Annotated in this window: 43 protein-coding genes and 1 pseudogene (2 of these 44 running past the window's edge); 22 read left to right on the forward strand and 22 right to left on the reverse strand. The window is 61.2% G+C overall.

Features of this window, described 5'->3' with window-relative positions; translation table 11 throughout:
• The 8 genes from fdhA to HXW87_RS00625 all read right to left on the reverse strand — a co-directional run.
• Positions 1-733: the 5' portion of a formaldehyde dehydrogenase, glutathione-independent gene (gene fdhA / locus HXW87_RS00590; RefSeq protein ID WP_027610665.1), read on the reverse strand. Its footprint begins 467 nt before the window's first position; 733 of the gene's 1200 nt are visible here — the first part of the coding sequence; the start codon lies at positions 731-733; the stop codon falls past the left edge of the window.
• Positions 734-886: 153 nt separating this feature from the next.
• Positions 887-1744 carry a formyltetrahydrofolate deformylase gene (purU, locus tag HXW87_RS00595; RefSeq protein WP_064589552.1) on the reverse strand — a complete coding sequence of 286 codons (858 nt, stop codon included), beginning with the start codon at positions 1742-1744 and terminating at the stop codon, positions 887-889.
• 212 nt (positions 1745-1956) lie between these two features.
• Positions 1957-2589: a sarcosine oxidase subunit gamma family protein gene (soxG, locus tag HXW87_RS00600; protein WP_239778313.1), complete on the reverse strand. Its 633-nt coding sequence runs from the start codon at positions 2587-2589 to the stop codon at positions 1957-1959.
• A gap of 180 nt (positions 2590-2769) precedes the next feature.
• Positions 2770-5787: a sarcosine oxidase subunit alpha gene (locus HXW87_RS00605; RefSeq protein WP_182402789.1), complete on the reverse strand. Its 3018-nt coding sequence runs from the start codon at positions 5785-5787 to the stop codon at positions 2770-2772.
• A complete protein-coding gene (locus HXW87_RS00610) occupies positions 5784-6113 on the reverse strand; it encodes a sarcosine oxidase subunit delta (protein ID WP_003228964.1) in 330 nt (109 codons plus the stop codon). Before HXW87_RS00610 ends, HXW87_RS00605 begins: the two co-directional genes overlap by 4 nt.
• 14 nt (positions 6114-6127) lie before the next feature.
• Positions 6128-7378 (reverse strand): sarcosine oxidase subunit beta, encoded by a 1251-nt coding sequence (locus tag HXW87_RS00615; protein WP_003206307.1) that lies wholly within the window; start codon positions 7376-7378, stop codon positions 6128-6130.
• 20 nt (positions 7379-7398) lie between these two features.
• The gene (glyA, locus tag HXW87_RS00620; RefSeq protein ID WP_041069902.1) at positions 7399-8652 is read right to left on the reverse strand and encodes a serine hydroxymethyltransferase; all 1254 of its coding nucleotides are present in this window, start codon (positions 8650-8652) and stop codon (positions 7399-7401) included.
• Between the two features lie 272 nt (positions 8653-8924).
• Complete coding sequence (locus HXW87_RS00625; protein WP_182401623.1) at positions 8925-9635, reverse strand: TraX family protein; 711 nt, start codon at positions 9633-9635, stop codon at positions 8925-8927.
• A 126-nt stretch (positions 9636-9761) separates the two neighbouring features.
• Between HXW87_RS00625 and HXW87_RS00630 the strand changes: the two genes are divergently transcribed.
• Positions 9762-10802 carry a low specificity L-threonine aldolase gene (locus HXW87_RS00630; protein WP_016772826.1) on the forward strand — a complete coding sequence of 347 codons (1041 nt, stop codon included), beginning with the start codon at positions 9762-9764 and terminating at the stop codon, positions 10800-10802.
• Positions 10803-10969: 167 nt separating this feature from the next.
• Positions 10970-11794, forward strand: a complete 825-nt coding sequence (locus HXW87_RS00635) for an NAD(P)-dependent oxidoreductase (RefSeq protein ID WP_182402791.1) — start codon at positions 10970-10972, stop codon at positions 11792-11794.
• Between the two features lie 102 nt (positions 11795-11896).
• On the opposite strand, the gene gbcB is transcribed toward HXW87_RS00635, so the two are convergent.
• Positions 11897-12997: a glycine-betaine demethylase subunit GbcB gene (gene gbcB, locus HXW87_RS00640; protein ID WP_041069889.1), complete on the reverse strand. Its 1101-nt coding sequence runs from the start codon at positions 12995-12997 to the stop codon at positions 11897-11899.
• A gap of 282 nt (positions 12998-13279) precedes the next feature.
• On the opposite strand from gbcB, the gene gbcA reads away from it, so the two are divergent.
• The gene (gene gbcA / locus HXW87_RS00645) at positions 13280-14572 is read left to right on the forward strand and encodes a glycine-betaine demethylase subunit GbcA (RefSeq protein ID WP_047297065.1); all 1293 of its coding nucleotides are present in this window, start codon (positions 13280-13282) and stop codon (positions 14570-14572) included.
• Between the two features lie 122 nt (positions 14573-14694).
• Here gbcA and HXW87_RS00650 read toward each other — a convergent pair whose 3' ends face one another.
• The 9 genes and pseudogenes from HXW87_RS00650 to HXW87_RS00690 all read right to left on the reverse strand — a co-directional run bounded on the left by HXW87_RS00650 (position 14695) and on the right by HXW87_RS00690 (position 30299).
• Entirely contained in the window at positions 14695-15939 is a 1245-nt protein-coding gene (locus HXW87_RS00650; RefSeq protein ID WP_145593544.1) for a metallophosphoesterase, read from the reverse strand.
• 25 nt (positions 15940-15964) lie between these two features.
• Complete coding sequence (locus HXW87_RS00655) at positions 15965-17833, reverse strand: hypothetical protein (RefSeq protein ID WP_182402795.1); 1869 nt, start codon at positions 17831-17833, stop codon at positions 15965-15967.
• Between the two features lie 208 nt (positions 17834-18041).
• Positions 18042-21494: pseudogene (locus tag HXW87_RS00660) on the reverse strand (GMC oxidoreductase).
• Between the two features lie 1041 nt (positions 21495-22535).
• A complete protein-coding gene (locus HXW87_RS00665) occupies positions 22536-23306 on the reverse strand; it encodes an electron transfer flavoprotein subunit beta (protein WP_047297069.1) in 771 nt (256 codons plus the stop codon).
• Positions 23307-23321: 15 nt separating this feature from the next.
• Positions 23322-24542, reverse strand: coding sequence for an electron transfer flavoprotein subunit alpha/FixB family protein (locus HXW87_RS00670; RefSeq protein WP_047297070.1), 1221 nt, complete (start codon positions 24540-24542; stop codon positions 23322-23324).
• Complete coding sequence (gene dgcB, locus HXW87_RS00675) at positions 24542-26491, reverse strand: dimethylglycine demethylation protein DgcB (protein ID WP_095668141.1); 1950 nt, start codon at positions 26489-26491, stop codon at positions 24542-24544. Before dgcB ends, HXW87_RS00670 begins: the two co-directional genes overlap by 1 nt.
• Before the next feature lie 145 nt (positions 26492-26636).
• Positions 26637-28697, reverse strand: coding sequence for a dimethylglycine demethylation protein DgcA (gene dgcA, locus HXW87_RS00680; RefSeq protein WP_095668140.1), 2061 nt, complete (start codon positions 28695-28697; stop codon positions 26637-26639).
• A 15-nt stretch (positions 28698-28712) separates the two neighbouring features.
• Positions 28713-29243: a DUF5943 domain-containing protein gene (locus HXW87_RS00685; RefSeq protein WP_007926354.1), complete on the reverse strand. Its 531-nt coding sequence runs from the start codon at positions 29241-29243 to the stop codon at positions 28713-28715.
• Between the two features lie 78 nt (positions 29244-29321).
• Entirely contained in the window at positions 29322-30299 is a 978-nt protein-coding gene (locus HXW87_RS00690; protein WP_007962626.1) for a dipeptidase, read from the reverse strand.
• Between the two features lie 234 nt (positions 30300-30533).
• Here HXW87_RS00690 and HXW87_RS00695 point away from each other — a divergent pair, with 234 nt between their 5' ends.
• The 3 genes from HXW87_RS00695 to HXW87_RS00705 all read left to right on the forward strand — a co-directional run bounded on the left by HXW87_RS00695 (position 30534) and on the right by HXW87_RS00705 (position 31807).
• Positions 30534-30935 (forward strand): lysozyme inhibitor LprI family protein, encoded by a 402-nt coding sequence (locus HXW87_RS00695; RefSeq protein ID WP_027610649.1) that lies wholly within the window; start codon positions 30534-30536, stop codon positions 30933-30935.
• 103 nt (positions 30936-31038) lie between these two features.
• Entirely contained in the window at positions 31039-31362 is a 324-nt protein-coding gene (locus HXW87_RS00700) for a helix-turn-helix transcriptional regulator (protein WP_115986000.1), read from the forward strand.
• A gap of 28 nt (positions 31363-31390) precedes the next feature.
• On the forward strand, positions 31391-31807 hold the full coding sequence (locus HXW87_RS00705) for a DUF3010 family protein (RefSeq protein WP_095668139.1): 417 nt from the start codon (positions 31391-31393) through the stop codon (positions 31805-31807).
• A gap of 143 nt (positions 31808-31950) precedes the next feature.
• Here the strand turns inward: HXW87_RS00705 and HXW87_RS00710 are convergent, their stop codons facing one another.
• On the reverse strand, positions 31951-32895 hold the full coding sequence (locus tag HXW87_RS00710; protein WP_239778314.1) for a GlxA family transcriptional regulator: 945 nt from the start codon (positions 32893-32895) through the stop codon (positions 31951-31953).
• A 193-nt stretch (positions 32896-33088) separates the two neighbouring features.
• On the opposite strand from HXW87_RS00710, the gene HXW87_RS00715 reads away from it, so the two are divergent.
• The 6 genes from HXW87_RS00715 (at position 33089) to HXW87_RS00740 (ending at position 38575) form a co-directional block, all read left to right on the forward strand.
• Positions 33089-34033: a choline ABC transporter substrate-binding protein gene (locus HXW87_RS00715; protein ID WP_047297076.1), complete on the forward strand. Its 945-nt coding sequence runs from the start codon at positions 33089-33091 to the stop codon at positions 34031-34033.
• A 74-nt stretch (positions 34034-34107) separates the two neighbouring features.
• A complete protein-coding gene (locus tag HXW87_RS00720; RefSeq protein WP_239778315.1) occupies positions 34108-34995 on the forward strand; it encodes a 3-keto-5-aminohexanoate cleavage protein in 888 nt (295 codons plus the stop codon).
• 156 nt (positions 34996-35151) lie between these two features.
• The gene (locus tag HXW87_RS00725; protein ID WP_239778316.1) at positions 35152-36117 is read left to right on the forward strand and encodes an L-carnitine dehydrogenase; all 966 of its coding nucleotides are present in this window, start codon (positions 35152-35154) and stop codon (positions 36115-36117) included.
• Between the two features lie 179 nt (positions 36118-36296).
• Positions 36297-36773 carry a thioesterase family protein gene (locus tag HXW87_RS00730; protein WP_086793591.1) on the forward strand — a complete coding sequence of 159 codons (477 nt, stop codon included), beginning with the start codon at positions 36297-36299 and terminating at the stop codon, positions 36771-36773.
• A 22-nt stretch (positions 36774-36795) separates the two neighbouring features.
• On the forward strand, positions 36796-37959 hold the full coding sequence (locus HXW87_RS00735) for a gamma-butyrobetaine dioxygenase (protein WP_239778317.1): 1164 nt from the start codon (positions 36796-36798) through the stop codon (positions 37957-37959).
• Positions 37960-38311: 352 nt separating this feature from the next.
• Positions 38312-38575, forward strand: a complete 264-nt coding sequence (locus HXW87_RS00740) for a hypothetical protein (protein ID WP_007962640.1) — start codon at positions 38312-38314, stop codon at positions 38573-38575.
• Between the two features lie 87 nt (positions 38576-38662).
• Here the strand turns inward: HXW87_RS00740 and HXW87_RS00745 are convergent, their stop codons facing one another.
• Both HXW87_RS00745 and HXW87_RS00750 read right to left on the reverse strand, forming a co-directional pair.
• Positions 38663-39766 (reverse strand): GlxA family transcriptional regulator, encoded by a 1104-nt coding sequence (locus tag HXW87_RS00745; RefSeq protein WP_007949927.1) that lies wholly within the window; start codon positions 39764-39766, stop codon positions 38663-38665.
• A 541-nt stretch (positions 39767-40307) separates the two neighbouring features.
• On the reverse strand, positions 40308-41684 hold the full coding sequence (locus tag HXW87_RS00750) for an L-serine ammonia-lyase (protein ID WP_041063379.1): 1377 nt from the start codon (positions 41682-41684) through the stop codon (positions 40308-40310).
• A 436-nt stretch (positions 41685-42120) separates the two neighbouring features.
• On the opposite strand from HXW87_RS00750, the gene HXW87_RS00755 reads away from it, so the two are divergent.
• From HXW87_RS00755 to choV, 3 genes are all read left to right on the forward strand, one after another.
• Positions 42121-43068, forward strand: coding sequence for a choline ABC transporter substrate-binding protein (locus tag HXW87_RS00755; protein WP_041063381.1), 948 nt, complete (start codon positions 42121-42123; stop codon positions 43066-43068).
• A 66-nt stretch (positions 43069-43134) separates the two neighbouring features.
• Positions 43135-43980, forward strand: coding sequence for a choline ABC transporter permease subunit (choW, locus tag HXW87_RS00760; RefSeq protein ID WP_041063383.1), 846 nt, complete (start codon positions 43135-43137; stop codon positions 43978-43980).
• Entirely contained in the window at positions 43977-45155 is a 1179-nt protein-coding gene (gene choV, locus HXW87_RS00765) for a choline ABC transporter ATP-binding protein (RefSeq protein WP_041063385.1), read from the forward strand. The genes choW and choV overlap by 4 nt, the downstream gene beginning before the upstream one ends.
• A 197-nt stretch (positions 45156-45352) precedes the next feature.
• Here choV and HXW87_RS00770 read toward each other — a convergent pair whose 3' ends face one another.
• Positions 45353-47293, reverse strand: a complete 1941-nt coding sequence (locus HXW87_RS00770; protein ID WP_239779129.1) for a BCCT family transporter — start codon at positions 47291-47293, stop codon at positions 45353-45355.
• A gap of 485 nt (positions 47294-47778) precedes the next feature.
• On the opposite strand from HXW87_RS00770, the gene betI reads away from it, so the two are divergent.
• The 7 genes from betI to dbpA form a co-directional block, all read left to right on the forward strand.
• Positions 47779-48399, forward strand: a complete 621-nt coding sequence (gene betI, locus HXW87_RS00775; protein ID WP_108184040.1) for a transcriptional regulator BetI — start codon at positions 47779-47781, stop codon at positions 48397-48399.
• 62 nt (positions 48400-48461) lie between these two features.
• Entirely contained in the window at positions 48462-49934 is a 1473-nt protein-coding gene (gene betB / locus HXW87_RS00780; protein WP_047297082.1) for a betaine-aldehyde dehydrogenase, read from the forward strand.
• A gap of 236 nt (positions 49935-50170) precedes the next feature.
• Positions 50171-51874, forward strand: a complete 1704-nt coding sequence (betA, locus tag HXW87_RS00785) for a choline dehydrogenase (RefSeq protein WP_047297083.1) — start codon at positions 50171-50173, stop codon at positions 51872-51874.
• A 256-nt stretch (positions 51875-52130) separates the two neighbouring features.
• Positions 52131-53573, forward strand: coding sequence for a TldD/PmbA family protein (locus HXW87_RS00790; RefSeq protein ID WP_047297084.1), 1443 nt, complete (start codon positions 52131-52133; stop codon positions 53571-53573).
• Positions 53573-54910 (forward strand): TldD/PmbA family protein, encoded by a 1338-nt coding sequence (locus HXW87_RS00795; RefSeq protein ID WP_239778318.1) that lies wholly within the window; start codon positions 53573-53575, stop codon positions 54908-54910. Before HXW87_RS00790 ends, HXW87_RS00795 begins: the two co-directional genes overlap by 1 nt.
• A gap of 151 nt (positions 54911-55061) precedes the next feature.
• A complete protein-coding gene (gene mdtD, locus HXW87_RS00800) occupies positions 55062-56501 on the forward strand; it encodes a multidrug transporter subunit MdtD (protein WP_182402807.1) in 1440 nt (479 codons plus the stop codon).
• Between the two features lie 333 nt (positions 56502-56834).
• Positions 56835-57671: the 5' portion of an ATP-dependent RNA helicase DbpA gene (gene dbpA / locus HXW87_RS00805; RefSeq protein ID WP_239779130.1), read on the forward strand. Its footprint extends 501 nt past the window's final position; only the first 837 of its 1338 coding nucleotides appear in the window; it begins with the start codon at positions 56835-56837; the stop codon falls past the right edge of the window.

Consider the following 57671-nt stretch of genomic DNA (forward strand, 5'->3'; position numbering starts at 1 on the left):
CGTGCAGCGGCGTGTCCTTGGACAGGTCGACCACTTCAAAACCCTGAGCCTTGGCGTGCGCCAGGCGGATGGTGTTGACGTCGCCGATGATCACCACCGCCGCACCGAGCAAACGGGCGGAGGCGGCAGCGGCCAGACCGACCGGGCCGGCGCCCGCGATGTACACGGTGCTGCCCGGGCCAACGCCCGCCGTTACCGCACCGTGATAGCCGGTCGGCAGAATGTCGGAGAGGCAGGTCAGGTCGCGGATTTTCTCCATGGCCTTGTCGCGATCCGGCAGTTTCAGCAGGTTGAAGTCGGCGTACGGCACCAGCACGTATTCAGCCTGGCCGCCGGTCCAGTCGCCCATGTCGACATAACCGTAAGCACCGCCGGCGCGGGCCGGGTTGACGGTCAGGCAGACACCGGTGTGTTGCTCCTTGCAGGAACGGCAGCGCCCGCAAGCCACGTTGAACGGTACGGAGACCAGGTCGCCGATTTTCAGGTTCTCGACGTCGGAACCCTTCTCGATCACTTCGCCAGTGATTTCATGGCCCAGCACCAGACCGGTCTGCGCCGTGGTCCGGCCGCGCACCATGTGCTGGTCGGAGCCACAAATGTTGGTGGACACCACACGCAGAATCACCCCGTGTTCGATCTTCCTGCCGCGCGGGTCCTGCATTTTCGGATAGTCGATTTTCTGTACTTCGACCTTGCCAGCGCCGAGATACACCACACCACGATTGCCAGACATGCTTTCACCTCGCTGTTGTTTTTATGGAACCGCGTTGCCCAGGCAGGCAGCGCGTTAAGTGCTCGGTAAATCAAAAGATCGCAGCCTTCGGCAGCTCCTACATGAATCGCATACCCCTGTAGGAGCTGCCGAAGGCTGCGATCTTTTAGCTATCTAAAGAACAACGGTTCTGTTGGCGTTCAAAAACACCCGTCTTTCGATGTGATAACCCACGGCCCGGGCCAAAGTCAGGCCCTCGATATCACGCCCCTTGGCAATCAGATCTTCCGGGTAATGACTGTGATCCACGGCCTCGACGCCCTGGGCGATGATCGGCCCTTCATCGAGATCGTTGTTGATGTAATGCGCCGTGGCGCCGACCAGTTTCACGCCCTTGTTGTAGGCCTGGTGATAGGGTTTGGCACCCTTGAACCCCGGCAGCAACGAGTGATGGATGTTGATCGCCTTGCCATCGAGCTTGCGGCACAACTCCGGAGACAGCACCTGCATGTAGCGGGCGAGGATCACCAGTTCGGCGCCGGACTCTTCAATCACCTGCCACACCTGACGCTCCTGCGACGGCTTGTCGTTGGGGTCGAGGGGGAAATGGTAGTAGGGAATCTGGTGCCAGTCGGCCAGCGGCTTGAGGTCCGGATGGTTGGACACCACCGCCGCCACGTCCATCGACAACTGACCGATGCGCTGGCGGTAGAGCAAATCGTTGAGGCAGTGATCGGCCTTGGAGACCATGATCACCACTTTCGGCCGGTAGTTCGGCGCAGTCAGCTCGAAGACCATGCCAAACGCCTGACCACGCTCGGCGAGGCCGGCGCGGAAGGACTGTTCGTCGAAGCCGTCGGGCTGACGGAATTCCACGCGAATGAAGAAACGACCCGAGAGCCGGTCATCGAACGAATGGTGCTCGGTGACGTAGCAACCCTGCTCGAACAGAAAACGCGTCACCGCGTCCACCGTGCCGAGCACGCTGGGGCAGTCGGCGGTCAGAATCCATGTGTCTGGGGCGCGGCTCATGGTGCGGTGACTCCTGTTTCAACATCTGTGAGCAGAGTGAACTCTGTGGCTATGCTGAACTGCTTGTGGCGAGGGGATTTATCCCCGATCGGCTGCGAAGCAGTCGCAAAACCTGTGTACGGGAACTGACAGATAAACCGCAGCGACTGGTCTGGGGCGGCTTCGCCGCCCATCGGGGATGAATCCCCTCACCACAAAGCAGTCACAGCAGGTCAGGCCTGCACGCTGAGGCCGTACTCGGCCGAAGCATCCTGCAACCACAACCACCAGTAATCCGAGAAGCTGCGGCGGATCAGCAGTTCCCAGGTGTCTTCAGCGGTGTGGCGAATCATCAGTTGCGACTTGGCGAACACCGTGCCCACTGCTTTGCCGACCGGGAAGTTGTTCGGGTGCACGTCGTAACTCGTGGATTTCATCAGCACCTGACGCACGTTCGGCCCGTTCAGTTCGAGCACTTGCTGGCCGCCGCTGACGTTGACGATCGCGATGTGCAGGTCGCCCAGCGCTTCGCGCAGTTTCTGTTCGGCGGCGAATTCTTCACCGCTTGGCACGATCAGCAGCCACTCGTCCGGGCCCATCCATTGCAGGCTGGTTTCGCCTTTGACGATCACGCTCAGGGCGCCGGGCAACTCAATGCCGAGGGCCTTGTGCACGCCGGCGGCGAACGCGGCATCGTGACCATCGCCACGAATCGTCAGGTGACCGAGGAGTTTCTTTTCACGCACGATGACGCCGGCGTTCTTGCGCCCCTTGCCGACCAGGCTGGCGAGGTCGGCATGGTGCAGCGACGACTCGGCACGGGCACCGGTGGTCGGGCGTTGTTGGTAAACATTGGCTGTGGTCATAAAGCACCTATCTCAATTCTGTTGGTCCGGTCCTTGTGGTGGCTGCACTGCCGCCTTCGCGAGCAAGCTCGCTCCCACAGGGGACTGATGCCTGACACAAATTCCATTAACAACCCGAAACCTGTGGGAGCGAGCTTGCTCGCGAAGGCGATATCCGCCACACCACAGGGTTCGAAGCTGTCAGATGTTCTGCCGATCCCCCTTCGGATCGAAGAACACCGAAGAAACGATCTCTGCCTCGATCACGCTGCCATCGGCCAGCGGTGCAAACACCCGCTCGCCCATGCGCTTCAGACCGCCCTTGACCACACCCATGGCAAACGAATAACCGAGGGAGTTGTGCGCGTAGCTGGAGGTCACGTGGCCGACCATGGTCATCGGGATCGCCTGCTTGGTGTTGAACACCAGTTGCGCGCCTTCCGGCAGCCAGACATTCGGGTCGATCGGCTTCAGGCCCACCAGTTGCTTACGCTGATCCTTCACGCAGTCTTCACGGTTCATGCCGCGCTGGCCGATCCACGAGAACGGTTTGGTGCGACCGACGCACCAGCCCATGTTCAGGTCGTCCGGAGTCATCGAGCCGTCGGTGTCCTGACCGACGATGATGAAACCCTTCTCGGCGCGCAGGACGTGCATGGTTTCAGTGCCGTACGGGGTCAGGTTGTACTGCTTGCCGGCTTCGACGATTTTCTCCAGCACGCCCATTGCATAGTCGGCCTGGACGTTGACTTCGTACGACAGTTCACCGGTAAACGAGATACGGAACACCCGCGCCGGCACACCGCCAACCAGACCTTCTTTCCAGGTCATGAACGGGAACGCTTCGTTGGCCAGATCGATGTCGGTCACGGCACTGAGCAGCTTGCGGCTGTTCGGCCCGGACAGGGTCATGGTCGCCCAGTGGTCGGTAACCGAGGTGAAGTACACCTTCATCTCCGGCCATTCGGTCTGGTGGTACAACTCCAGCCATTGCAGCACACGAGCCGCGCCGCCAGTGGTGGTGGTCATGACGAAATGGTTGTCGGCCAGACACGCCGTCACACCGTCGTCGAAGACCATGCCGTCTTCTTTGCACATCAGGCCGTAACGCGCCTTGCCCACGTCGAGCTTGGTCCAGGCGTTGGTGTACACGCGGTTGAGGAACTCGCGGGCATCCGGGCCTTGGATGTCGATCTTGCCCAGGGTCGAGGCGTCGAGCAGGCCGACGCTGTCGCGCACGGCTTTGCATTCGCGCTTGACCGCGGCGTGCATGTCTTCACCGTTTTTCGGGAAGTACCATGGACGTTTCCACTGACCGACGTCTTCGAACTCGGCGCCGTTTTTCAGGTGCCATTGATGCAGCGCGGTGTAGCGCACCGGCTCGAAGATGTGCCCACAGTGACGACCGGCCACGGCGCCGAAGGTTACCGGCGTGTAGTTCGGGCGGAACATCGTGGTGCCCATCTGCGGGATGGTCACGTTCAGCGAACGGGCGGCGATGGCCAGACCGTTGACATTGCCGAGCTTACCCTGATCGGTGCCGAAGCCCAGCGCGGTGTAGCGCTTGACGTGTTCGACCGACTCGAAACCTTCGCGGGTCGCCAGTTCGATGGCGGCAGCGGTGACGTCGTTCTGCAGGTCGACGAATTGCTTCGGCGCACGCGAGGTGCCCTTCTCGTGCGGCACCTGGAACAGCGCCAGGGTCGCTTCTTCGAGACGGCTCAGGGCTTTTGGCAGCGTGCCTTCGACCACACCGAAACCGGCTTCACTGGCCGCGCGTGCGCCACCTTCGAAACCATCGGCCAGCGAATCACCGAGGCCGTAAACGCCGTTGATGCCGCCGACGCACACACGCTTCTGCGGTGCTTCGCCCGGAACGAAACCGAGGATGTCTTCGCGCCAGACCGGCTTGCCACCGAGGTGCGAAGCCAGGTGCACCACCGGGCTGTAACCGCCGGAACTGGCGATCACGTCGCAGTCGAGCCATTCGCCCGGGCTGGTCACGGTGTGCGCTTTGACGTCAATCGCGGCAACGCGGGCTGCGGTGACGCGCTTGCTGCCACGGGCCTCGATCACGGCGCTGCCGGTGAGGATGCGAATGCCTTTGGCGCGGGCCTCTTCCACCAGCGCACCACGCGGATTGCTGCGGGCGTCGGCGATGGCGACCACTTGCAGGCTGGCGTCGAGCCAGTCCAGCGCCACGCGATAGGCGTGATCGTTGTTGGTGGTCAGCACCAGCTTCTTGCCCGGTGCCACACCGTAACGGCGCACGTAAGTCGAGACCGCACCGGCAAGCATGTTGCCCGGCACGTCGTTGTTGCCGTAGACCAGCGGACGCTCGTGGGCACCGGTCGCCAGCACCACACGCTTGGCGCGGACACGGTGAATGCGCTGACGCACCTGACCGATCGGCGCACGGTCACCGAGGTGATCGGTGAGGCGTTCATGAATGGTCAGGAAGTTGTGGTCGTGGTAACCGTTAACGGTGGCGCGCGGCAACAGCAGCACGTCCGGAGTGTTCTTCAATTCAGCGATGACGCTGGACACCCACTCCATCGCCGGTTTGCCGTCGAGGCTTTCGCGCGAATCAAGCAGGCTGCCGCCGAACTCTTCCTGCTCATCGGCGAGAATCACCCGCGCACCACTGCGTGCAGCCGCCAGGGCAGCCGCCAGACCGGCAGGGCCGGCGCCGACGATCAGCACGTCGCAGTGCTGGTTCATGTAGTCGTAGGTGTCCGGATCGACTTCGGTCGGCGAACGGCCCAGACCGGCTGCCTTGCGAATGTACTTCTCGTACGTCATCCAGAACGATTGCGGGTACATGAAGGTTTTGTAGTAGAAACCCGGCGGCATCAGCTTGCCGCCGACCTTGCCAAGAATCCCCATCATGTCGTTGTTGACGCTCGGCCAGCCGTTGGTGCTGGTGGCGACCAGGCCTTGGTACAGCGCCTGTTGCGTGGCGCGCACGTTGGGGATCTGCGTGGCTTCGGTGGCACCGATCTGCAGCACGGCGTTCGGCTCTTCGGCACCGGCGGCGAAGATCCCGCGGGGGCGCGAATACTTGAAGCTGCGGCCGATGATGTCGACGCCGTTGGCGATCAGTGCCGAGGCCAGCGAGTCGCCCTCGAAGCCTTTGTAGCTCTGACCGTTGAAGGTGAAGCTCAGCACTTTGTTGCGGTCGATCCGTCCACCGTTGGACAGGCGATTGGTCTGGCTCATACCTTCTCTCCCAGCGCCGTCGTGGCTGTTTTTGCCGTATCAGCCTTGTCGGTGAATTGCGGCTTGGTGCCGATCTTGTAGGTTTCGAGAATCTCGTAGGTCACGGTGTCGCGAGTGACGTTGAAGTACTGGCGGCAACCGGCGACGTGATCCCACAGCTCGTGGTGCAGACCGCGCGGGTTGTCGCGGAAAAACATGTAGTCGCCCCACTCTTCATCGGTGCAGGCGTTCGGATCCAGCGGACGCGGAATATGCGCCTGACCGGATGCGTGGAATTCCTCTTCGGAGCGCAGTTCGCCGCAGTGAGGACAGAAGATATGCAACATGGGAATTTCTCCTGTTAGTGGGCGACGGCAGCAGCGCCGTGTTCGTCGATGAGTGCGCCGTTGTGGAAACGGTCGATGGAAAACGGTGCTGCCAATGGGTGCATTTCACCCTTGGCCAGACTCGCGGCAAACACGTTGCCCGAGCCAGGTGTGGCCTTGAAGCCGCCGGTGCCCCAACCGCAGTTGAAGAACATGTTCGGTACCGGGGTTTTCGAAATGATCGGGCAAGCGTCCGGCGTGGTGTCGACGATGCCGCCCCACTGGCGGTTCATGCGCACCCGCGACAGCACCGGGAACATCTCGACGATGGCCTGGATGGTGTGCTCGATCACCGGGTACGAACCGCGCTGGCCGTAGCCGTTGTAGCCGTCGATACCGGCGCCGATCACCAGGTCGCCCTTGTCCGACTGGCTGATGTAGCCGTGCACCGCGTTGGACATGATCACGCTGTCGATAATCGGTTTGATCGGCTCGGACACCAGCGCCTGCAGCGGGTGGGATTCGATCGGCAGACGGAAACCGGCCAGCTTGGCCATGTGTCCGGAGTTGCCGGCGGTGACCACGCCGACACGCTTGGCACCGATGAAACCCTTGTTGGTTTCAACGCCGATGCACACGCCGTTTTCCTTGCGGAAACCGATCACTTCGGTCTGCTGGATCAAGTCCACGCCCAAGGCGTCGGCGGCACGGGCAAAGCCCCAGGCCACGGCATCGTGACGGGCAACGCCGCCACGACGTTGAACGGTCGCGCCCATCACCGGGTAGCGGGTATTCTTCGAGCAGTCGAGGTACGGGATCTCGTCCGCCACTTGCTTGGCGTTGAGCAGTTCGCCGTCGACGCCGTTGAGGCGGTTGGCGCTGACCCGACGCTCGGAATCACGGATGTCCTGCAGGGTGTGGCACAGGTTGTAGACGCCGCGTTGGGAGAACATCACGTTGTAGTTCAGATCCTGCGACAGGCCTTCCCACAGTTTCATCGCGTGTTCGTACAGGTGCGCCGACTCGTCCCACAGGTAGTTGGAGCGAACGATGGTGGTGTTGCGCGCGGTGTTGCCGCCGCCCAGCCAGCCTTTCTCGACCACGGCCACGTTGGTGATGCCGTGTTCCTTGGCCAGGTAGTAGGCGGTCGCCAGACCGTGCCCGCCACCGCCGACGATGACCACGTCGTAGACCTTCTTCGGCGTTGGCGTGCGCCACATGCGCTGCCAGTTCTCGTGGTGGCTGAGGGAGTGTTTGAAGAGGCCGAAGCCCGAATAGCGTTGCATAGTCATTTACTCCAAACCGCTCAGCGATAAACCGGGTAGTCGGCGCACAGAGCCGCGACGTTCTTGGCCACATTCGCTTCAACGTCGGCGTCACCGAGGTTGTCGAGGATGTCGCAGATCCAGCCGGCCAGCGCTTCGCACTGGGCGACCTTGAAGCCACGCGTGGTGACGGCCGGGGTGCCGATGCGCAGGCCCGAGGTCACGAACGGCGACTGCGGGTCGTTCGGCACGGCGTTCTTGTTGACGGTGATGTGCGCGCGGCCAAGGGCGGCGTCAGCATCTTTGCCGGTCAGGCCCTGACGGATCAGGCTGACCAGGAACAGGTGGTTGTCGGTACCGCCGGACACTACATCGTAGCCACGTTTGATAAACACGCTGGCCATGGCCTTGGCGTTATCGATCACTTGTTGCTGATAGGCCTTGAAGCCGGGCTCCAGCGCTTCCTTGAAGCACACCGCTTTACCGGCGATGACGTGCATCAGCGGGCCGCCCTGGGCGCCGGGGAATACCGCGGCGTTGAGCTTTTTCTCGATCTCTTCGTTGGACTTGGCCAGGATCAGCCCGCCACGTGGACCGCGCAGGGTCTTGTGGGTGGTGGTGGTGACCACGTCGGCGTAAGGCAGCGGGTTCGGGTACAGGCCAGCAGCGACCAGACCGGCGACGTGGGCCATGTCGACGAACAGCAGCGCGCCCACTTTGTCGGCAATCTGGCGGAAGCGCGGGAAATCCAGTGTTTTCGAGTAGGCGGAGAACCCGGCAACGATCATCTTCGGTTTGCACTCGACGGCCAGACGCTCGACTTCGTCGTAATCGATCAGCCCGGTGTCGGTGTTGATCCCGTACTGCACCGCGTTGTACAGCTTGCCCGAGGACGACACTTTGGCGCCGTGGGTCAAGTGACCGCCATGAGCGAGGCTCATGCCGAGGATGGTGTCGCCCGGCTGGATCAGCGCCAGGTACACGGCGCTGTTGGCCGAGGAACCGGAGTGCGGCTGGACGTTGGCGTAATCGGCGCCGAAAAGCTGCTTGGCGCGTTCGATGGCCAGCGCTTCGACTTTATCCACATGCTCGCAGCCACCGTAGTAGCGCTTGCCCGGATAACCTTCGGCGTATTTGTTGGTCAGGCCGCTGCCCTGCGCTTGCATCACGCGTTTGCTGGTGTAGTTCTCCGACGCGATCAGCTCGATGTGATCTTCCTGACGTTGCTCCTCGGCATTCATCGCCGCCAGCAGTGCATCGTCGTAACCCTGGATCTGGTCTTGCTTGCTGAACATCGCGTCTCTCCCAGCGGCGTCGGTGCGCCATTTCGTCTTGGTCAGGCACGCGGCTTGCGGAGGTGCCCTTTGATGCGATGGTATGGCCGGCGCAGACAGCCCAGATGCCTACGGACGCCACACAAAGGTGCGTTTACGACATGGCTCGAAATGACCGATTGAATTCGTGGAGATCCCCTGTGGGAGCGAGCCTGCTCGCGAAGAGGCCGGCACATCCGACATGGAAGTTGGCTGACAGACCGCCTTCGCGAGCAGGCTCGCTCCCACAGGGGTCAGGTGTATGCCGCACGGATGGCGAGCAGCAGGAGGAAATGCAGGGGATAGAGCGCATACGCCCAGCGGCGCATGGGCAATGGATGAAGGGATCCGGCATGTCGCAACAAGACTATCCCGAGCAATGGCGCAATCAGACACGCCGCGATACCAAACACCGCCACGTAATTGCCTAACTCCGCCGCCTCATACAGCACCCGCCACTGATTGCCCGCCAGACACACCAACCCCGGCAGCACGCCAAAATACCAGGGACGACGGATCACCCACAGCAGCGCCAGCGGCAACAGCACGCCAAACATGCCGAACATCAGCCACTGCGCAAACAACGCCGCCAGCAGCAAGGCGCCCACGCCCAAAAGCCGCGACAACAACGTACGATCCTGCCAGCCCCGCGCCACCAGCAACCCGAGCGCCAGGGTGGGCAGCACGTTCAAGGTGTCGGGATCGGGAATGTACAAGCGGTAAGGAATTTCGCTGACCAGACTGAACAGCAGCAACCAGCCCAGATAGCGCCACTCGGTCTTCTGTGCACCGGCGCGGGCCAGGTTCGCCGCCATCGCCAGACAGAACCACGGGAATGCCATGCGTCCCGGCACATACAGCCAATCGGCGCTGATCCCGACATATCGCAGGTGATCGACCAGCATGCTCAGCAGCGCCAGCCACTTGAGCAGATCGAGTGCGCCGTCGCGCTGGCTCAGGTGCATAATCGGCTCGCATCCTTGTAAAGTTCTGACAGCGACATCCCGTGTGCTCCCCGGAAGATCTTCGGTAAAGTGCGCACCCTCATTGACCACGAGCCTTCACAAGAGTCTCGACCACGGAAGCCGGCCATGACCGACAAGAGCCAACAATTCGCCAGCGACAACTACTCCGGTATCTGCCCTGAAGCCTGGGCTGCCATGGAACAGGCCAACCACGGCCACCAGCGCGCTTATGGCGACGATGAATGGACCGCACGCGCGGCCGACCATTTCCGCAAGCTGTTCGAAACCGACTGCGAAGTATTCTTCGCCTTCAACGGCACCGCCGCCAACTCGCTCGCGCTGTCGTCGCTGTGCCAGAGTTACCACAGCGTGATCTGCTCGGAAACCGCCCACGTCGAAACCGACGAATGCGGCGCCCCGGAATTCTTCTCCAACGGCTCGAAACTGCTGATCGCCGGTACCGAAAACGGCAAGATCACCCCGCAGTCGATCCGCGAAGTCGCGCTCAAGCGCCAGGACATCCACTACCCGAAACCACGGGTCGTGACCCTGACCCAGGCCACCGAAGTCGGCAGCGTCTACACCCCGGAAGAAGTCCGCGCCATCAGCGCCACCTGCAAGGAGCTGGGCCTGCACCTGCACATGGACGGCGCGCGCTTCTCCAACGCCTGCGCGTTCCTCGGCTGCTCGCCAGCCGACCTGACCTGGAAAGCAGGTGTCGATGTGCTGTGCTTCGGCGGCACCAAAAACGGCATGGCGGTGGGTGAGGCAATCCTGTTCTTCAACCACAAACTGGCCGAAGACTTCGATTACCGCTGCAAACAGGCCGGGCAACTGGCGTCGAAAATGCGTTTCCTGTCGGCACCGTGGGTCGGCATCCTCGAAAACGACGCCTGGCTCAAATACGCCCGCCACGCCAACCACTGCGCGCAATTGCTGGCCGAGCTGGTCAGCGACATCCCGGGCGTGGAACTGATGTTCCCGGTGCAGGCCAACGGCGTGTTCCTGCAACTCTCGGAACCGGCCATCGCCGCGCTGACCGCCAAGAACTGGCGCTTCTACACCTTCATCGGCAAGGGCGGCGCGCGTTTCATGTGCTCGTGGGACACCGAAGAAGAACGTGTGCGCGAACTGGCGCGCGATATCCGCGAAGTGATGTCCGCCTGATTCTTCCTCTGTAGGAGCTGCCGCAGGCTGCGATCTTTTGATCTTGATCTTAAAAACAAAATCAAAAGATCGCAGCCTGCGGCAGCTCCTACAGGGATTGCGATGTTCCTTGGTCTACATTGTCTGTCGAGCCCTCCGCTCACATAACAACAAGCAGGAGCATCGGCATGTCGCTACAAGGCAAAACCCTGTTCATCACCGGCGCCAGCCGTGGCATCGGGCGTGAGATTGCGCTGCGGGCCGCGAAGGACGGGGCCAATATCGTGATTGCGGCCAAGAGCGCCGAAGCCCATCCGAAATTGCCGGGCACCATCCACAGCGTCGCCGCAGAAGTCGAAGCGGCCGGCGGCTACGCCCTGGCGCTGCAACTGGATGTACGTGATGAAGACGCGGTGCGCCATGCGCTGGCCCAGGCCAACGAACATTTCGGCGGCATCGATGCGCTGGTGAACAATGCCGGGGCGATCAAGTTGACCGGTGTGCAACACATCGAACTCAAGCGGTTCGACCTGATGCACCAGATCAACACCCGTGCGGTGCTGCTGTGCAGCCAGGCCGCCCTGCCCTATCTGAAGAAATCCGCCGGGCACATCCTCAACCTGTCGCCGCCGCTGAATATGGCGAGCAAATGGTTCGCCCAGTACAGCCCTTACACCGTGACCAAGTACGGCATGAGCATGCTGACCGTGGGCATGAGCGAGGAATTCGCCAGTTACGGCATCAGCGTCAATTCGCTGTGGCCGCAGACGATGATTGCCACGGCGGCGATCGAGTTTCAGTTGGGCAATCGCGAGTCGTTCAAGCATGCGCGCCTGCCTTCGATCATGGCGGATGCGGCGCATGTGATTCTGAGCAGCAGCGGGCGACAGATCAGCGGACGGTTATTGATAGATGAGGAGATTTTGCGCGAGAGCGGCGTGACCGAATTCGATCACTACCGATTTGATCCGGACAGCACGACCCACCTAATGCCCGACTTGTTCGTCGACTGAAAATACCTAACCCCTGCAGGAGCTGCCGAAGGCTGCGATCTTTTGATCTTGTTTTTAGGATCTAAAGATCGCAGCCTTCGGCAGCTCCTACAGGGATCCGGCTCAGAATTCGATTCTGACGTCGCCTTTCGGCACACTGCAGCACGACAGAATGTACCCCTCGGCCTCGTCGTCCTCGGTAATCCCGCCGTTGTGCTCCATCTCCACTTCGCCGCCCAGTTTCATCACCTTGCACGTGCCGCAGATCCCCATGCCGCAAGCTTTCGGGATCATCAGGCCAAGCTTGGCCGCCGCCGCATGCACGGTTTCGCCCGGGGCCACGCGAATGCTCTTGCCGGAAGCGGTGAACTCGACTTGATGCAGATCCGCCGCATCGATTTCCGGTGCTTCGGCGGCCTGTTCGGCTTGCTCCACCGCGTCGGCGCGGGCTTCCGGTGGCGTGGCGCCGAAGGATTCCTCGTGATAACGCGACATGTCGTAACCGGCGGCTTCGAGCAGGCGCTTGACGGCGGTCATGTACGGCGTCGGGCCGCAGCAGAACACTTCGCGCTCAAGGAAGTCGGGAACCATCAGCTCCAGCATCTTGTGATTGAGGTAGCCGCGATAGCCGGCCCACGGTTCGCCCAGCCCGTGTTTCTCGCAGATCAGGTGCAGGCTGAAGTTGTCGATCCGCGACGCCATGTGCTCCAGCTCGCGGTGGTAAATGATGTCTTTCGGCGAGCGGGCGCTGTGGATAAAGGTCATGTCGACATTGGCGTTGGTGTCGTAGAACCAGCGCGCCATCGACATGCACGGGGTGATCCCCACGCCGCCGCTGAGATACAGCACTTTCGGGCTCGGGAAGTCGATGGCATTGAACAGCCCGACCGGCCCGTGCACCGCCAGCTCCTGGCCTTCATGCAGGGTGTCGTGCAACCAGTTGGAAACCTTGCCGCCCGGCACGCGCTTGATGGTCACCGAGAAGCTGTACGGCACCGACGGCGAACTGGAAATGGTGTACGAACGCATGATCGGCTGACCGTCGATTTCCAGCTCCAGGGTTACAAACTGCCCGGGCTTGAAGAAGAACAGGATCGGCTGGTCGGCCATGAAGCAGAAGGTGCGTACGTCCCAGGTTTCCTGGATGACTTTGACGCAACGGACGATGTGTCGGCCATTGGCCCAGGTCTGGGTGGTGACCGGATTCAGGAAGCTGTTGGACATGCTGTTCTCCACGGCCGACTGTCGGCCTTCATGTGGCGATTCTGCGTATAGCGTGAACCGCCCGTTTACCTATCCGCGACATCGGCATACTTATCGCGACCAGCCCCCAACCACCGGGGGTTGCGCGTCGGGAACAGATTGCACCATGTCGCCCATGGATAAGGTTCCGGGCAGCGCCGGCCCCACACTCGTCTCACACCAAGACAACTTCTTTACACCTTGCGTAGCAACCCTGATCAGCCACTTTCGCCGGCCACGCAGATGGCCTTGAGGATCACATTGATGGACACCGCAAAAATCAGCCTGGGCGACCCGCTGGAACCCGCACGCAAGGCCACCGCACAGATGCTGCAGGAGCGCGAACGTACCTTTTCGCTGCCGCAGCCGTTCTATAACGATGAGCGCCTGTTCGATATCGATATGCAGGAGATCTTCCAGAAGGAATGGTTGATCGCCGGCATGACCTGCGAGATCCCGGCCAAGGGCAACTACATCACCCTGCAGATCGGCAAGAACCCGATCATCGTCATTCGTGGCGCCGAGGGTGTGGTGCATGCGTTCCACAACGTCTGTCGCCACCGAGGCTCGCGCCTGTGCACCAGCGACAAGGGCAAGGTTGCCAAACTGGTCTGCCACTACCACCAGTGGACCTACGAGCTGGACGGTCGCCTGCTGTTCGCCGGTACCGAGATGGGCGCCGACTTCGACATGAAGCAGTACGGCCTCAAACCGGTGAACGTGAAGACGGCCGGCGGCTACATCTTCATCAGCCTGGCGGAAAACCCGCCGGCCATCGATGACTTCCTGTCGACGCTGAACCACTACATGGAACCGTACGACATGGAGAACACCAAGGTGGCGGTGCAAACCACCTTGATGGAAAAGGCCAACTGGAAACTGGTGCTGGAAAACAACCGCGAGTGCTACCACTGCGGCGGCTCGCACCCTGAATTGCTGAAAACCCTGCTGGAATGGGACGACGTCACCGACCCGCGCGCCGACCAGGCGTTCAAGGATCACGTTGCCGCGTCTGCTGCTGCCTGGGAAGCCGAGAAAATCCCTTACGCCCACGCCAGTTTCGGCCTGCGCAACCGCATCGTGCGCATGCCGCTGCTCAAGGGCACCGTGTCGATGACCCTGGACGGCAAACAGGGCTGCGCCAAGCTGATGGGCCGGATCAAGAATCCGGATCTCGGTTCGATGCGCATCCTGCACCTGCCGCACTCGTGGAACCACTGCATGGGCGACCACATCATCGTGTTCACCGTGTGGCCGATCAGCGCCCAGGAAACCATGGTCACCACCAAATGGCTGGTGCACAAGGACGCCGTCGAAGGCGTGGATTACGACGTCGAACGCATGCGCCAGGTCTGGGACGCGACCAACGACCAGGACCGGCGTCTGGCCGAAGAAAACCAGCGCGGGATCAACTCCACGGCTTATCAGCCGGGGCCGTACTCCAAGACCTATGAGTTTGGCGTGGTCAACTTCGTGGACTGGTACAGCGAGCGGATGCTGAACAACCTCGGGGCGGAACCTGCGCCGTACCTCAAGGGAGTGCCGGTTCAGGGCTAAAAGCAAAAGCTTCGCGAGCAAGCTCGCTCCCACAGGGACTGGCGGTGTACACAAATTCTGTTATCACCGCCGACCACTGTGGGAGCGAGCTTGCTCGCGAAGAGGCCGGCCCAGTCACCACCTCACTTCGATGACCACCTCACACTGCCATCCTCCCCAATAAACTCCTCAAAAATCTCCTCCCCCACCAGCCGGATTTTCGCGTAGCCATTCAGCACCCGCAGCGGGTAATCCGGATCGTTCGCATCCTGCGTCTCCGAAAACAGCACCCGCGAATGGCCGTTCAGCTCGCTGGTGGTGCCGTAGGGAATCGCTCCGTGTCCGGCGCAGCGCGCATGCAGTCCACCTTGTGGCGCATAGACAATGCCGTTGTGCAGATGCCCCCAATACCAGTAATCCGGCTCGCGCCCCAGCGCATCGCACACCGGTTGATACAGCGCGGTCTTGTGGTGCCCGGTGATGTCGAAGCCCTGATGGTGGCTAAGCACCATGAGTTTCTTGCGTTTCGGCAGGCCCTTCATCCACTCGATCTGCGGTTTGTTGAGGGTGCCGTCCATGTACAGGTTCATGACATCCGAAGCGTACGCGGTGTCCAGCCCGACAATCAGCCAGTCGTCGTTGATCAGGGCAAAGTAGCTGGTGCCTTGCTGCCCCGGAAAACGCGCGGCCAGTTCCTTGAAGTAACCGTGGGCGCCGCTGTACATCTCGTGATTGGAGTTGAGGGTGAACGAGCCGTGGGTGCCCATCGGCCAGCCGGCCATGTCGGTGTCTTCCTGGGAGTGGCTGCCGGCGTAATAAACGTCCCCCAAATGAATGGTGAAATCAGCGTTCGCCAGTTGCATCTGATTGGCCACCGACACCGCCGGCGCGTGGCTGTTGAACGGCCCGGTGCCCCAGTCACCGGCAATCGCCAGCGTCACTTCGCGATCCATGGTCACCATCGCCGGGTCAGTGCCGAAGGTCGCGTGATGACGCAGGTTTTCGATCCACTTGAGCAGCGCCTCGCTCCATAGCAGATCCAGCAGTTCCCATTTGCGACATCCCAGCAGCGTGCCGTCCTTGAGCACCTTGGTCTGCAATTGATCGGGCGATTGCGGCAACGGCGTGGCATTGCCGATGCGCAGGATCGACAGACCATGGGACAACTCCCACGGCACCGCTGGTTCGTCGTCCGGCAGCTCGCCGTTTTTCAGCACGTATTGCGCCTGATCGTGGCCGCGCTGCAGCAGCTTGATGATTGCCTGAAACTCCTGCGGCTCCAATTCGCTGATGAGCTTCATCCAGGCCATTTCCATGCGCGTGAACAAGCCGTGAATGCGCACCTTGACCTTGTCGTATTCATGCTTCAGATGACCGACCGCTGACATGGCGTAATCCTCTATCCGTAAGGGTTCACAGGGTTTTCATGAATTCGATCAACGCACGCTTGTCGTCGTCCGACAGCGTGGTGCCATACAGGTGACCGCTGTTGTGGTTGCCCTCCAGGCGGGTGTCGTATTTGAAGTCCGCCGAGGCTTTGGCCTGGGCACCCGTGGTAACGAAACCGACGTTGACCGGGTCGTAGACATCGGAGCCGGTGATGAACACCACCGGGCGTTTTTCCGGCGGTTGCAGCAAGTCCCACAGGGTTGGCACCGAACCGTTGTGCAGGTACGGCGCGCGCAGCCAGATGCCGTCGGTCGGCGTGTTGCTGTAGCTCTGGGTCTTGCGATACGCGCCGAAGTCGAACGGCGGTTTCTTGAAGGTGTGGAACGCCGTCACCAGACCGGTGGTGAATGAGTCCAGCCGATGTGGATCGGTGCCGAGCTGATCGATGTTGGTGGTCACTTGCCCGGTGTCGGCGCGACCGAAGTCGTGGCAGGCGGCGCAATTGGCGTCCCAGAGTGGTTTGCCCCGGGCGACCTTGGCCTGATCCAGTGCCCACGGCCACGCCGGCGCCTTGTGCCCGAGCAGCCAGTTGGTCACCCGGTTGAAGCTCGGCGGCAGCACCGATTCCGGCGTTGCGCCCACGGCCATTGCCGCGGCGTAGTTGCGTTCGTGGATCTTGTTGTTATTGCCGTCCCAATGCAGGTACATCGACTCCCGCGGTTTCTGGTTCCAGACTTGCGGCAGGTCGACGGTGCCGATGGTCGAGTCATCCGGAAAGCCGAACACCACCATTTTCGTCGGATTGAAGGTGTCGGTGCGACCCGGGCCCTGTTGCGGACGCAGCTTTTGCCAGGCGTAGGCCTGCTTCTGTTTGAGCAAAGCGCTTTTCGCCATCGGGATGATCAGGTAGCGGTTGTAGAGCTTCTCGAAAAAGCCCAGCTGAAACTTGCCGTTGATCGCCGCCATCACCGCGTCGGTGGTGAATGTCGGATCGCTGGCGCAATCGTAGGCGAACCACTGGAAGGCCTGCAGTTGCAGGGTGTTGGCCGGCGCACTGGGCACGTTGACCGCGACGTCGCTGGCATTGGCCCGATACGATCCTGTGTGACACAGCGCGCAGTTCGGTTCCACGGTCGGGTAACCGATCTGCCGCTTGGCCATGCCGATCGGCAGGTCCTTGCCGTTCTCATAGAGAAAGCCGAAGACCTCCCAGCCGCCGGGCTTGGGCAGTTTTTCCGGGCACATCTGTGGCAGCACGGCGAACAGGTAATACGGGATCCGCGCTTCGATGCCCAGGCCGATGGCGGCATATTTATAGTGATCTTCGTCGGAGGCGTATTCCTGCTCCGGCACAACCCGCAGCATCTGGTACCAGGTCTCGTAACCGATAAAACCCAACACCGCGACAACCACCAGCGTGCCGACCTTGAAGCTGTGACGCTGCCATTGCCGTGCCCAGGCCGCGCGCCACTCGCGACAGCCATCGCACAGCAGCGCCCAAGGCCGGTTCGCAGGCGTGGTGCCGAGGTACAGCAGAATGCCGAGGATCAGGAAAAAGCTCAGATCGCCCAGCAGCATCGGCACGAACACCGAGCCTTGGCTGCTGGTGTTGATCAGGTAAATCCAGAACACCACGGCGATCAGCCGCGTCAGCACGCACAGCCAGGAATGCACCACATAGCGCGGCGCGTTGAAGCCCGACGGCATGTAAAACACGCTGATGCCCACCAGCAGCATCCCGGCGTTTTCCAGCCACGGGTCGGAGAGTTGCGGCGGCAGACCGACCACCGATGTCAGCAACCCCGGCGCAAACAGCGCCGGGATCGCGAACACCATGTTCATCGCAATGCCGAGCCAGATGAAGCGTTGAAACCAGCGGATGTAGCTGTCCATGTCTTCCATTTCCTTCTGACCACCAACCTGCAATGTCCCTTGTGGTGAGGGGATTTATCCCCGACGGGTCGCGAAGCGGCCCCAAACCCCGCCAGCGCGGTCTGTCAGGATCAGCGCGCGCTCAGGTTTTACGACTGCTGCGCAGCCGATCGGGGATGAATCCCCTCGCCACAGAGAATCTCCTCAACACAGAAATCAGTAATCGATCTCAACCGAGGGCCGTTTTCTCCAGGTGCTCAAGGATGATCGGATACACATCCACCACCGCGTTCTTGCCGAACATGCAATCGATGTGGCCGTAACCCGGCACCACATGCCGGCTGTAACGCTCCGGCCCGTGGACTGCGCAGACGCGCTGGTAGGTCTTGAGCGTGCTTTCCGGCAGGTAACACTGGTTCTCCGCGCCGCTGATAAAGCAGATCGGCATGGTCAGCCGCTCAAAATGCGGCATGTACACATCGTTGCCCTTGAAATCCACCAGATGCCCTTTGCGCACGATCAGCGCCAAATGCTCGAAAGTCTCGATGTTCGACTCGCCGAACAGTTCGTGCAGGTTGTCGTGCAGGGTTTCGTTAAGGGTGTCGTGGCGATACAGCGAGGCGTACATGAAGGTGATGCGGTGGCACACCGGGTTGGTGCAGTAGCCCTGCGCTTAGATCCGCGCGTAGCCGTTGAGGGCCTTGTCATAGAGCCGGTTGAACCAGTTTTCCTTGCTGTCGGCGTAAGCGGTCATCGATTTGATACCGATGGCGTCGAGCATTCCCGGCAAGTGCAGACCCGCCTTCAGTCCCGTGGCAGTGGCGACCACGGTGTCAGCGGCAATCTGCGAGCAGACCACCGAACGCACGCCTTGCAACCCCGCCAACAGCGACATGAAGAACGTCGTCGCGCCGTAGCAATGCACCACGCATTGCACGTCTTTGGCCTGGGTTTCTTGCTGAATTTGCGCGATGGCAGCCTTGAAGTCGTACTGGGCGATCTGGTCGCCGTTCCATTCTTTCTTGCTCGCCGGCAGCAGAATGCTCACCCGGAAATCCAGCAGCCACACGTCGTAATCGTGCTTGCACAAATACTCCAGCAGGTTGGTCTGGATGGTGTCGGTGGAGAAGATATTCGAACCGACACCCAAGCCATGCACCAGCATCACCGGGCCTTTGCTGCCGGCCTGATAACGGGTCAGGCGCAGTTCGACGCCGTCCTCGGTGGGGAAGAAATGCACCGCCGGGGTTGGCGCATCCAGCGGCCGTTTCAGCCGTGGCGGCGCGTCGGGATTGAAGTATTTGTCCCCTGCAAACACCCCGCCGTAACTCTCCCAGAGAATCCCGGCGAAGAACTTGCCGAAGCGCGCCAGGCCTTCGATGCGCTCACGCTCGTTGCGCGCGTTGAGCACTTTCATGGTAGTCATCTGCTTGGCGAAATCGGTCGGATGAATGTGCATCACCCCGGAGCCGATCACCTCGCCCGACTTGTCCGGCCCGCGGTACAGCGTCACGTACAGGGTGCTGGTGTCGTGCCAGATATTCAGCACGCCGTTGTCTTCCGGCACGGTTTTGAAGGCGCTGAAGAAATAGTCGGTGCCGTCCTCGGCGGTCAGCTTCATGTCGTATTTCATGTGCCGCGTATCGACCTGCTGCTCGAACTGTTCGAACAGGTTGAACACGCCGTTGCTGGCGGTCAGCGGTTGCGGCGACAGCGCCGGGGCATTGACCGTACCGACAATGGTCGCGGCGTGTTGCGGTTCCTTGATCATCCGGTTGAGGTCGTTGGCGGTGATGGTCAGGGTGAAGTCGATCGGCGAGTTGTCCGCCTCACCGCGTTTGGCCGCCGCTTCGTAGACTTTCAGATCGGTGCTTTGTGCGGCGGTGAAAGCGCGGGAGAAATAGCCCTTCATGGTTTCGGTGAACTGCACGCCGAGGGTCGGCGGTGCCACCTGTTTGCGCGGTGCCGACGGCAGTGTGTAGTCGATGTGCCAACCGCGGTCAGCGGCGAGCAGGCCCATGTTGCGCTCGCTCACGGCAGAGATGGTCAGCAGCGGATTGACCGCCAATGATGTCGGAATCACCGCGCCGTCCGTCACGTACAGATTGGCGTAAACATCGGTGCCACTGGCGCCGCTGAACACCTGGCCCTTGTGATTGACCACGCCTTGCGCCGCGTCTTCACCCATCACGCAACCGCCCAGCGGATGCACCGAGACGATGCTGTGCTTGAGCAGCTGGGTCCAGATCGGGTTCTCGACCCAGACCCCGCCGAGTGCCTTGGTGCTCTGGTACAGCCGCTCGTTGCCGAGCTTGAAGTTTTCCTGCTCGCCGACACCCGGCCAGTCGATGCGCAACTGATCCTTGCTGTCGAGCAGCATCCGGCCCTGGCCACTGTCGTGGCTCATGATCAGGTAGGTCTGCATGTTGTGCAGCGCGCCGTAATACGGGCCGCGCAGGAAGCTTTCGGCCTCGCGCTCCTTGTAGCCAAGCTTGCCGCTGAAACTGTCGTCGGTGGCCTTGCCGATCATCTCGGCAAACCCGGCCATCGCCGGTACCATTGGCCGGCCGAGCGCGCCGGGGATCGAACCTTCCTCGATGACCATGCGGCTGCGCCAGTCACCTTCGGTGCGCATGTCGATGACCGAGGTGATGCACGGGCCAACGGGGTGCAGTTCCTTGGCCGAATGCGCGCCGAAGCCGATGCCGTTGATAGTCTGCTCGCAGTTGTGGCCGAAGCCGAGGATGTCGCCATTGCCGCTCATGTTCTCGCCGAGCTGGCCGGACATCACCAGGCCTTTGTCCCGCGAACGCAACAGAATCTCGGTGGAACCCAGGGTGCCGGCAGAGACCACCACGATGTCGGCTTTCACGAACAGCGTCGGTGCGTCGAATTTCTCGCGCCCACTGTCGAGGTACTGGAAGTGCACGATCCAGCCATCGCCGGCGCGCTCCAGATGACGCACTTCGGCCTGGCAGAAAATCTCCGCACCGTGATTCCAGGCATCCGGCAGGTAGTTCATCAGCGTGGTGTTCTTGGCCTTGTTGTTACAGCCCGAGACGCAGTCGCCGCACTGGTTGCACGGCAACTGTTCAACGCCGACGTGGTTGAGATTGTTCGGCAGTTTGTCGAATGTCACGTTGATCGGTGGCTTGTAGAAGTGCGCGCCTTGCTTGAGGTAGTCAGCGGACTTTTTGTTGGCGTCGAGCTTGGGCAGGTTCGGTGCGCTGTTCGGGTACGGATTGGGTTTGAGCATTTCCCGGGCGCGGGCGTAACCGTCCTTGAGCAAGGTATCGCGGTGTTCGCGTACCGCTTGCGGCCAGCGCGGGTCGTCGAACACCCCGGGCTCAGGCTCCAGTGCCACGTTGGCGTTGATCAACGACGTACCGCCGAGGCCACAACCCACCACCACATTCTGCTGGGCATTCACGTGCAGATCGAACAGGCCGGTGCGCGAGCCAATGTGGCCGTCCGGGTCGTGGATCTGCAACTCTTCAGTCGCGGCAATCATGGTGTTGGGGTATTCACCGGGCTGAATTTCCCGCCCGCGTTCAAGCAGGCACACCTGCTTGCCGGCCCGGGACAGCCGCGACGCAGCAATGCCGCCGCCATAGCCGGAGCCGATAACGATCACGTCGTAGTGTTCCTTGATCTCACTGATGGGCGTTGCGATGCGTGTCATGAGGGTGTTCCTCTCTCAGGCAGATGGGGGGCAACTCTGCGGTTGCCTGCAATCAATGGGCGAACGGGCACCTGGCCTCCGGGCGAGCCCGGCGACAGCACAACGGTCGGAGCAGCAGGTCGCTACAGACGAGCGTGTTGATTGGCCGCACGTCGTAACGTGCGCTTGCGGGGCGTGGGGGGATGGCGGTGTGGGCGGCTATCCATCATGCGTTCTCCCAGAACCTGATGTGGATAAGTGACGGCTGTCCTTGTGCCATTGCAGTGAAGACAGCGCAGGAATCGAAGTCAAGGCCGCCCCTTAGAACTGTATGAAATCTGATCAATTGCCGTTTGGACTATACCCGGTAAGGCCTGCAGGGTTTGACGAACAAGTTATCCACATAGCCATGCACAGCAAATGGGGGTAACTGTGGATGAACCGAAAAATAACGGGCTGATTTGTGAAGAAAAATCGTGACTTATCCAGAAGGATGGTTTGCACGAGTAATTGAGTGTTTTTTGATCAAGCCTCTACACGCCACATTTCATAAGGCCTGCAGAGGATGGCGAACACGTTATCCACAGAAGCGCCAACAGAGTTCGGGGGTAACTTTGTTGCAGCTGTGGAAAAGCGCTGAGTGCTGCGCAATTCGTGGGATTGCGCGGGAATTATCAGCTTTAAAAGCCTAATCGATCATTTATTGAGCAATTCTCTACAAGCCATGTTTCATAAGGCTCACAGCGTATAGCGAACATCTTATCCACAGAAGCGCCAACAGAGATTGGGGGCAACTCTTGAACTTATTCAGGAGAAAATGCTCTGGAAAACCGTGACTTAGGCTGGTTGTTTTTTGATCTTGGGCCTGAAGGGCTTGATTGGCGTGGGGTACAGGGATGGGCGAACACGTTATCCACAGATCCGCCAACAGGGATTGTGGGTAAACAACACCAAATCGTCGAACCACATCCTGTAGGAGCTGCGGCATGCTGCGATCTTTTGATCTTGATCTTGAAGATCTAAAGATCGCAGCCTCGTTTCACTCGACAGCTCCTACAGGGGTCAGCGGACGACGCCTTCTTCAATCAGCAGTTTGAGGATCGCTTCAGCGCCGGCCTGCGCGGTGACGCCTTTAAGCACTTGTCCCCCACCGCCACTGGCCTTGGCCGTCGCCGCTTTCATCCGGTCCGCACCGCTCTTGGCCTTGATCACCTTCAGACGTTTCGGCCGTGGTTTGGCCGGTTGCAAGGTGGCGACGGTCAGCAGTTCATCGTCCAGCACTGCCACATCCTCGGCATTGAGCACACCCCGCCGCGCCGGGCCGTAGGCGCTCTGGCGTGGCTTGGGTGCAGCGTTATCCACAGTTGCCAGAAACGGCAGCTTCACCTTGAGACGCCGCCGCTGCCCACGGGGCAAGGCTTGCAGCACCAGCGCCGAGCCGTCACTGATCGATTCGACCTGCGCCAGTCCCACCACCAGCGGCCAGCCCAGTCCTTCGGCAAGCAGAAATGGCAACATGCCCGAGCCTTCGCCGGTTTCCGCCTGCGTGCCGGTCAGCACCACCTGGGCGCCGGCATCGCGCAGATACGCGGTCAGCGCCGGCAAGGCGTCGGCGCCAGCGGGTTGCTCCAGCACGTGCATCTGCGCAAGTCCCATGCCCAGATAGGCGCGCAGTGCCGGTTCGGCAACGTCCCCGGCATGCAGCACTTGCAGGTTATCCCCAGCCAGTTGCAGGCCCAGTTCCACGGCGCGCGCGTCCTGTTCGGCACGGCGTGGCCGGCCCGAGGTCGGGTGGGCGCCGATGGAGACCAGGCTGATGACATTGGTGTTCATAACTGTGTCCTTCCCTTAAGCCGCATCGCGCTTGGCGTCGTTGCGGTAAGCCGCTACCGCCGCGATCAAGGCTTGAAGAATCTCCGCGCTCTCGCCGATCACCGACAGGTCGGCGCGTTTGATCATGTCGCACCCCGGGTCGAGGTTGATCGCCACCACCTTGTCGCAGGCACCGATGCCCTGCAGGTGCTGGATCGCCCCGGAGATACCCACAGCCACATAAACCCGTGCGGTGACCCAGGTACCGGACGCGCCGACCTGCCGGTCACGGGCCATGAAGCCGTCGTCCACCGCCACCCGCGAGGCGCCTTCGGTGGCGCCGAGCGCCGCCGCCGTCTGGTGAAACAGCGACCAGTCCTTGACCCCGTTGCCGCCGGAGAAAATGAACTCGGCTTCGGCCATCGGAATGGCCGCCGGATCCACCGCCACCGCACCCAGATCCTCGATCCGCGACAGGCTACGCGCCACCGTTGTGGATAACTCCACCGGCAGGGCTTCGTGACGGGTTTCGCTGACCGGTTCGGCGCATTCGGCAGCAGCCAGAATCAAGCGGGCGACCGGCCGCGCCAGGTCTTGCAAGCCCGCGCCAGCGCGCCCGATGCATTGCTGATCCTTGACCTGCCAGACCCGTGTGGCCGGGCGTTCGCCCAGTGCGGCAGCAAAGCGCCGACCCAGTTCGCCGCCACCGCTGCGGCTGTCCGGCAGCAGCCAGTGGCGCGGGTTGAACTGGTTATCCACAGCCCGCAAGCCCTGCACCCGTTGTTCCGGTGCATAACCGCTGAATTGGTCGCCCTCCAGTACCAGCAAGCGATCGACGCCGGCCGTGGCGAAGGCGCTCTCTTTGTGTTCGCCAAACACCACCGCCAGCACCGCACCGTCCTTGCCGGCCAGTTGGTGAGCCAGGCCCAGCAGGTCGCGGTCGTGGCTGCTCAAACGCCCACCGACCATGTCCGGCACCACGCTGATGTAGAACGCCGGGGCCGGTACCTGATGCAGCGGCAGTTGCACTTCAACCGTGGCCGAGCGTTTGACCGCCCCGCCCTGTTGCGCGCCGCTGCGGTCGATACGCTTGATGCCGTTGGGGCCGATGAAACCGATGCCGTGCAGGTTCTTGCGGATGATCCCGTTGGGGCCCATCCAGCTGTGTTGCGCCGGTTGCATGGCCGCGTGCAGCGGGTGCAGACGGTTACGCGCAATCCATTCGGCGCGTGGGTCGCGGCGGATAATGTCGCTCATCAGTGGGCCTCCGCAGGTTCACGTTTGGCCGGCGTGGCAGGCTTGTCTGGCGCGGCATCTTCAAGCAGCGCGTCGGCCACCAGTTCGGCGATGTCCTTGATCAGCGGACGCGGTTCGACCACGCCTTCGAGCATCGCCGTGCACTGTGGACAGCCCACGGCCACCAGCTCGGCACCGGTCTCGCGGATGTCTTCCATGCGCATGTCGGGAATCCGCTGCTTGCCCGGAATGTCAGTGATCGGCGCACCGCCACCACCGCCGCAGCAGCGCGAGCGGAAGCCGGAACGCTGCATCTCTTTAACCTCGATGCCGAGGGCGCGCAGCACTTCACGCGGCGCCTCGTACTCGCCGTTGTAGCGACCGAGGTAGCACGGGTCGTGATAGGTCACGCTGTTGCCTTTGTGCTGACCGAGGTTCAGCGCACCGGCCTGAATGATTTCCGCCATGTAGGTGCTGTGGTGCTGCACCAGGTAGTTGCCGTCGAACGCGCCGTACTCGTTTTTCAGCACATGGAAACTGTGCGGATCGCAGGTGACGATGCGGTTGAAGCGGTATTTGGCCAGGGTCTGGATATTGCGTTTGGCGAGCAACTGGAACGTCGCTTCGTCACCGAGACGCCGGGCCACGTCGCCGCTGTCGCGTTCTTCGAGGCCGAGTACGGCGAAGTCGATTTTCGCGGCCTTCAGCACTTTGACAAACGCGCGCAAGGTGCGCTGGTTGCGCATGTCGAAGGCACCGTCGCCGACCCAGAACAGCACGTCGGTGGACTTCTTCTCGCTCAGCAGATTGAGGTTCAGGTCCGCCGCCCAGTTCATCCGCCCACCCGGGGCAAAACCGCCGGGGTTGTCGGTGGCGATCAGGTTTTCCAGGACTTCGGCGCCCTTGTTCGGGGTCGCGCCTTTTTCCAGAGTCAGGTGGCGGCGCATGTCGACGATCGCGTCGACGTGCTCGATCATCATCGGGCATTCCTCGACGCAGGCCCGGCAGGTGGTGCACGACCACAGGGTTTCGGCATCGACTAGACCGTTGACGATCGGTTGATGCGGATTACCGCTGTGCTCACCAATTGGCTTGCCCGGATACGGACTGCCAGCAAACTTCGCGTCAGTGCCGCCAGCCAGGCCGACGACCATGTCCTGAATCAGCTTTTTCGGGTTCAGCGGCTGGCCGGCAGCGAACGCCGGGCAAGCTGCTTCGCACTTGCCGCACTGCACGCAGGCGTCAAAACCGAGCAACTGGTTCCAGGTGAAATCCTTGGGTTTTTCCACACCCAGCGGCGCCGATGGATCGTTGAGGTCCAGCGGTTTCAAACCGGTGGAACGACCGCCGCCAAAGCGCTCGGCGCGACGGTGCCAGGCCAGGTGCAGGGCACCAGCGAAGGCGTGCTTCATCGGCCCGCCCCAGGTCATGCCGAAGAACAGTTCCGACACGCCCCACAAAACGCCGAGCCCGAGAATCGCTGCCAGCAGCCAGCCGCCGAAGTTCTCTGGAAGGATCCCGGCCACCGGCAAGGTCACCAGAAAGAACGACGCCGAGAACGCCAGCAGGCTTTTCGGCAGACGCATCCACGGGCCTTTCGACAGCCGTGCCGGCGGGTTGAGCCGACGCCGATAAACGAAGATTGCCCCGACGAACATCACCGCCGTCATCAACAGCAGCGCGTAGCCGAGGATGCGGTTATGCAGGCCGAAACCGTGCACCAGAATCGCCAACACGATCGACGCCACCGCACCACCGGCCGTGGCCACGTGGGTGTTGGCGATGTATTTGTCGCGCGCCACCACATGGTGCAGGTCGACCATGTAGCGCTTGGGCATGGCGAACAGGCCGCCGATCAGATCGACCTTCGAGGCCCGGCCCCGACGCCACATGGCCACCCGCCGCAACGCGCCCAGCACCGCAAGGGCCAGGGCTGCGAACAACAGGATTGGAAGAAGGGTGTTCAACATGGTGAAGCTCCCACCAGTACAGCCTGGAGAAACACGGTCTTTGCGTAGGAGCTGCCGCAGGCTGCGATCTTTTGATCTTGCTTTGAACAACAAAAGTCAAAAGATCGCAGCCTTCGGCAGCTCCTACAGGGTTGTGTGCAAGCCGTCAGAAGTCTTTGCACAACCGCAGGGCGTCATAGATCGCAGCATGGGTATTACGCTGCGCCACGCAGTCGCCGATGCGGAACAGCAAGTAGCCGTCACCGGTGCTGCTCAGCGAAGGTTGTGGCTGGATCGCGAACAGCGCTTCGACGTCGATCTGGCCCTTGTTGCGCGAACCCTCTTTGAGCGCGTAGTAGATTTCCTCATCCGGACGCACGCCGTTTTCCACCACCACCTGGTCGACCACCCGCTCCTCTTTGGCGCCGGTGTACTCGTTCTCCAGCACCGCCACCAGCTTGTCGCCTTCGCGGTAGACCTTCTCCAGCATCATGTCGCCGGTCATGATCACTTCTTTCGGGTACATGCTGCGGTAGTAGGTCGGGAACGACGTACCGCCGATGGCCACGCCCGGTTTGATGTCGTCGGTAACGATCTCGACCTGGCTGCCCTTGTCGGCGAGGAAGTCGGCCACCGACATCCCGGTGAACTCGCAAATGGTGTCGTAGACCAGCACGTTCTTGCCCGGCGCGACCTTGCCGTCGAGCACGTCCCAGCTGCTGACCACCAAGCCTTCGGCGGCACCCCAGTGTTCGTTCTGCTCAAGGTATGGATGACCACCGACGGCCAGCACCACGATGTCCGGACGCAGATCCATGAGGGTGTCGGCATCTGCGGCAGTGCCCAGACGCAGGTCGACTTTCAGGCGCGCCAGCTCCAGCTGGAACCAGCGGGTGATGCCGGCGATCTGGTCACGCTGCGGCGCTTTCGACGCCGTGGTGATCTGCCCGCCGATGAATTCTTTCTTCTCGAACAGGGTCACGTCGTGGCCACGTTCGGCCGCCACACGCGCCGCTTCCATCCCGGCAGGGCCGGCACCGACGATCACCACCTTGCGTTTCGGCCCGGTGGACTTCTCGATGATGTGCGGCACGCCCATGTATTCACGGGAGGTCGCGGCGTTCTGGATGCACAGCACGTCCAGACCTTGATACTGACGGTCGATGCAATAGTTGGCGCCGACGCACTGTTTGATCTGGTCGACCTGGCCCATCTTGATCTTGGCGATCAGGTGCGGGTCGGCGATGTGCGCGCGGGTCATGCCGACCATGTCGACGTAACCGCCTTCAAGGATGCGCGTGGCCTGGTTCGGGTCCTTGATGTTCTGCGCGTGCAGCACCGGCACCTTGACCACTTCCTTGATTCCGGCCGCCAGGTGCAGGAACGGCTCCGGCGGATAGCTCATGTTCGGAATCACGTTGGCCAGGGTGTTGTGGGTGTCGCAACCCGAGCCGACGACGCCGATGAAATCGAGCATGCCGGTATCGTCGTAATACTTGGCGATCTGCTTCATGTCTTCGTGGGACAGACCGTCCGGGTGGAACTCGTCGCCGCAGATACGCATGCCGACGCAGAAATCGTCACCGACCTCGGCGCGCACTGCCTTCAACACTTCCAGTCCGAACTTCATCCGGCCTTCGAAGCTGCCACCCCATTCATCGGTACGCTTGTTGACGCGCGGGCTCCAGAACTGGTCGATCATGTGCTGGTGCACGGCCGACAGTTCGACACCGTCCAGGCCACCAGCCTTGGCACGGCGCGCGGCTTGCGCGTAGTTGCCGATCACCCGCCAGATTTCTTCCGGCTCGATGGTCTTGCAGGTGGCGCGGTGCACCGGTTCACGGATGCCCGACGGTGACATCAAGGTCGGCCAGTGGAAGCCGTCCCAACGTGAGCGTCGGCCCATGTGGGTAATCTGGATCATGATCTTGGCGCCGTGCTTGTGCATGGCGTCGGCCAGATTCTGGAAGTGCGGAATGATCCGGTCGGTGGACAGGTTCACCGAACTCCACCATTGCTGCGGGCTGTCGATGGCGACCACCGACGAACCGCCGCAGATCGCCAGGCCAATGCCGCCCTTGGCTTTCTCTTCGTAATATTTGACGTAGCGCTCGGTGGTCATGCCGCCGTCAGTCGCGTAGACCTCGGCGTGCGCGGTGCTGAGCACGCGGTTGCGGATGGTCAGTTTGCCGATCTGGATCGGCTGGAACATTGCTTCGAAAGCCATGGCGGGTTCCTCGACTTACAACGGCTTGACGGTGAACAGGCCGTCGTCATGGCCTTCTTCGGAGCCACCGTAGACTTGCTCGGCAACCGTACGAATCTTGCTGCCGCGAGCGGCGAGAATCTGATCCATGGCGCCGGCAAACCAGCCGGTGAACATGTAGTCGACCTTGCGCCCGACCTTGCCGTACACGTAGACGAACGCCGAGTGTTCGAGCTTGACGCTGGCGGTGCCTTTGTCGAGGTCGATGTCCTGAATCTTGAACAGGCCCCAGCCGCGTTGCGACAGACGCTTCATGTAGTGCTCGAACACCGCGACGCCTTCCAGGCCGTGGCATTCAGCTTCTTTCTCGCACCAGTGCCAGGCGGACTTGTAGCCGGCCTTGTAGAGGATTTCGGCATAGGCGTCGGCGCCCAGCACTTCCTCGATGCCCATGTGGTTATTGACGAAAAAGTGGCGTGGCACGTAGAGCATCGGCAGGGCGTCGGAGGTCCAGACACCGGTCTCGCTGTCGACTTCGATTGGCAATTGCGGGGCGATCTTGGCCATGGAAACTTAACTCCAGAAAATTCGGTTTGTTGCCCCCGGCACGGACGGCCGGGGGAAAGGATTCAGAAGTGCGGCGGCTTATTCGCCCCAAACGTCCTTCAAGACGTTCACCCAGTTTTCGCCCATGATCTTGCGTACCACACGCTCGGAGTGGCCGCGCTTGAGCAGGGTTTCGGTCAGGTTCGGGAACTCGCCGACGGTGCGGATGCCCAGCGGGTTGATGATCTTGCCGAAGCTGGTCAGACGACGGGCGTAGCCCTTGTCATGGGTCAGGTATTCGAAGAAGTCCTGGCCGTGCCCCTGGGTGAAGTCGGTGCCGATGCCGATGGCGTCTTCGCCGACGATGTTCATGGTGTATTCGATAGCTTCGGCGTAATCGTCGATGGTCGAATCGATGCCCTTGGCGAGGAACGGCGCGAACATGGTCACGCCGACAAAACCGCCGTGGTCAGCGATGAACTTCAGTTCGGCATCGGACTTGTTGCGCGGGTGCTCTTTGAGACCCGACGGCAGGCAGTGGGAATAGCAAACCGGCTTTTTCGATTCGAGGATGACTTCTTCTGAAGTCTTGGAACCGACGTGGGACAGGTCGCACATGACGCCGACGCGGTTCATTTCGGCGACGATCTCACGACCGAAGCCCGACAGACCGCCGTCGCGCTCGTAGCAGCCGGTGCCGACCAGATTCTGCGTGTTGTAGCACATCTGCACGATACCGACGCCGAGCTGCTTGAACACCTCGACATAGCCAATCTGGTCTTCGAACGCGTGAGCATTCTGGAAGCCGAAGAGGATGCCGGTCTTGCCCTGCTCCTTGGCGCGACGAATGTCGGCGGTGGTGCGCACCGGCATTACCAGATCGCTGTTTTCGCGGATCAGCTTCTGGCTGGCGGCGATATTGTTCACGGTCGCCTGAAAGCCTTCCCACACCGACACGGTGCAGTTGGCCGCCGTCAGACCGCCCTTGCGCATGTCTTCAAACAGCTCGCGGTTCCATTTGGCAATGATCAGACCGTCGATAACGATGCTGTCGGCGTGTAATTCGGCTGGGCTCATCAGGCGTCCCCTTATTGGCGATTCATGCGCCGAATCGTCTGCCGGCGCTTTGGGGCCAGCATATGCCTCGGTGCCGGGGCGACCGGGTGCAAAAACGACAGGGGAATTGCCGAAAGCGTCAATCCGCGACAAAGGGTCGCCAGGCGCTGCGATCAGCTACCTGTTCAAGCCCGCCAGCTTGAGCCAGAATCTGGCGCATCTTGGATACACCACTGGATTAGAGCGGCGACAACCATGAAATCGATCTTCCTGGCTTTGGCACTGATGGCGACCGGCGTACACGCCGCCGAAGAGACCGACAACAACCCGTGCGACGCGGTGGAAAACGACGTCCAGACCCTGGAATGCTCGACCTACAGCCGCAGCACCGCCGAAGACCTGCTCAAGGACAACTACGCCAGCCTCAACGAGCGCATGCAGGCCACCTACGGCAAAAACGCCGCGCAACTGGCCGACATCACCGCCAAACTGAAAACCGCCCAGCAACAATGGCTGAAAACCCGCGACGCCGATTGCGCCGTGGAAGCCTTCCCCGCCACCGAAGGCAGCAAGGCTTTCAAGATTGCGCAGAATGACTGTGTGGCGCGGATGAGTGACGAACGGTCGGAGTTTTTGGAGTCGATTGGGCAGGAGTGATTCGGGAAGTTCGGCAACATGCCGACAAACGTTGTTGATTGGCCGACTGGAAAATATAAGTAAAGATTCGAAAATCTTATAAAAGACTTATGTTTCCAGTGCCATGACTCAATCCGTCGACATCCAAATCATCAACGATGCCGAGGGCAACCCGGCCTTCGTAGTCATTCCCTACGCTCAATACGTCGCTCAGAAAATGCAGCCCGATCTGATCCCGCATGAGGTGGTCAGTCGAATGGTCGACGGGGCGACACCGATCCGTGCCTGGCGCGAACACCTGAACCTGACTCAGGAAGAAGTGGCGAAACGTCTGGGAATTTCCCAGCCGGCGTTCGCTCAACAGGAAACAGTAGCGAAGCCACGCAAGGCAACCCGCGAGAAAATCGCAGCGGCGTTCGGCATCACCGCCAATCAGCTTGAGTTGTAGGCTGCCCTCTTCATTCAAAGGAATTCCCATGAACATCTGCGGCATCGAAATCAAAGGCAGCGAAGCGATCATCGCCGTGGCCTCCCTTGACGGTTCGGCCTTGAGCCACGTTGCACTGAGTACCAAGAAAATCGCCCTCGACGATGATGACGAGGCGGCCAACGTCAAACGCTTCGCGGCGCAGGTGGCGTCGTTTGTACGCGAGCATTCGATTGACCGGATTGCGATCAAGAAGCGCAGCAAGAAGGGTGAGTTTGCCGGTGGGCCGACCACGTTCAAGATCGAGGGAGTGTTTCAGTTGCTGGAGGGGTGTGAGGTGACGCTGCTGTCGCCGCAGACCATCAATGCGCAGGCCAAGAAGCACAATTTCGAGCTGCCGGGGACGCTGAACAAGTATCAGCATGAGGCTTATAAAGCGGCGTGTTCGGCGTTGGTGAAGAAGTAACGCGATTCCCGACATCACATTGAAACCTGTGGGAGCGGGCTTGCCCGCGATGGCGGTGTGTCAGGCAATAACAATGTTGGATGTGCTGGACTCATCGCGGGCAAGCCCGCTCCCACAGGGTTCTATGGCGTTGCTAAAACCCTTCAGGCCTGAGCGGTACGCCGGTCTTCGCGGGGGCAACGGGCGAAGCGTGCGCGGTAGCTGCGGGTGAAATACGACGGCGATTCAAACCCGCAAGCGATGCTGACCTCCAGCACGCTCATATCGGTCTGGCGCAATAACTGCCGGGCCTTTTCCAACCTCAAGCGCAGATAGAAATTGCTCGGTGTGTCATTCAGATGCAGCCGAAACAAGCGCTCCAGCTGCCGCCGCGTGACCTTGATCGATTCCGCCAGTTGCAGCGTGGTCAGCGGTGGTTCGCTGTGCTGCTCCATCTCACCAATCACCTGCACCAGCTTCTTGTTGCTGATGCCGTAGCGCGTGGCGACTTCCATGCGCTGGTGGTCCTTGCGCGGACGAATCCGTCCCAGCACGAACTGCTCGCTGACCTGAATCGCCAGTTGCGGGCCGTGGGCCTGGGCGATCAGATCAAGCATCAGATCGATAGACGCCGTACCGCCCGCAGAGGTGATGCGCCGCCGATCGATTTCGAACAATTCCTGGGTCACGCTGAGCTGTGGATAAGATTCCTTGAACGCATCGATCGCCTCCCAGTGCAGGGTCAAGCGATGGCCGTCGAGCAGGCCGGCTTCAGCGAGAACGAAACTGCCGGTATCGATGGCGCCAAGGGTCACGCCTTCTTTGTCCAGCCGGCGCAGCCAGTGTTCAAGGGTCGGCGTGGCGAACTTCAGCGGTTCGAACCCGGCCACCACCAGCAGCGTCGCGCCTTTCTTCAACGGCTCCAGCGCCGCGTCGGCGTTGACCGACATGCCATTGCTCGCCAGCACCGCCCCGCCATCGGCGCTGAGCACGTGCCAGCGGTACAACTCGCCGCGAAAGCGGTTGGCCACCCGCAGCGGTTCGATCGCCGAGATGAAACCGATGGCGGAAAAACCCGGCATCAACAGAAAGTAGAAATCCTGGGACATGGTGCGCACTCGGTTAGCGGGTAGCGTGGATCGTTGATACGCCGATTGTCGTCAGCGTTCAAGCGCACAGGTCGCTACAGTGCAAGAGCCAGTCGCCGCAGTGCGCTTTCAAGGGCCTACAGCTGCGTAACTTTGCATCACCGGCACGCCAGATGCCGGAACTCACAATAAACGACCTGCCGAGGAACCCGACATGAAACGACTGATCAGCAGCTGTGTTCTTGCACTCAGCGGTACCGCTTTCTTGAGCGCCAGCGTCATGGCGGCCGAACCTGCGTCGTGCCAGAACGTGCGCATGGGCGTCGTGAACTGGACTGACGTGATCGCCACCAGTGCCATGACTCAAGTGCTGCTCGATGGCCTCGGCTACAGCACCAAACAAACCAGCGCGTCCCAGCAGATCATCTTCGCCGGGATTCGCGATCAGCGGCTGGATCTGTTCCTCGGCTACTGGAACCCGCTGATGACCCAGACCATCACCCCGTTCGTCGACGCCAACCAGGTCAAGGTCCTGCCGGCGCCAAGCCTGAAAGACGCCCGCGCGACCCTCGCCGTGCCGACTTATCTGGCGGACAAGGGCCTGAAGACCTTCGCCGACATCGCCAAATTCGAGAAAGAACTGGGCGGCAAGATCTACGGCATCGAGCCGGGCTCGGGCGCCAATACGCAGATCAAGGCGATGATCGCCAAGAACCAGTTCGGCCTCGGCAAATTCCAGCTGGTCGAATCCAGCGAAGCCGGGATGCTCGCCGCTGTCGACCGCGCCGTGCGCCGCAAGGAAGCCGTGGTGTTCTTCGGCTGGGCACCGCACCCGATGAACGTGAACGTCAAGATGACTTACCTCACTGGCAGCGAGGACGCCCTCGGCCCGAACGAAGGCATGGCCACGGTGTGGACGGTCACCGCGCCAAAATACGCCGAACAGTGCCCGAACATCGGTCGCCTGCTGAGCAACCTGACGTTCACCGCCGAAGACGAGAGCCGCATGATGCAACCGCTGCTCGATCACAAGGACGCGTTCGAATCGGCCAGGCAATGGCTCAAGGATCACCCCGAAGACAAGCAGCGCTGGCTGGAAGGTGTAACCACCTTCGATGGCAAACCGGCCGCTGAAAACCTGCAACTGACCAGCAAATAAAACACCGGAAATCAACGCTTCGCAGCCCCGACCGGGCTGCGAACAGACCCATCACGCCTGAAGGAAACCGCACCATGAACCACGACGTCATCATCACCTGCGCACTCACCGGTGCTGGCGACACGACCGCCAAGAGCCCGCACGTGCCGGTCACCCCGAAACAGATCGCCGCGGCTGCCGTGGAAGCCGCCAAGGCCGGCGCCACGGTGGTGCACTGCCATGTGCGCGACCCGCAGACCGGCAAGTTCAGCCGTGACGTGGCGCTGTACCGCGAAGTGATGGAGCGCATCCGCGAGGCTGACGTCGACATCATCGTCAACCTCACCGCCGGCATGGGCGGTGACCTCGAAATCGGTGCTGGCGAGCACCCGATGGAGTTCGGCCCGAACACCGATCTGGTCGGCCCGCTGACCCGTCTGGCCCACGTTGATGAACTGCTGCCGGAAATCTGCACCCTCGATTGCGGCACGCTGAACTTCGGCGACGGCGACACCATTTACGTCTCGACGCCGGCGCAACTGCGCGCCGGCGCCAAGCGCATCACCGAGCTGGGGGTGAAGGCCGAACTGGAAATTTTCGACACCGGCCACCTGTGGTTCGCCAAACAGATGATCAAGGAAGGCCTGCTCGACAACCCGTTGTTCCAGCTGTGCCTGGGCATCCCGTGGGGCGCTCCGGCGGACACCACCACCATGAAAGCCATGGTCGACAACCTGCCGGCGGACGCGGTGTGGGCCGGGTTCGGCATCGGCCGCATGCAAATGCCGATGGCCGCACAAGCGGTGCTGCTTGGCGGCAACGTGCGGGTCGGCCTGGAAGACAACCTGTGGCTGGACAAAGGCGTGCTGGCAACCAACGGCCAACTGGTCGAACGTGCCACCGAGATCCTCAGCCGCCTCGGCGCCCGGGTGCTGACCCCGGCCGAAGGGCGCAAAAAAATGGGCCTGACCCAGCGCGGCTAAATCTCAGCCCCAAAAATGGGGCCCTGACTGCACCCCAATTTCACCTGTAGGAGCTGCCGCAGGCTGCGATCTTTTGATCTTGCTTCAAACAATCAAAATCAAAAGATCGCCGCCTTCGGCAGCTCCTACAGGAAACACCTTCTTCAGGGAGTTCCTATGAGTTTTATCACCAACATCAAAACCTTCGCCGCCCTCGGCAGCGGTGTCATCGGCAGCGGCTGGGTCGCGCGTGCCCTCGCCCACGGCCTCGACGTGGTGGCCTGGGACCCGGCACCTGGCGCTGAAGCGGCGCTGCGCAAACGCGTGGCCAATGCCTGGGGCGCACTGGAGAAAAACGGTCTGGCGCCGGGTGCGTCGCAGGATCGTCTGCGTTTTGTCGCAACCATCGAGGAGTGCGTACGCGATGCCGATTTCATTCAGGAAAGTGCCCCGGAACGCCTGGAGCTGAAACTCGATCTGCACAGCAAAATCAGCGCGGCGGCCAAACCCGATGCGCTGATCGGCTCCAGCACTTCCGGCCTGTTGCCGAGCGAGTTCTACGAGAGTTCGACCCACCCTGAACGCTGCGTGGTCGGCCACCCGTTCAACCCGGTTTACCTGCTGCCACTGGTGGAGGTGGTCGGCGGCAAGCACACCGCGCCGGAAGCTGTGCAAGCGGCTATGAAGGTTTACGAGTTCCTCGGCATGCGCCCGTTGCATGTGCGCAAGGAAGTGCCAGGGTTCATCGCCGACCGTTTGCTCGAAGCGCTGTGGCGCGAGGCGCTGCACCTGGTCAACGACGGCGTGGCGACAACTGGCGAGATCGACGACGCGATCCGTTTTGGCGCCGGACTGCGCTGGTCGTTCATGGGCACGTTCCTGACTTATACGCTGGCCGGTGGTGACGCGGGGATGCGTCACTTCATGTCGCAGTTCGGCCCGGCGCTGCAGTTGCCGTGGACGTATCTGCCGGCACCGGAGCTGACTGACAAGCTGATTGACGATGTGGTCGATGGCACCAGCGATCAGCTTGGCCGCCACAGCATTTCAGCGCTGGAGCGCTATCGTGATGACTGCCTGCTGGCGGTACTGGAGGCGGTGAAAACCACCAAGGAAAAGCACGGGATGAGTTTCAGCGAGTAATCGCCTTCCCCTGTGGCGAGGGAGCTTGCTCCCGCTCGGCCGCGAAGCGGTCGTAAAACCAGCGAATGCTGTCTGACCGACGCACCGCGATCAGAGGTTTTGGGGCTGCTGCGCAGCCCAGCGGGAGCAAGCTCCCTCGCCACAATGTGTATTGCGCCAGCGATCTATGGAGTTCAACCATGCCCACCCTCACCACCTACCAAACCACCATCATCCCCGACTGGGTCGACTACAACGGCCACCTGCGCGACGCCTTCTACTTGCTGATCTTCAGCTACGCCACGGACGCCCTGATGGATCGTCTCGGCATGGACAGTAACAACCGCGAGGCCAGCGGCCACTCACTGTTTACCCTCGAACTGCACCTGAATTATCTGCACGAAGTGAAGCTCGACGCCGAGGTCGAAGTGCGCACGCAGATCATCGGTCACGACAGCAAACGCCTGCACCTCTATCACAGCCTGCACCTGGCCGGCGACGACAAGGAACTGGCCGGTAACGAGCAAATGCTGCTGCACGTCGACCTCGCCGGCCCGCGTTCGGCACCGTTCACCGCCGATACCCTGAGCCGTCTGCAAGCCATCGTCGCCGAGCAAGTCGATCTGCCCGCCCCGGCTTACATCGGCCGCGTCATCGCCCTGCCACCCGCCCGGTAATCCGCCCACGCTAGGAGCCAACATGAACACCGCTGCCGCTGTTGCCGATTTCCGTACTTATCCGTTGATCAGCGCGCTGAGCGGCGTGCAGAACCTGACGGATCGCGTTTCGCTGGCCTGGGCTGATGGCCGTGTCAGCCCGTTTCACCATGTCTGGTTGCGGGACAACTGCCCGTGTGAACAGTGCGTCTACACCGTAACCCGCGAGCAGGTATTCGAGATCGTCGATGCCGCGCCGGATCTGGCTCCCGTTAACGCGCACATCGACAGCGACGGCTGTCTGCAGATCGACTGGCAGGACGGCCACCACAGTCGCTTTGATCCGGGCTGGCTGCGCGCCCACGCCTATGACGACGAGTCCCGCGCCGAACGTCTGGCGACCAAACCCCAGCCCTATCTGTGGCGCAGCAATTTGCAGCTACCGGCATTCGACTATTCAGCGCTGATGAACGACAACGGTGCGCTGCTGCAATGGTTGATCGCGGTGCGCGACATCGGCCTGACTCAGGTGCGCGGCGTGCCCACCGAACCAGGTTCGCTGAAGCTGATCGCCCAGCGCATTTCATTCATCCGCGAGAGCAATTTCGGCGTACTGTTCAACGTGCAGTCCAAGGCCGATGCCGACAGCAACGCCTACACCGCTTTCAACCTGCCGTTGCACACCGACTTGCCGACTCGCGAGCTGCAACCAGGGCTGCAATTTCTGCATTGCCTGGTGAATGATGCCGAAGGTGGCGAGAGTATTTTTGTCGACGGTTTCGCGATTGCCGACGCGTTGCGTCAGGAAGCACCGGAGCTGTTTCAGGCGCTGTGCGAAATCCCCGTGGAGTTTCGCAACAAGGACCGCCACAGCGACTACCGCTGCCTGGCGCCGATCATTGCACTGGACGCGTTGGGCCGGGTGGCGGAGATTCGCATGGCGAACTTTCTGCGTGGCGCATTCGATACGTCGGTGGAGCAAATGCCGCTGCTGTATCGGGCCTATCGGCGCTTGATCGCCATGACCCGTGAGCCACGTTTTCGCCTGATGCAGCGACTCAATCCGGGTGAACTGTGGTGCTTTGATAATCGCCGCACGCTGCATGCGCGCAATGCGTTTGACCCGGCCACCGGGGCGCGGCATTTCCAGGGCTGCTACGTCGATCGGGATGAGTTGTTGTCGCGGATTCTGGTGTTGCAACGCTAGACCGCTAAAAGCAAAAGATCGCAGCCTCTGGCAGCTACTACAGGGGATCGCATTTCAACTGTAGGAGCTGCCGGAGGCTGCGATCTTTTGACTTTCATAAAATTAAAAAAAGCCCCGATACAAGCCGTGACAGGATCGGGGCAGAGGGTACTGTTGAGGAGCTGCCAGTCGAGGGTGACCAAACCGTCTGTAGCGAGCTGAGGCCAGTGTGCCCACTCCCCTTGGCACTGAGTTAGCCGAAAACGACCTGTTCATAGCCGTCGCGGCCACTGCGACAAATCACCCTTGCCGTGCCTGCGCATGCCCACCAGAATCGAGCCACGACCTCCATTGCCGAAGAAGGAAGCGCGCCATGATGTATGCCGATTTGATCGATCAGGAAGACCTGTTGGGCCAGCTCAAGGCGTTGGGTTTTCAGGTGCCGAGCGGTTCGACCGCCGAGCAGGCCTGTGAGTGTGCGGTGCGTGGTCTGGACAATGTTCGCGCGTTTGAACTGCGCAAAATGGTCAAGGACATGTACACCAGCGGCGCCAGTATTCAGCCTGCGGTGCGTCAGGCGATCGACAAGCAATTGTTGCCCGCGTTGGCGGATTATCAGCAAAGCCACAGCGCCTGACAGAAGATCAAAAGATCGCAGCCTGCGGCAGCTCCTACAGTGAAATGCGATCGCTGTAGGAGCTGCCGCAGGCTGCGATCTTTTGCTTTACAGCCTTACGCTGGCAAACGTCGACTCATTGCGCGCCTGACTCAACGCCGACATCGGCCCCGACAGCGGCGACATCACGATGGCCTGCGGCAGCGGCAGCATCGCCACTTGCTGCGTGGTGTTGGAGCCTACGCGTTCGTCACGCGGCGGAATTCCGAAGTATTCGCGGTAGCATTTGGAGAAATGCGGCGTCGACACGAAACCACACACCGAGGCCACTTCGATGATCGACATCGGCGTCTGCTTGAGCAGTTGCCGGGCGCGGATCAGGCGCAGCTTGAGGTAGTAACGCGACGGCGAACAGTGCAGGTATTTCTGGAACAGGCGCTCCAGCTGTCGACGCGACACGGCGACGTACACCGCCAGTTCGTCGAGGTCGATCGGCTCTTCGAGGTTGGCCTCCATCAGCGCGACAATTTCCTGCAGCTTCGGCTGGTTGGTCCCGAGCATGTGCTTGAGCGGCACGCGCTGGTGATCCTGCTCGTTGCGGATGCGCTCGTAGACGAACATCTCCGAGATCGCAGCAGATAGTTCGCGACCATGATCGCGGCTGATCAGGTGCAGCATCATGTCCAGTGGCGCGGTACCACCGGAACTGGTGAAACGGTTACGGTCGAGGGTGAACAGACGAGTGCTCATCGCCACACGCGGGAAAGCTTCCTGCATCGCCGCCAGACATTCCCAGTGCACGCTGCAATCAAAACCGTCGAGCAGACCGGCGCAAGCCAAGGCCCAGCTGCCGGTGCACACCGCGCCCAGACGCTTGGACTGACGCGCCTGGCTCTGCAGCCATGACACATGTTCACGGGTCACGGTGCGTTGGATACCAATGCCGCCGCAGACGATCACGGTGTCCAGGGGCGGGGCTTTGTGCATGGAGGCATCGGGGGTGATTTGCAGACCGTCACTGGCCCACACCTGTCCGCCATCGACGGTCAGGGTGCTCCAGCGATACAGCTCACGACCGGACAATTGGTTGGCCATGCGCAGGGGTTCGACTGCGGAGGCCAGAGAAATCAGCGTGAAATTGTCCAGCAGCAGAAAGCCGATGGATTGAGGCGCACGGTTCTGGGGTTGGGCCCCGGAGTTGAACGACGTCATCGCGGTATCTCCTCACACAAAGCGGGTGATGGCCTCAGGCGGAGGCTCTTGTTATTGCCGGCGTTCTCACGTGGGAGACGGGCTTTGTTATGACAGAGCAAATGCCATGCCTAAAATTGAATGGCCGTTCAATAACTCCTGAAAACGACGTCGCGACGTGTCTATTCAAGACGTCGGCCAACAGCTGTTTCGAAGTGCCATCAGCGGCGGTGAGCGCCCTGCCCCGCTGCCTGTGAGCAGATCGGTAGCACTTGTGGGAACTGGCCTGCGCGCAGTTTGTGGGGAGTGTCACCGCAGGCACGGGTGACGGACGGTAGGGAGTGCGAATGGCGCACTGCGAGTGGGAAAAGCTCTTATCTGATTGCGACGCGCTAAAAGGTGGCGCCTGCGGTTATGTGTGTTCCGTTAGCGAGCAGTTTTGACTGGTCTGGCCTCATCGCTGGCAAGCCAGCTCCCACAGATTCTGTGGTGATACAGAAATCGTGATCACACTGAAAATACCTTTGGGAGCTGGCTTGCCAGCGATGGGAGCGATACGGTCTCAGCACTCAACCGCGCTAACGGCCAAACCACCACGCGAAGTCTCTTTATATTTGTCATGCATATCGGCGCCGGTATCGCGCATGGTGCGGATCACCCGGTCCAGCGAGATGAAGTGCTGACCATCGCCGCGCAAGGCCATCTGCGCCGCGTTGATCGCTTTCACCGCCGCAATCGCATTGCGTTCGATACACGGCACCTGCACCAGTCCACCGACCGGATCGCAGGTCAGGCCGAGGTTATGCTCCAGACCGATTTCCGCCGCGTTGCACAGTTGCTCCGGTGTCGCGCCCAAGATCTCCGCCAGACCCGCTGCTGCCATCGCGCAGGCCGAACCCACTTCACCCTGGCAGCCGACTTCGGCACCGGAGATCGAGGCGTTCTTCTTGCACAGAATCCCCACCGCCGCCGCACCCAGAAAGTAGTCGACGACGTTGGCGTCGGTGACCGCTTCGCTGAACTTCATAAAGTAGTGCAACACCGCCGGAATGATCCCCGCCGCGCCATTGGTCGGCGCCGTGACCATACGCCCGCCCGCGGCGTTTTCTTCGTTGACCGCCAGGGCGAACAGGTTGACCCATTCCATCGCGCTCAACGTCGAACCGATCACGTTGGGCTTGTTCAATTCCTGCAGGTTGCGATGCAACTTCGCCGCACGCCGACGCACATTCAAACCGCCGGGGAGGATGCCTTCGTGCTTGAGGCCTTGCTCGACGCAATCCTGCATCGCCCGCCACAGTTTCATCAGCCCGGCGCGGATTTCTTCTTCGCTGCGCCAGACCTTTTCGTTGGCCATCATCAATTCGGCGACGCGCAGATTGTTCTTTTGGCACAGCTGCAGCAGTTCTACCGCGCTGGAAAAGTCATAGGGCAATTCAGTGCGATCCAGATCGACCACGCCGCTGGATGCCTGCGCCTGATCCACCACGAATCCGCCGCCGACCGAATAGTAGGTGTCACGATGAATCTCGCCGTGATCGCCTTCGGCAATCAGGGTCATGGCGTTGGGGTGGAACGGCAGGTTCTCGTCGATCAGGCGCATGTCGCGCGCCCAGACAAACGGCACCGACAAACGGCCGTCCAGAAGAAGCGTGTGGGTTTCACGCAGGGCCTGGATTCGCGGGCCAATCTGCGACGGGTCGATTGCGTCCGGCCACTCGCCCATCAGGCCCATGATCACCGCGTTGTCGCTGCCGTGACCAATGCCGGTGGCCGACAGCGAACCGAACAGTTGCACTTCTATACGCCGCACCTGTTCGAGCAGGTGCCGGTCGCGCAGCGATTCGACAAACAGGGCCGCGGCGCGCATCGGGCCGACGGTGTGGGAACTGGACGGGCCGATGCCGATTTTGAACAGGTCGAAAACGCTGATAGCCATTGCTGCAGAGCTCCTGAGGATGCCGTTCCCGGGCGTTAAGCGCCCGCTGGCGGAGCTGCTACGCTCAAGCTGCGATCCGCCGGAATGCCCGCATCATCAGGCTTTTGTCAGGTCGTCCGGCGTCTGACACCGACGCACTCATGCCCACCAACGCCGTGCCGGTTTGCTCCCCTGTTTTCGCCGTTTTTATGCGGTTCAGATGGCCAAACGGGGTAGAAAAAAGCTGTAAACGACGTCACTGACACTGGATGCGACCATCCCTGTACTGGATACGACCCACCCTGTAGGCGTCAGATTTTCACTGGTACATGATCGTTATGACTCGATTGCAAGGCGCCGTGGTAGAGCTGTCTCCAGAACGCCATCCAACCGCAACCTATAAGTGCGGTGGTCCACAGTCGGAACACTGCCAAAAAAAACACCAAGGAGTCCATCCATGAAAGGTTCCCCGTCGTTGTTGTTGGCCGCCATGCTGAGTCTGCCGTTACTGGCTCACGCTGCAGAACCCGCTCAGTGCAGTACCGTGAACTTCTCCGATGTCGGCTGGACCGACATCACCGCCACCACCGCCACCACCTCGGTGGTACTCGACGCCCTCGGCTACAAGACCAAGACCACCATGATCTCCGTGCCCGTGACCTACAAGTCGCTGGCCGACGGCAAGAACATGGACGTGTTCCTCGGTAACTGGATGCCGACCATGGAAAACGACATCAAGGCCTACCGTGATGCCGGCACCGTCGAAGTGGTGCGCACCAACCTCAAGGGTGCCAAATACACCCTCGCCGTACCGCAAGCCCTGTACGACAAGGGTCTGCATGACTTCGCCGATATCGCCAAATTCAAGAAAGAGCTCGACGGCAAGATCTACGGCATCGAGCCCGGCAATGACGGTAACCGCCTGATCCAGAGCATGATCGACAAGAACGCTTTCGGCCTGAAGGACGCCGGTTTCAAAGTCGTCGAATCCTCCGAAGCGGGCATGCTCTCGCAGGTTGACCGCGCACAGAAACGCGACACCGCCGTGGTCTTCCTCGGCTGGGCGCCGCACCCGATGAACAAGCGCTTCAAGATTCAATACCTGACCGGCGGCGATGACTTCTTCGGCCCCGATTTCGGTGCTGCGACCGTGGCGACCAACACCCGCAAGGGTTACACCACTGAATGCAGCAATGTCGGTCAGTTGCTGAAGAACCTGGAGTTCACCGTCGACATGGAAAGTACCCTGATGGGCAACATCCTCGACGACAAGATGAAGCCTGAAGCGGCCGCCAAGGCCTGGCTGAAAAAGAACCCACAGGTGCTCGATACCTGGCTCGCTGGCGTGACCACCATTGACGGTAAACCTGGCCTGGAAGCCGTGAAAGCCAAGCTCGCACAGTAATTGCCTTACGCCGGGCGAGTTCGCTCGCCCGGGCTGTTTATTCCTTGCATGCGGACGTTCACTACCATGCTGATTGATCAGAAAATCCCTTTAGGCCAGTACATCGCGGGCTTCGTTGAATGGTTGACGCAACACGGCGCCAGCACCTTCGACGCAATCGCCGTGACACTGGAAACGATGATCCACGGCGTGACGTTTGCGCTGACCTGGTTCAACCCGCTGGTGCTGATCGGCCTCATCGCCCTGCTGGCCCACTTCATCCAGCGCAAATGGGGACTGACGGTATTCGTCATCGCCTCCTTCCTGCTGATCCTCAATCTGGGGTACTGGCAGGAAACCATGGAAACCCTCGCCCAGGTCATGTTCGCGACCCTGGTCTGTGTGGTCATCGGCGTGCCGCTGGGCATCGTCGCCGCGCACAAGCCGATGTTCTACACTTTAATGCGTCCGGTACTCGATCTGATGCAGACCGTACCGACCTTCGTTTACCTCATTCCTACCCTGACCCTCTTCGGGCTGGGTGTGGTGCCGGGCCTGATCTCCACGGTGGTGTTCGCCATCGCTGCGCCGATCCGCCTGACCTACCTGGGCATCCGCGATGTCCCGCAAGAACTGATGGACGCCGGCAAGGCCTTCGGCTGCTCGCGTCGCCAATTGCTTTCACGGATCGAACTGCCTCACGCCATGCCGAGCATCGCGGCCGGCATCACCCAGTGCATCATGCTGTCGCTGTCGATGGTGGTGATCGCGGCACTGGTGGGCGCCGATGGACTCGGCAAACCGGTGGTCAACGCACTGAACACTGCTGATATCGCCCTGGGCTTCGAAGCGGGCCTGGCGATCGTACTGCTGGCGATCATGCTCGACCGTATCTGCAAACAACCCGACGCCAAAGCAGGGGGTGACGCATGAGCATAATTCGCTTTGATAACGTTGACGTGATCTTCACCAAGGATCCGCGCGAAGCACTGAAACTGCTCGATCAAGGCTTGACCCGCAGCGAGATCCTGAAAAAGACCGGGCAGATCGTTGGCGTGGAAAAGGCCAGCCTGGACATCAACAAAGGCGAGATCTGCGTGCTGATGGGCCTGTCCGGCTCCGGCAAGTCGAGCCTGCTGCGCTGCATCAACGGCCTCAACACCGTCAGTCGCGGCAAGCTGTTCGTCGAGCACGAAGGCAAGCAGATCGACATCGCTTCCTGCACCCCGGCCGAACTGAAAATGATGCGCACCAAACGCATCGCCATGGTGTTCCAGAAGTTCGCCCTGATGCCGTGGCTGACAGTGCGCGAGAACATCAGTTTCGGTCTGGAAATGCAGGGCCGGCCGGAAAAGGAACGGCGCAAGCTGGTGGACGACAAGCTCGAACTGGTGGGCCTGACCCAATGGCGCAACAAGAAGCCCGATGAACTCTCCGGCGGCATGCAACAGCGGGTCGGACTGGCCCGGGCGCTGGCGATGGACGCCGACATTCTGTTGATGGACGAACCGTTCTCGGCACTCGACCCGCTGATTCGCCAGGGTCTGCAGGACGAACTGCTGGAACTGCAGCGCAAGCTGAGCAAGACCATCGTGTTTGTCAGTCACGACCTCGACGAGGCGCTCAAACTGGGGAGCCGCATCGCGATCATGAAGGACGGCCGGATCATCCAGTACAGCGTGCCGGAAGAGATCGTGCTGAACCCGGCAGACGACTATGTGCGCACCTTCGTGGCCCACACCAATCCGCTCAACGTGCTCTGCGGTCGCAGCCTGATGCGCACACTGGACAACTGCAAACGCATCAACGGTTCGGTGTGCCTCGACCCGGGCGGCGACTCGTGGCTGGACCTGGCCGAAGGCAACACCATCAAAGGCGCACGGCAGAACGGTTCGGTGCTGAACCTGCAGAACTGGGCCCCGGGCCAGGCCGTGGAAGGCCTGGAGCGCAAACCGACGCTGGTGGACTCGAACATCGGCATGCGTGACGCGCTGCAGATTCGCTACCAGACCGGCAACAAACTGGTGCTGCACGACAACAACCATGTGGTGGGGATTCTGGGCGACAGTGAGCTGTATCACGCGTTGCTGGGCAAGAACCTGGGGTAAGAACCCCGCACACAAAAACGCCGCGAGAGGATCGCGGCGTTTTTGTTGGTACATAAATTGACTTGATACATGGACAACTGTGGCGAGGGAGCTTGCTCCCGCTTGAGTGCGCAGCACTCACAAATTCTTGGGGTCGCTTCGCAACCCAGCGGGAGCAAGCTCCCTCGCCACAAACAGCTTCGCCATTAACTTAAGGTTTAGCTATACACCCGGCCAAGGAGCTGCCGATGGCTTTCAAACTGATCGAGCACATCGCGTGTGATCTGATCCTGCGTGAAGCCCATCAGGTCGTAGTCCTGGCTGCCGTTGTGCAGGTACACCTCGGCACGGTAATAACGCTGGCGCGCCTCATCGGACTGGGCCGATTCGGTCGGGGTCGCCAGGTAACCGTCCAGGCTCACTTCGTAGACGAAAGGGTTGCCCTCTTCCATCTCGACGCGCACGCCCATGCAGCGTTTGGACTTGCCCAGCAGCGTCTGCACTTGCAGACCCTGTGCACGCATTTGCGCGGCCGCATCTTCCAGCGCAGGGCTGACCTGCTTGTCCATGAAGCGCTGCACCACCGATTGGCTCGGCTGCAGATCCAGTTGGGTCAGGCGCTCGCTGAAACCGCGACGACCGCGCTCAGCCAATTGCGCCTGCTCCTGTTCGATCTGCACGTCCTGACGCATCGCCTTGTGCAGGCCGAACATGAAGAACACCAGCACCACCGAGAACGGCAGCCCGGCCAGCACCACCATGGTTTGCATGGCTTCGAAGTTACCGGCGAACAGCAGACCGATAGTCACCAGCGTGATCACCACCGACCAGAAGATCCGCAGCCAGTGCGGCGCATCTTCATCGACGTTGCCGCCCTTGCAGGACAGATTCGCCATCATCACCGCGCCGGAGTCGGCCGGGGTCAGGAACAGCACGAAGCCAACAAAGATCGACACACCGATGACGACTTTCGACGCCGGGTAGTGTTCCAGCAACTGGTAGATCGCCATCGACGGCTGTTCCAGCGCCGTCTTGCCGAGTTCCACCGCGCCCTGGTTCATCACCAGATCCAGTGCCGAGTTGCCGAAGATCGACAGCCACGCCAGGGTGAAGCCCAGCGGAATCAGCAGCACGCCAGCCACCAGCTCACGCACGGTACGACCACGGGAAATACGCGCGATGAACATGCCGACGAATGGCGCCCAGGAAATCCACCAGGCCCAGTAGAACAGGGTCCACAGGCCCAGCCAGCGGTCGGACTTGGCGCTGTCGCCTTCATAGACGTACAGGTCGAAGGTCTTCAGCACCACGCCGTTGAGGTAATCGCCGATGTTCTGCACAAAGCCGTTGAGCAGGTGCAGGGTCGGGCCGAACAACAGGACGAAAATCAGCAGACCGCTGAACAGCACGATGTTCAGGTTGGACAGGCGACGGATGCCGTTTTCCACACCGGACACGGCAGCGATGGTCGCCACGGTGCTCATCACGATGATCACGATCAGCAGGTTGGTGTTGCTGTGCTCCATGCCGAACAGGTTTTCCAGGCCGGAGGACACTTGCAGCGAGCCGATCCCCAGGTTGGTCACCAGGCCCAGCAAGGTCACGAACATGCCGAAACCGTCCACCGCATGACCGGCGGCGCCCTTGACCCAACGCTCGCCCACCAGCGGATACAGCGCCGAACGCAGGGCCAGCGGCTGGTTATGACGGTAAGCGAAGTACGCCACGGCCAGACCGACCAGTGCGTAGATCGCCCAGCCGTGCAGGCCCCAGTGCAGGAACGTCAGTTGCACCGCCTGACGCGCAGCCAGGTTGCTGGCCGCTGCGCCTTCCGGCGGATTGAAGTAATGGTCCAGCGGCTCGGACGCGCCGAAGTACAGCAGCGAAATACCGATACCCGACGAGAACAGCATCCCCGCCCAGGCGCCGTAACTGAAATCCGGGGTATCGTCCTTGCTGCCCAGTTTGAGTTTGCCGTAGGAGGAAAACGCCAGGCCCACCACAAACACCAGATAGGCGGCGATCACCACCATGTAGTACCAGCCGAAGCTGCGCGACAACCAGGCCTGAGCCATACCCAACATTCTGCCGGCCTCTTGCGGGGCGATGATCAGAATGGCGGTCAACAACAGAATCAACGCGGTCGAGGTGTAAAACACCCAACCGTTGACCGTCACCTTCTCGGGCGGGGTCTTTATTAGCGAGGCAGAACTCATGGCACAAATGCTCCAGGCAGTGCGAGAGAAGAACACAAGGCAACACGGAACCCGACCAATCGGTTAGTTGGCAGCCGACCGGCGGGTGATATAAAGACACCCCGAAAAAAGCCCGAACCTGCCGAAATGGCGTGACGAATCGCTTTCGTGGCCAAAGCTGTGCGGACGTTCATCCGAAACCTGGCCCCGAGCGTCTTGCCCATTCAACACGTCCATCGAATAGCGAACCGCGCCATGCCCCACGCAGGTTTCAAGGATTTTCGGAGGTCGTTTTATCGCCATTTACAAGCAGAAAAAATCTGTAGGCAGCGACGATTTGTCGCAGATCTTATTCTTTGTTGATTGAACGTTCAATCAAAACAAAATAGACTGGCCCTCAATCCGATCGGCGTTTATCGCCCGTCGGAAGGCCTAAGGAGATGTGCAAGATGCCCAAGGTCGGTATGCAACCCATCCGCCGCCAACAACTGATCGAAGCCACGTTGCAGGCGGTCGATCAGGTCGGTATGGGGGACGCCAGCATTGCGCTGATCGCCCGTTTGGCCGGTGTCTCGAATGGCATCATCAGTCACTATTTTCAGGACAAGAACGGCCTGATTGCCGCCACGATGCGGTATCTGATGAATGTCCTCAGCGAGAACGTCACCGCGCGCCGGCAGGCGCTGGCAGACCGCAGCCCACGGGCGCATCTGCAGGTGATCATCGAAGGCAACTTCGACGCCAGCCAGGTCAATGGCCCGGCAATGAAAACCTGGCTGGCCTTCTGGGCCACCAGCATGCACCAGCCGTCTTTGCACAGGTTGCAGCGGATCAACGATCACCGTCTGTATTCCAACCTGTGCTGCGAGTTCCGCCGTGTGTTGCCGCTCGAAGATGCGCGCAGCGCCGCGCGTGGACTGGCAGCGTTGATCGACGGTTTGTGGTTGCGCGGCGCGCTGTCGGGAGACGCTTTCGACACCGCGCAGGCGCAACAGATCGCTTACGAATACATGGATTTCCAATTGGCCAAGCAGGTGAGCCAGAGCACACAGAAAACGCTCGGTACCTGAACCGCCACCGCAGTTTCAGCGCGGTGGTCGACGCCAACCACTAATGCACTTGCGAGGACACTATGGCCCGTTTCGAACTGCAAAAACTCTACATCGATGGCGCGTACTCCGACGCTGGCAGCGATGCCACTTTCGAAGCCATCAACCCGGCGAACGGTGAAGTCCTTGCCAAAGTGCAACGCGCGACCAAGGAAGACGTCGAGCGTGCTGTGGTCAGCGCTGAAAAGGGCCAGAAAATCTGGGCCGCGATGACCGCCATGGAGCGTTCGCGCATCCTGCGCCGCGCCGTCGATATCCTGCGCGAGCGCAACGATGAACTGGCCGCTCTGGAAACCCTGGACACCGGCAAAGCCTTCTCCGAAACCAAGTACGTCGACATCGTCACCGGTGCTGACGTGCTGGAATACTACGCAGGCCTGGTGCCGGCGATCGAAGGCGAGCAGATCCCGCTGCGCGACACGTCCTTTGTCTACACCCGTCGCGAACCGCTGGGCGTGGTCGCCGGTATTGGCGCGTGGAACTACCCGATCCAGATCGCGCTTTGGAAATCCGCACCCGCCCTGGCCGCTGGTAACGCGATGATCTTCAAGCCAAGCGAAGTCACTTCGCTGACCACCTTGAAACTGGCCGAGATCTACACCGAAGCCGGCCTGCCAAACGGCGTGTTCAACGTCCTGACCGGCAGCGGCCGTGAAGTCGGCACCTGGCTGACCGAGCACCCGCGCATCGAGAAAGTTTCCTTCACCGGCGGCACCGACACCGGCAAGAAAGTCATGGCCAGCGCTTCGGCTTCGTCGCTCAAAGACGTGACCATGGAACTGGGCGGCAAGTCGCCGCTGATCATCTGCGACGACGCCGACCTGGATCGCGCCGCCGACACCGCGATGATGGCCAACTTCTACAGCTCCGGTCAGGTCTGCACCAACGGTACTCGCGTGTTCGTACCGAGCCACCTGAAAGCCGCTTTCGAAGCCAAGATCGTCGAGCGCGTAGCGCGCATCCGCATCGGCAACCCGGAAGACGAAAACACCAACTTCGGCCCGCTGGTCAGCTTCGCCCACATGGAAAGCGTGCTGGGTTACATCGCCAAGGGTAAAGAAGAAGGTGCCCGCGTGCTGTGCGGCGGCGAGCGTCTGACCGACGGCGAATTCGCCAAAGGCGCCTTCGTTGCACCGACCGTGTTCACCGATTGCACCGACGAGATGACCATCGTCCGTGAAGAAATCTTTGGCCCGGTGATGGCGATTCTCTCCTACGAGACCGAAGAAGAAGTGATCCGCCGCGCCAACGACACCGACTTCGGCCTGGCCGCCGGTATCGTCACCAAAGACCTGAACCGCGCGCACCGCGTGATTCATCAACTGGAAGCCGGTATCTGCTGGATCAACGCCTGGGGCGAGTCCGACGCCAAAATGCCGGTGGGCGGTTACAAGCAGTCGGGCGTAGGCCGTGAAAACGGCATCAGCTCGCTGACCAACTACACACGCATCAAATCGGTACAGGTCGAGCTGGGCGATTACGTCTCGGTGTTCTGATCTGACTCAGAGTCTGGATGGGGCCTTTGTGGTGAGGGGATTTATCCCCGACGGGCTGCGAAGCAGCCCCCTTCCAGACACTGCTGTTCTCCAGATAGATCTCAATCGCTGATTTCAAGACTGCTGCGCAGCCTGTCGGGGATAAATCCCCTCACCACAGAGGATTCTCTCCTCACCACAGGTGTTGCGGCGTCCCGGCGATCTTGACCTGACCACATCTAAAGAGGGTGCATTCAATGTCCCAAGAATTCGATTACATCATCATCGGTGCCGGCTCGGCCGGTAACACCCTGGCGACCCGTCTGACTGAAGACGAAGGCGTCACCGTGCTGCTGCTCGAAGCAGGCGGCCCGGACTATCGTTTCGACTTCCGCACGCAAATGCCGGCCGCGCTGGCATTCCCGCTGCAGGGTCGTCGCTACAACTGGGCGTACGAAACCGATCCGGAGCCACACATGGACGGTCGCCGGATGGAATGCGGTCGCGGCAAGGGCCTCGGCGGTTCCTCGCTGATCAACGGCATGTGCTACATCCGTGGCAACGCGATGGACTACGACGGCTGGGCGAAACTGCCAGGCCTGGAAGACTGGACCTACCTCGACTGCCTGCCGTACTTCCGTAAAGCGGAAACCCGTGACATCGGCCCGAACGATTACCACGGTGGCGACGGCCCGGTCAGCGTGACCACGCCGAAAGCCGGCAACAACCCGCTGTTCCACGCCATGGTTGAAGCCGGCGTGCAAGCCGGTTACCCGCGCACCGAAGACTTGAACGGCTACCAGCAGGAAGGCTTCGGCCCGATGGACCGCACCGTGACGCCGAACGGCCGTCGTGCTTCCACTGCCCGAGGCTACCTCGACGTCGCCAAAAAACGCTCGACCCTGACCATCGTTACCCACGCCCTGACCGACAAGATCCTGTTCGAAGGCAAGCGTGCGGTCGGTGTGCGTTACCTGGTCGGCTCGGCGGAAGAGCGCGTTGAAGCCAAGGCACGCAAGGAAGTTCTGCTGTGCTCCGGCGCCATCGCTTCGCCGCAGATTCTGCAGCGCTCCGGTGTCGGCCCGGCAAAACTGCTGGAAAGCCTCGACATCCCGGTCGTCCATGACCTGCCGGGCGTCGGTGAAAACCTGCAGGATCACCTTGAGCTGTACCTGCAATACGCTTGCACTCAACCGGTCTCGCTGTACCCGTCGCTGCTCTGGTACAACCAGCCAGCCATCGGTGCCGAGTGGCTGTTCAACGGCACCGGCATCGGCGCCAGCAACCAGTTCGAAGCCGGCGGTTTCATCCGTACGCGCGAAGAGTTCGAATGGCCGAACATCCAGTACCACTTCCTGCCGGTGGCGATTAACTACAACGGCAGCAACGGTGTGAAAGAGCACGGCTTCCAGGCGCACATGGGCTCCATGCGTTCGCCGAGCCGTGGTCGCATCCAGGTCAAATCCAAGGATCCGCGTCAGCACCCGAGCATCCTGTTCAACTACATGGCCACCGAGCAGGACTGGCAGGAATTCCGTGACGGCATCCGCCTGACCCGCGAAATCATGCAACAGCCTGCACTGGACGCCTTCCGTGGCCGCGAAATCAGCCCGGGCATCGACGTACAAACCGATGAGCAGCTGGACAAGTTCATCCGCGAGCACGCCGAAACCGCGTTCCACCCGTCCTGCTCGTGCAAGATGGGCACCGACGAGATGGCCGTAGTGGATGGCGAAGGCCGCGTGCACGGCATGCAGAGCCTGCGTGTGGTCGATGCTTCGATCATGCCGATCATCACCACCGGTAACCTGAATGCGCCGACGATCATGATGGCCGAGAAAATCGCCGACAAGATCCGTGGCCGCAAACCGCTGCCGCGCAGCACTGCTGCCTACTATGTTGCTGGCGGTGCGCCGGTGAAGGGCAAGCCAATGCGTGATATCACGCCTGTTGCCCAGTAAGGCGTAATACCGAAGCGCTACCTTCGCGAGCAGGCTCGCTCCCACATTGGAATGCATTTCAAAGGTGGGAGCGAGCCTGCTCGCGAAGGGGCCCTCACATTCAGCACAAATTCCCCTGCTGCACAGTAAATCCTCCTACACCCCCTCTTCACTTGATCCTACCCCCACGCAGGCCTACTCTAGACCTCGCGCAATCGTTTCACCCCTCCCCGCCGAATCGCTTCGCCCCGCAACTCCATGACAAGGAGGTTCCCGAATGTTCGATTTCCACCCCCAGCTCAAGCAGCGCTTCGCTGCCTTGCGCACGGGCGCCGAGTTTTTTTCCCTGCGGTATGTGCGCGAGTCCGGCCAATACCTGTCGGTGCGCAAGAACGTCGCCGAACCGCCCAGCCTGAGCCGTGACGAGGGTGCGATGCTCACAGTCCGGGTCAACGGCGTCGAGGCTTATGCAGCGACCAACGACCTGTCGCAGCAAGGCCTGCAAGCCGCCCTGGAGCGCGCCGAACAGCAGGCCCGGCGACTGAAGCCCCACGCCTTGCTCGACCTGCGCGATCAGCCGGTATCCAGTGACCGCGCTGATTACTTTTCGCCCAATCTCGATCAACCCTTCCCGTCCCTGAGCGAATGTTTCGAACTGCTCGGCGCGGAATCCGCCTCGGTGCCAAAGGATGAGCGCCTGGTGCATTGGCAAGCGAGCATCGGCATCACCCACGTCGAACAGATTTACCTGAGCAGTGCCGGCGCCGAATTGCGCCAGGCCCAGCGCTTCGTTTATCCAAGCTTCGATGTCACCGCCTACGACGGCAACGACAGCCAGACCCGCTCCCTGGGCCGCGAGAACTTCGGTCAGCAGGGTGGCGCCGACGTGATCAGCCGTTGCGGTCTGGTCGGCGCCGGCCCGCAAGTGGCCGATCAGGCCCTGCAGTTGCTGCTCGCGCCAAATACCCCGCAAGGCCCGCGCGATCTGTTGCTGATGCCCGACCAGATGATGCTGCAGATTCACGAGTCCATCGGTCACCCGCTGGAGCTTGACCGGATCCTCGGTGACGAGCGCAATTACGCCGGCACCAGCTTCGTCAAAACCAGCGACTTCGGCAGCCTGCAATACGGTTCGAAGCTGCTCAACGTGACCTTCGATCCGGACATTCCCGAAGAGCTGGCCAGCTACGGCCACGATGACGACGGCAGCAAGGCCAGCAAACAATTCCTGATTCGCCAAGGCTTGCTGTTGCGGCCATTGGGCGGCGCACTGTCACAGTTCCGCGCCGGACTCGACGGCGTTGCCAACAGCCGCGCCTGCGGCTGGAACCGGCCACCGATCGACCGCATGGCCAACCTCAACATCGAGCCGGGCGATCAGTCGCTGACGCAACTGATCAGCGGCATCGAGCATGGCATTCTGATGAGCACCAACCGTTCATGGTCGATTGACGATGCGCGCAACAAATTCCAGTTCGGATGCGAGTGGGGGCAGTTGATCGAGAACGGTGAACTCAAGGGTGTGGTGAAAAATCCGAATTACCGAGGTATTTCCGCGCAGTTCTGGAAGAGTCTGCGCGCGGTCGGCGATGCCGGCACCCGAATGGTGCTGGGCACGCCAAACTGCGGCAAGGGCGAGCCGAACCAAGTGATCCGCGTCGGCCACGCTTCGCCGGCCTGCGTATTCAGCAACGTTGATGTGTTTGGGGGAGACGCCTGATGAGCATTTCGAAGAGTCAGTCCGACGCCTTCAAGATCATGGTCAATTGGCTGCGCGACAGTGTGCGCGAGCCGGAACAATTCACCCTCAGCTATGCCGCGGAATCCTCGGCGTTCGTGCGTTTCAATCACGCCAAGGTGCGTCAGGCCGGTCAGGTGCAGCAAGCCGACGTCGGGTTAAAGCTGATCAACGACGGCCGTCATGCCGACCTGCACATCACCCTGTCCGGTGATCAGGAAGCCGATCTGCAGCGCCTCGCCGAAGGCCTGCAACAACTGCGCGAAACCCTGCCGCTGCTGCCGCAGGATCCGTACCTGCTGCTAAACCACAACGGCTGGCAGAGCAACAACGTACAGCAACATCCGCTGCCGGACACCGAGCTAGTGGTCGGGGAAATCTGCACCGCGGCTGAAGGTCTGGATCTGGTCGGCTTCTATGCTGCCGGCCCGATCAGCCGTGGTTTCGCCAGCTCCTCGGGAGCATTTGGCTGGCATCAGGCCAACAGCTTCAACTTCGACTTCAGCCTGTTTCACGACAACGGCGAAGCGGTCAAGGCCAGCTACGCCGGGCACGAATGGAGCAGCGAAGGCTTCGCCCGGCGCTTCCAGCAGGCGCGCGAGCAACTGGCGTTTCTCGGTCGACCGTTGCGCACCCTCGCACCGGGGCAATATCGAGCGTATCTGGCGCCAGCCGCGCTGGAAGAAATCATGGGCATGCTCAGTTGGGGCGGGTTCTCCGCACAGTCGATCGCCAGCAAGAGCAGTCCGCTGCAGAAGCTGTATGTCGGTGATCAGGCGTTCAGCTCGCTGGTGTCGCTGGATGAAAAAGTCAGCGGCTCGTTGAGCCCGGCGTTCTCCGGCGAAGGCTATCCGCGCAGCGATCTGCGGCTGGTCATCGAAGGCAAGGCCGGCGATCAACTGGTCGGCTCGCGCAGTGCCGCCGAATACGGCCTGACCGCCAACGGCGCCAGCGGCGGTGAAATGCCGAGTGCACTGAACATGGCGGCCGGTGATCTGTCACAGGCAGAAATTCTCAAGCAGTTGGGCACCGGGCTGTACATCAGCAACTTGTGGTACCTGAACTACTCCGATCAACCGGCGGCGCGCCTGACCGGCATGACCCGCTTCGCGACCTTCTGGGTCGAGAACGGCGAGATTCAGGCGCCGGTCAGCACCATGCGTTTCGACGACAGCGCCTACAGCCTGCTGGGTTCGCAGCTGGAAGCATTGACCGCCGAGCGCGAGTTGCTGCTGTCGGCGAGCACGTATAGCCAGCGCAATACCTCGTCGGCGTTGTTGCCGGGGGCGCTGGTGAGCCGACTCACGCTAACCCTGTAAAAGCAAAACCTGTGGGAGCGAGCCTGCTCGCGAAAGCGGTAGATCAATCGACATCAATGTTGAATGAAATGGCCTCTTCGCGAGCAGGCTCGCTCCCACACTGACCGCGCTCGACAATGGATATGCATTAACTCCAACCACAAGAGGTTCCATGCCCACTCGCCCGCCTCTCGACGCCATCACCGCCCGCTGGTTGCCGTGGGTCGTCGCCATTGCGTTCTTCATGCAGTCCCTCGACGGGACCATCCTCAACACCGCCCTGCCGGCCATGGCCCGGGATCTGGCCGAAGACCCGTTGCGCATGCAAGGCGTGGTCATCGCCTACATGCTCACCGTGGCCTTGCTGATTCCGGCCTCGGGCTGGATCGCCGACCGCTTCGGCACCAAGAAAATCTTCTTCGGAGCGATCCTGCTGTTCAGCATTGGCTCGCTGCTCTGTGCGTTATCGAGCAGCCTGAGCATGCTGGTTGGCGCACGGGTAATCCAGGGCCTGGGCGGCGCATTGATGTTGCCGGTCGGACGGCTGGTGGTGCTGCGTGCCTATCCGCGTTCGGAACTGGTGCGGATCATGGGTTTCATCACCATTCCCGGCCTGCTCGGCCCGTTGATCGGTCCGACCATGGGCGGCTGGATGGTGCAATACCTGACGTGGCACTGGATCTTCCTGATCAACCTGCCGGTCGGCGCCATCGGCTGCTACGCGGTGTGGAAGTTCATTCCCGACCTGCGCGGCAGCGAACGCACGCGCTTCGACAGCCTCGGTTTCCTGCTGTTCGGCGCCGCAATGATCCTGATCACCATCGCCATGGAAGGTCTGGGCGAACTGCACTTGCCGCACCTGCGGGTGATGTTGCTGCTGTTCGGCGGTCTGGCCTGCCTGGCGGCGTACTGGCTGCGCGCCGGGCGTGTGGAAAATCCGCTGTTCGCCCCATCGTTGTTCAAGACCCGAACCTTCGCGGTTGGAATCATCGGCAACCTGTTCGCCCGCCTGGGCAGCGGCGCCCTGCCGTTTCTGGTGCCGTTGCTGCTGCAAGTGGCGCTGGGTTATTCGCCGTCGCAAGCGGGGATGAGCATGCTGCCGCTGGCCGCTGCGGCGATGTTTGCCAAGTGGATGGCGCGACCACTGATCGAACGCCTCGGCTATCGCATCGTGCTCACCGGCAACACCCTCGCGCTGGGGATCATGCTGGCGAGCATGGGTCTGGTCAGCGAGCAGACGCCGTACTGGCTGCTGCTGTGCCTGCTGGCGGTTCTCGGCGCGATCAACTCGCTGCAATTCACCGCGATGAACACCGTGACGCTGATCGACCTCGACGACGCCAGCGCCAGCAGCGGCAACAGCTTGCTGTCGGTGGTGGCGCAGTTGTCGCTGAGCCTGGGCGTGGCCTGTGCCGGCGCCTTGCTGGGCGGCTTCACGGCGGAAATCGGCAACGACGGCGTCGAGACCGTGCTGGGGGCGTTCCAGCTAACGTTTGTGACCGTCGGAGTGATGGCAATGCTGGCGGCGACGATTTTCTCGCAACTGTCGAAAGAGGACGGCCGCCGGGGCAAACGCCCGGATGAACATCCGGATGAGCACATCGAACACTGAACAGTGTCATGTCTGGTGGAGGCTTTTGTGGTGAGGGGATTTATCCCCGATGGGTTGCGCAGCAGCCCCAGAATCTGCCCCCTCATTACTTCAGGTTGATCGCATTCAACCTATCCAGGGGTGCTGCGCACCCCATCGGGGATAAATCCCCTCACCACAGATAAATCCCCTCACCACAGTTAAACCACCTCGCCTTGGGATTCAGGCACTGTTCGTCCAGAACTTTCGAGGAAAGTGGCACGGGGCTGCTACACTGCGCGACATTTTGTTTTGCAGGCCAGTCCCGTGACCACCATCGCCACCGCTTTTAATACTCTGCCGCTGTCCGCCGCCATGCTGGCTAACCTCGAATCCCTCGGTTATGCCCAGATGACGCCGATCCAGGCGCAGAGCTTGCCGGTGATCCTCAAGGGGATGGACCTGATCGCCCAGGCCAAGACCGGCAGCGGCAAGACCGCCGCGTTCGGCATCGGCCTGCTCAACCCGATCAACCCGCGTTACTTCGGTTGCCAGGCGCTGGTGATCTGCCCGACCCGTGAGCTGGCCGACCAGGTCGCCAAGGAAGTCCGGCGCCTGGCCCGTGCCGAAGACAACATCAAGGTCCTGACCCTGTGCGGCGGCGTGTCGTTTGGCCCGCAGATCGCTTCGCTGGAGCATGGCGCACACATCATCGTCGGCACCCCGGGACGTATCCAGCAGCATCTGCGCAAGGGTTCGCTGGTCCTCGATGGCCTGAACACGCTGATCCTCGACGAAGCCGACCGCATGCTCGACATGGGTTTCTACGACGCGATCGAAGACATCATCGAGCAGACCCCGTCGCGTCGTCAGACCCTGCTGTTCTCCGCCACGTACCCGGTGGGCATCAAGCAACTGGCGTCGAAATTCATGCGTGATCCGCAAACGGTGAAAGCCGAAGCGTTCCACGACGACACGCAGATCGAGCAGCGCTTCTACGAGATTTCCCCGGAAGAGCGCATGAGCGCAGTGACCAAAGTCCTGCACCACTTCCGCCCGGCCTCCTGCGTGGCGTTCTGCTTCACCAAGCAGCAAGTGCAGGAAACCGTCGACCACCTGACCGCCAAAGGCATTTCTGCCGTCGGCCTGCACGGCGATCTGGAACAGCGTGACCGCGATCAGGTGCTGGCAATGTTCGCCAACCGCAGCACG

It is taken from the genome of Pseudomonas sp. Y5-11 (assembly GCF_022368695.1).
Lineage (GTDB): Bacteria > Pseudomonadota > Gammaproteobacteria > Pseudomonadales > Pseudomonadaceae > Aquipseudomonas > Aquipseudomonas parakoreensis.

Coding starts and splice junctions, on each gene's coding strand:
- purU (WP_064589552.1), bottom strand. CDS start 1,744: ATGAGCCGCGCCCCAGACACATGGATTCTGACCGCCGACTGCCCCAGC.
- soxG (WP_239778313.1), bottom strand. CDS start 2,589: ATGACCACAGCCAATGTTTACCAACAACGCCCGACCACCGGTGCCCGT.
- HXW87_RS00605 (WP_182402789.1), bottom strand. CDS start 5,787: ATGAGCCAGACCAATCGCCTGTCCAACGGTGGACGGATCGACCGCAAC.
- HXW87_RS00610 (WP_003228964.1), bottom strand. CDS start 6,113: ATGTTGCATATCTTCTGTCCTCACTGCGGCGAACTGCGCTCCGAAGAG.
- HXW87_RS00615 (WP_003206307.1), bottom strand. CDS start 7,378: ATGCAACGCTATTCGGGCTTCGGCCTCTTCAAACACTCCCTCAGCCAC.
- glyA (WP_041069902.1), bottom strand. CDS start 8,652: ATGTTCAGCAAGCAAGACCAGATCCAGGGTTACGACGATGCACTGCTG.
- HXW87_RS00625 (WP_182401623.1), bottom strand. CDS start 9,635: ATGCACCTGAGCCAGCGCGACGGCGCACTCGATCTGCTCAAGTGGCTG.
- HXW87_RS00630 (WP_016772826.1), top strand. CDS start 9,762: ATGACCGACAAGAGCCAACAATTCGCCAGCGACAACTACTCCGGTATC.
- HXW87_RS00635 (WP_182402791.1), top strand. CDS start 10,970: ATGTCGCTACAAGGCAAAACCCTGTTCATCACCGGCGCCAGCCGTGGC.
- gbcB (WP_041069889.1), bottom strand. CDS start 12,997: ATGTCCAACAGCTTCCTGAATCCGGTCACCACCCAGACCTGGGCCAAT.
- gbcA (WP_047297065.1), top strand. CDS start 13,280: ATGGACACCGCAAAAATCAGCCTGGGCGACCCGCTGGAACCCGCACGC.
- HXW87_RS00650 (WP_145593544.1), bottom strand. CDS start 15,939: ATGTCAGCGGTCGGTCATCTGAAGCATGAATACGACAAGGTCAAGGTG.
- HXW87_RS00655 (WP_182402795.1), bottom strand. CDS start 17,833: ATGGACAGCTACATCCGCTGGTTTCAACGCTTCATCTGGCTCGGCATT.
- HXW87_RS00665 (WP_047297069.1), bottom strand. CDS start 23,306: ATGAACACCAATGTCATCAGCCTGGTCTCCATCGGCGCCCACCCGACC.
- HXW87_RS00670 (WP_047297070.1), bottom strand. CDS start 24,542: ATGAGCGACATTATCCGCCGCGACCCACGCGCCGAATGGATTGCGCGT.
- dgcB (WP_095668141.1), bottom strand. CDS start 26,491: ATGTTGAACACCCTTCTTCCAATCCTGTTGTTCGCAGCCCTGGCCCTT.
- dgcA (WP_095668140.1), bottom strand. CDS start 28,697: ATGGCTTTCGAAGCAATGTTCCAGCCGATCCAGATCGGCAAACTGACC.
- HXW87_RS00685 (WP_007926354.1), bottom strand. CDS start 29,243: ATGGCCAAGATCGCCCCGCAATTGCCAATCGAAGTCGACAGCGAGACC.
- HXW87_RS00690 (WP_007962626.1), bottom strand. CDS start 30,299: ATGAGCCCAGCCGAATTACACGCCGACAGCATCGTTATCGACGGTCTG.
- HXW87_RS00695 (WP_027610649.1), top strand. CDS start 30,534: ATGAAATCGATCTTCCTGGCTTTGGCACTGATGGCGACCGGCGTACAC.
- HXW87_RS00700 (WP_115986000.1), top strand. CDS start 31,039: ATGACTCAATCCGTCGACATCCAAATCATCAACGATGCCGAGGGCAAC.
- HXW87_RS00705 (WP_095668139.1), top strand. CDS start 31,391: ATGAACATCTGCGGCATCGAAATCAAAGGCAGCGAAGCGATCATCGCC.
- HXW87_RS00710 (WP_239778314.1), bottom strand. CDS start 32,895: ATGTCCCAGGATTTCTACTTTCTGTTGATGCCGGGTTTTTCCGCCATC.
- HXW87_RS00715 (WP_047297076.1), top strand. CDS start 33,089: ATGAAACGACTGATCAGCAGCTGTGTTCTTGCACTCAGCGGTACCGCT.
- HXW87_RS00720 (WP_239778315.1), top strand. CDS start 34,108: ATGAACCACGACGTCATCATCACCTGCGCACTCACCGGTGCTGGCGAC.
- HXW87_RS00725 (WP_239778316.1), top strand. CDS start 35,152: ATGAGTTTTATCACCAACATCAAAACCTTCGCCGCCCTCGGCAGCGGT.
- HXW87_RS00730 (WP_086793591.1), top strand. CDS start 36,297: ATGCCCACCCTCACCACCTACCAAACCACCATCATCCCCGACTGGGTC.
- HXW87_RS00735 (WP_239778317.1), top strand. CDS start 36,796: ATGAACACCGCTGCCGCTGTTGCCGATTTCCGTACTTATCCGTTGATC.
- HXW87_RS00740 (WP_007962640.1), top strand. CDS start 38,312: ATGATGTATGCCGATTTGATCGATCAGGAAGACCTGTTGGGCCAGCTC.
- HXW87_RS00745 (WP_007949927.1), bottom strand. CDS start 39,766: ATGACGTCGTTCAACTCCGGGGCCCAACCCCAGAACCGTGCGCCTCAA.
- HXW87_RS00750 (WP_041063379.1), bottom strand. CDS start 41,684: ATGGCTATCAGCGTTTTCGACCTGTTCAAAATCGGCATCGGCCCGTCC.
- HXW87_RS00755 (WP_041063381.1), top strand. CDS start 42,121: ATGAAAGGTTCCCCGTCGTTGTTGTTGGCCGCCATGCTGAGTCTGCCG.
- choW (WP_041063383.1), top strand. CDS start 43,135: ATGCTGATTGATCAGAAAATCCCTTTAGGCCAGTACATCGCGGGCTTC.
- choV (WP_041063385.1), top strand. CDS start 43,977: ATGAGCATAATTCGCTTTGATAACGTTGACGTGATCTTCACCAAGGAT.
- betI (WP_108184040.1), top strand. CDS start 47,779: ATGCCCAAGGTCGGTATGCAACCCATCCGCCGCCAACAACTGATCGAA.
- betB (WP_047297082.1), top strand. CDS start 48,462: ATGGCCCGTTTCGAACTGCAAAAACTCTACATCGATGGCGCGTACTCC.
- betA (WP_047297083.1), top strand. CDS start 50,171: ATGTCCCAAGAATTCGATTACATCATCATCGGTGCCGGCTCGGCCGGT.
- HXW87_RS00790 (WP_047297084.1), top strand. CDS start 52,131: ATGTTCGATTTCCACCCCCAGCTCAAGCAGCGCTTCGCTGCCTTGCGC.
- HXW87_RS00795 (WP_239778318.1), top strand. CDS start 53,573: ATGAGCATTTCGAAGAGTCAGTCCGACGCCTTCAAGATCATGGTCAAT.
- mdtD (WP_182402807.1), top strand. CDS start 55,062: ATGCCCACTCGCCCGCCTCTCGACGCCATCACCGCCCGCTGGTTGCCG.